We start from the raw sequence: 53,990 nt of genomic DNA, 5'->3' as shown, positions 1-53,990 counted from the left end.
CCACCGCACAAGGCCGGGGCACAGCCCGCTTTTTCGTCCGGCACCGCACTGGGTTTCTCAGCTTAGATTTGGGTAATGGAAAGAATGAAGTATTTTTTTTATCTGTTAGTGTTTAGCGCTTCTCTAAGCTTTAAGCTTGCAGATTCTAAATAACACATCAAACTCATTCAGCAGGTCTATTCTTTCTTACTTTTTTGCTTGATCAAAAAAGTAACAAAAAAATCAAGACGAAAAAATGCTTCCACTGCACAAGGCCGGGGCACGGCCCGCTTTTTCGTCAGGCCATCGCGCTGGGTTTCTAGGCATAGACTACTAAAAAAAATATTTCCGAATTTTAAATAATCCAACGGTCTACCTATTCATACTTTAACACATCTACAGGTTTTGTCCAGGCGGTCTTTATGGTCTGGTAGCTGATTGTTATAAGCGCAATAATGACGGACAACGCGCCAGCCATAACAAAAACCTGCCATCCCATATTAACATGATATTCAAAACCTGAAAGCCAATTGTTCATCGCATAAATTGTTATCGGAATGGAGGTGAGAAGACTAATGATGGTTATCACAATAAAATCTTTTGAAAGCAGGATAAGTAAGGATTGTTCGGTAGCTCCCAATACCTTTCTCACGCTGATTTCTTTTACTCTGCCTTGCATAGCCAATGACGCAAGACCATAAAGTCCAAGACTTCCGATGAGAATTGATAACGCAGCTGCAATTGTCACTATCTTTCCAAGATTCGCATCTGCACGATATTGTCTGGCAATTGCTTCATCCGCGAAAGTAAAAGCAAACTCTTCTCCATTGGTCAGGTTCTGCCATGTTGATTTTATTTTTTCAAGTGTCGTTGCTGTAGCCCCGGCTGCAATGTGTACCATCACTTTCGGCACCGGTGTATTATCAATGTTGATGTTCTCTATGCCACTGTAGATGATTCTACCATCTTCTACAATAGCAAGAGGTTGTACTTTGGAATACAGCGAGCCATAATTAAAATCTTTTACAACGCCTATTATCTCGTGATTAGTAAAATCTTTTCCCGGAATCCTTTGTCCCACAGGATTAGTCCAGCCAAACATCTTACAAAACGATTCATTGACAATTACTCCATGCCGCTTATCAGATTCATTTCCTTCAATAAAACCTCTTCCGTTAACTATCTGCATCTTCATAGCGGATAGGTAATCAGCATCGACAACATTTAAGTTGAATGTCCGATAAATTCCATTTTCATCCGTAAATCCAACACTCGTCCAAGCACCGGTACCGAAATCATGAGATGCAGTAAACACAGAAACTACATTTGGAATTTTGCTTATGGCAATTTTTAAAGGCTCGGCCATGTCAAATCCCCGGGCAACACGCTCTGACAATCGCTGTCCTCTTGGAACATTAACTTGTATAGATATTAATTGCTCTTTGTTAAATCCGAGGTCTTTGTTTTGTAAATAGTGTAACTGATTTCGCATGATAAGTGTACAGGTGACGAGAAAAACAGAAAATGCCAACTGTATTCCCACCAGCACCCTACGAAGATTCTGTTTACTCCCGCCCTGAACTTTTCCCTTCAGGATAGAAACTGGCTTAAAGCCTGACAGGATAAACGCAGGATAGCTTCCTGCAATAAGACCGATAACGAAAAGCAGTACACCAATAAGCACCAATGTACTTGTATCAAAATAGATATGAAGATTTTTACCAGCAAGGTCATTGAATAGGGGAAGCATTATAATTGAAAGTACTACGCCCAACATCAATGATAAAAAAGTAACAATAACAGCCTCGCCAATAAACTGGATTATTAATTGCGAACGTGCGGCGCCTACAACTTTTCGAACACCAACCTCTTTAGCGCGCTGTAAGGAACGACCAATCGACAATGTAACAAAGTTGATACAGGCTACAACAAGTATAAGCAAAGCAATTGCAGAAAGAACATAAGCGTATTTTGGGTTGCTTATTTTGGCAAGCCCTTGAGGCAAGTCTCCCAGATAAACAGATTTCAAAGGCTGAAGGCCTGCACCGTAATGAGAATTCTGAAAATCTTCCTTTCCCAAAAGTCGCTCAAAAAGAGAAGGAAATTTGGCGGCCAATTTGTTAACCTCTGCGCCTGGTCGCAACAAAACATACGTTTCGGGCTCGATGTTAAACCATGACGTAAGCCTTTCGTTACTATACAGTTTCAAGAGATTTTGATCAGGAACAAGAAGAAAAAATTCAATACTGGAATTTTCTGGAACAGACACAACACCGGTTACCGTAAATTCTGTGAACGTGTCCAGTTGCTCAATTGAAATGACTTTGTTAACAGGATCGCTGCTACCAAAATACTTGAGTGCTGCCGCCTCACTGAGAATGACGTTTGATGGTTTATCTAACGCATGCTTTCTGTCACCTCTCACCAACTGAAAATCGAAAACATCAAATATCTCCTTCTCTACGATAGTTACTGTTTCACTAAATTGATTATCACCTACCTTGATTTGACTTCTTGTTTTAACAAACCGCACAAAAGCTTCTACTTCCGGAAGATTATCTTTTAAGGTTGGTCCCATTGGAAATGGTGTGACTGTATTTATCTGATCGATGCCGCCTATTCGCTCTTTACCATAAACGCGAAAGATCCTGTCAGCCTTTTTATGGAAGTTGTCGAATGAGAACTCATCTACAACAAACAATGCAATGAGTAAACAGCAAACTATACCTAAACTAAGTCCTGTTATATTAATTATAGTATGGGCTTTTGTGCGCCACAGGGAACGGATAGCTATTTTTAAATAATTGAGGAGCATTGGAAAATATATTTTACCCGATCTGGCAACCCCGATGCCAACGTCAATCCCTTTTCTAAAAAAGCAGAACAGACCGTCAGAAACTTGAAGTAAACTGTAGAAATGATGTATCCGGATGAAATCCTTTAAACGGATATATTCAATCATACTGTCACAAAATAAAAGCAAAGTGACCGCCGACGAACAATTTTTAATTATGGAAATAATGAACGATGTTTCTCTTACAAGCTAGTCCAAACAATTTTTCAATACCACAGTCTCTATGAATAGAACGGATAGTGAGGTGCCGTTACCGTAAGTACCCCGCATTGGCGCAACCGTCCGCTTGTGCCTTAGTTTTTAAATATCTATGAACTTTAAAAAAAGCGATTTCTACTAATAAGAAATTTTACACTAACGCTTTTGCTACTATCACTTTAACTCTTTCAGATAAATATTTCTGAAGTCGATAGGTTGCCCTTCACTTTGCAAACCAATGTAGCCGGAGGTCAATGGTTTCCCTTCAACAAATACTTTTGGGTCGTAGCCTGATACTACTCCCCCACCCATCGTAGGCTTGGTATACTGAAGTACGGTATCATCATTAATTACGTGGGTTATTAATGAATCTCCATACACAATCAATTCAGCTTTTACCCATTCACCAGGAGGATATGTCTTTGACGTTGAGTAAAGGCAATGATCTTTATATAAGCTATCGCGATAATGAATATCTGTTCCCGGAGAGCACATGTTTCCTGTGGGCCTTGGATTGCCATCGCCCAGCGAGCAAAGAAACTGCATCTCAACTGCAATAGGCCAATCCTGTTCTTTAAGAATTGAGGCAGGGTCTTGTGCGTGAAACATTACCCCGCTGTTGAAGTGTGCCCATTCAGGTGTACCGGGCTGCGGCGTGCCTACAAAGCGATACTCAAGCTTGAGATGATATTTTGAAAATGGCGTTTTGTAAAACAGGTGGCCGAATCTGTCATTCAACTCGCCGTAGTTATCATAGCGCACCTGGATCATATCGTCTTTCACACGAAAGGTACTGTCGAAATTATCACCTGTTTCATAATGGTGAATTTTGGCAATCCAGTTATCCAGGTCTTGGCCGTTGAATAATTGTATCCATTCCGCATCCTCTTTGTTGGGCTTTTGGCAACCAACAAATGTTATGAAAAGAATAAGCGTGAGAACGTATAGCAATTGTTTAATGACTTGCATGTGTATTGATTTAAACCCGATCCGATGATTAAATACTGAGCGACATAGTTAAACAAAAATATTTGTTTTCACATAAGAACGAACAAGCTTCTATATTTCTCCTGCCAAAGAGGTGATATTTATTCGCCTAAAGAACAAAGGACTATTTAAAAAAGGACAAAGCAACTCAGAGTAGTATTCCGTAGTTCATATACGACAATAAAAAAGCCCGGCACAATTCACGGGCCCGCTTTTCTAACGTTATGCGTTCTACTGTGCTACTAAATATGCTTCTACAATGTCAATGCGCGTTTATAACAGGCTTTCCCTTCTGGCTGTTGGCATCTTTAAACGCTTGAAGATGCATTTGCCTATAAAAAGAAAAACAAATAAACTTCATTTACTTAACATAAATATTTTTTAACTTGTATATATCGTAAAGGAGAAGCCTGAAAAGGAGCGAAGTATTTTATGAGATAACGGCTTCTGTGTATGACAGGCACAAACAAGCTTATTCATAACACTCGACTTAACTAATGAAAAATTTAATTGTAGCCCTCTCGCTTATTTCCTGTTCCCTTTTTGGGCAGGCAACCATCGACTTAAAAACGTTAATCGGGAAACCGCAAGGCGTCGCCATACAACAACTAAATTCCTGGGGAATCAAGGTATCACCCTCAACCGAATACGACAATCTTTTGGTTGGTTTTGATGAAGGACTTCAGATTGAAGTTGAAGAAGGGATTGTAGGCACAATATGGATAGAATTTACAAACCGGCGTAAAGGTGCATATCCGTTTAGCGTAGATGGTGTAATTACCCCCAACGTTGATATTGAAAAAGTAATTCACGCTTATGGCAAACCAGACGAAAAAGCGGATGACTACGAAGTAGGAGCAAAGAATTCACCCGGGTGGGTTAAATGGCTTGAAAAGGGGTATCAATTACATTGTCAGGTCGACGACAATGCTAAAGTATTTATGGTTACTCTGATGCCTCCTGACTGGTATCCTGGTAAATAATAAGTTCGTCTCTTATGTTCTCGTTCCTTATGCTGAAGTTGAAATACAAACGCATCCGCCTCGCATTGTCAAAGTACCCTGCCATAATCGATAGGACCGCGTTACTTCATAAGCCAGGAAAATACATCCTGCATGAATTGAGCGCATTGGTAATTATCAACGTTCTCCCACCGGGTCATATATAAACTCACCATACCATCGCCCATAGCTATAATACGACCTCCGTTCTCTACTTCTTTATATATCCCAAACGGGTTTGACTCACCTTTGCCAATATAACAGAAAGGCGTACCTCCCTCAACAATTCGCGCACCATGTACTGGAATAGACCAGCGCTCTTTTGCAATAATACCAGCCTTGGCATATCCACCTGATGATCGATCCGGATTGTCTTGCTTGTACTCGATACCAAAAGGTTTGACAATGTCATTAATGTTTATCTGATCCAGCGTTCCCCAGTAGTCTTCGTCCATCGTTACAAATAATCTACCTCCATTTTTAACATATCCAATAATAGCCGCAGTTTCGTTTTCATCTAACTTACCACCTACCCCTTGTAGGAACAGCAAGTCAACATCCTTAAGTGAGGCTGGTGTAAACTTTTTTTTCTGATACATGACGGTAGCACCCATAGCATTGGCATTCCTGGTGAGCTCGCCTGCCATATACTTCACACGCTGGATCAGCGAAGAGTCTTTACCCGGCATGTCGTTGGGATCATGCCAGAACCGTTGACCATGAGCAACATCCACAAGTATTTTCTTCTGAGGAGGTGACTGAGAATAAGCGTCATTGAAATGAAAAAGGGCAAGCACAGTAATGCTTACTGCAATTAACGAGTTAATGAATCTTTTCATAAATATTCAATTATAGTTATGCACTCGCTTTCAATGATGATGCCGAAAAAAAGTGAGCAAGAAAGCCGTTTTCCTGACTCGTATCTACCGGATGCCCAGTAGCGGACAATTTTGTCCGGATGTGGAGGGTAGTTTATTTCATAGCGGTGTTAAGCAATAGCTATGAGAGAAGTAAGCGTCGACTTACAATTAATCTTTTCCTAAAGTATTTGATAGAAAGAGAAATATTAGTTTATTTAATTAACAAAATATAAGCATATACTAATATAAAACATATTAAGATGGAATTACTGGGCGGCTTTGAAGAGCTGGTGCTGACCATGGTAGCAGCCTTAAAAGAAGATGCATATGGCGCGGCAATTACAGAGGAAATAGAGACACGTCTTAAACGTGAGGTAAATCTGAGTGCTGTTCATGTAACATTGTATCGCCTTGAAGACAAAGGATATATTAAATCAAGTTTGGGTGGAGCCACCAATGAACGAGGAGGAAGACGCAAACGTATTTTTACCATCACCAGTGCCGGGATGGCAATACTCAAAACCATGCGAGAAGCAAGGCTTGATCTTTGGAAACTTATTCCTCAATTGAAAGTGTCAGGCAGGTAATGTTTACGATATGAATAAACAAAAGAATTCTTTGCTAAGGGCTGTAATGCGTTTGCTGGAATGGTTTTGCCCTGACTATTTATACGAAGAGATTGAAGGCGACTTAATAGAGCGATATAATAAGAACGTAAAAGTTTATGGTGAGCGTGTTGCAAAAAGAAAGCTGGTATGGAATGCATTGCGCTTCTTCCGCCCTGGAATTGTACTGAGAAATAAATGGACATTAAATCTAATACCGCTATATATGCTTACCAACTACTTCAAAATCGCCTCGCGTATAATGATACGCAACAAGGGCTACTCCATGATCAACATTTTTGGTCTTGCTATTGGACTGACGGGGGCTATCTTACTCGGTCTTTGGATAACCAGGGAGGTAAGTTACGATCAATTTCACCAGGACAAGCATCGGATTTACAATGTATGGAACAAGCAGATTCATAAAGGAGGTGAAGCGTTTTGCTGGAGCGCTACGCCCCGTGTACTTGCACCTACTTTACAGGCAGACTTTAGCGCTGTAGAATCTGCGATAAGCTATGCAAGCTATAACGACTCATATCTTTTCTCAGCAGGTGAAAAGCGCATCATAAAAAATATAGCCAACTTTGTTGATCCTGACTTCTTAAAAATATTCACTTTCCCCTTACTGAAAGGAAACGTGAACAAGGTTCTTGAAAATCCAAACTCCGTTGTTTTAACGGAACGCTTTGCGAAAAGCCTGTTCGGAGAAAAAGAGGCCTTCGGAGAAATTGTTACAGTATCGCAGGGCGAATTTAATATTCCTTTCACCGTAACGGGTATATTAAAGAATTTGCCTTCCAACACTGACTTTCATTTTGATTTTCTACTTCCTTTTTCATTCATCGAAAGTAATTACGGAAAGGATGTAAACTGGTCAAATAATTCGGTAACCACGTGGGTTAAGTTGAAAGAGGGAGCTTCGCTGGAAGCATTAAACGCAGGGATAAAAGATTTGAAGAAGCGTAATACAAATAATGGGGAAAACACCCAGTTATTTCTTTATCCGCTCACCAGGAATCACCTCTACTCAAGATTTGAAAATGGTGTGCCTGCAGGTGGCCGGATTGAAATCATCCGTATACTGGGAATACTTGGAATTTGCCTCGTAACCATTGCGTGCATCAATTTCATTAATCTAAGCACGGCACGTGCATCAAGGCGTTCTAAAGAGGTGGCAGTCCGCAAGGTAAATGGCGCGATTCGGTATTCACTTGTCACCCAGTTTCTATGCGAATCGGTATTAGTTGCTATAAGCGCAGGTGTAATCTCTTTGGTGGCTGCATATTTTATATTACCATTCTTCAATGTACTGGTGCAGCAAGATTTAACGTTAAACATAAAAGACATTTCATTCTGGCTCGGACTGTTTGTAATTGTTGTAGGCGTAGGGATAATAGCAGGATGTTATCCGGCTTTTTATCTTTCATCCTTCAGGCCAGCTCGTATTCTTAAAGGAGCTTTCGCAGCAGGTAATGGAAAAAATCGCCTTCGCGGTTTGCTTGTCACATTTCAATTTGGTTTTGCCCTTACGTTGATTGTCTCTACCATTGTTGTTTTTCAGCAAACCATCTTTTTACAAAATCGGGACTCGGGTTATGAGAAGAACAACCTGGTTTATCAATATATTACGGGAGACTTAATTAAGAATTTCGAAGCTTATAAGAATGAACTGATTTCAACAGGTGCTGCCATTTCAGTAACAAGAACAAGTTCACCTATTACCGAGAGATTGAGTAATACTTCTGGTATGAAATGGAAAGGCAAAGACCCGGAGGATAAAACTGTAATTGAGAGGTTTTATATAGATGAGGGGATCTCAACAACGGCAGGTGTAGAAATTATTTTGGGACGTGACATGGACATAGCAAAGTATCCTTCCGATTCAACTGCAATACTGCTAAATGAAGCTGCAGTGAAAGCAATGGGCTTTAAAGATCCCCTTGGTGAAATTGTTGAAGATAGCGGGATAGAATGGCACGTGGTAGGCGTTGTGAAAGATTTCGTACTTACTTCACCTCACAGGGCTGTTGAGCCTATCGTTATGCAAGGTTGTAAGTTTGGTCCAAATATGCTTAACGTATTGCATATACGTTTAAGCGAGAACCTTGGAGTTAAAGATAATCTTAAAACTATTGCCGATCTCCATTTAAAATATAACCAAAATTATCCTTTTGAGTACTATTTCGTTGATACAGAATATGAGCGCAAGTTTGCTAATATAGAATCTACCTTAACCATTACATCCCTCTTTACAGGAATAGCAATTTTGATTGGCTGTCTTGGACTTCTAGGTTTAGCCACCTATATGGTTGAAGCGCGCATAAAGGAAATTGGCATTCGTAAAGTGATGGGTAGTTCTGTCTTTAACATTATCAAACTACTAAGTACAAGTTCTCTTAAACCAATTGTTTGGGCTATCATCCTTTTCAGTCCCGGCGCATGGTTAGCCATGAAGTGGTGGTTACAATCGTATCAATACCGTATTTCTTTTTCAATCTGGGTTTTGGTTGCAGCTGCATCTTCGATTCTGGCCATAGCAATGATAACGATAACCTTACAGGTATACAGAGCTGCCCGTATCAACCCGGTAAATAGTTTGAGAAGTGAATAGGCCTAATAAAAATTTAAATGTCTTTCCCGGATTTTCTCATGAGCATGAGATTATAGTTTGTTTAACATTCTCATCAGAATTTCTCTAACAAATACCTGTGAAATAAAAAACACGAGTGATATTATTAATCACTCGTGTTTTTATTAAATCCTTACGTAACATACAAACTTAGCGTTTGCCCACCATCTTCAACACCATCTCTGGTTCGTCCGTTGTGATAAAATCAACTTTTTGATCAATATAGGATTGGGCCATCGCCTGGTCATTGACGGTCCATACATTCACAGTAAGTTTTCGTTGCTGTGCATCGTTAACCCAGTTGGGATTTTTTTCAAACACCCTATAACTATAATCAATACCCCATAGCCCATCCTTTTCTGCTTGCTCAGGTGATCTGTCACCTAAAAGATAAGCGATGTTTGCTTTCGCATCGAGCTTCTCCAATGCAAGACATGCGTCGTAATCGAATAAGATATAGTCCACTATCTTTTGCGCTTTTTTAGCAGTAACCATTTCATAAGACTTCCGGGCAGTAATGATAGAACGTTCCTTACTTACCTTCGAGGGCTTGATGTCGAGTACCAGTCTTGTTTTCTTCTGCTTGGTAATGGTTGAAAGAAACTGTTCTAACGTAGCGATAGATTCTCCGTTCGGATATTTCTTATTAAGTAATTCATTATAAGTTGTTGTCTCGATTGGCATGTCATAAAAATGCGGATCATGGTTAACCACCAACACGCTATCAGAGGTCATCCAAATATCACATTCACTTGCAAAACATCCCATCTCAATTGCTGCGTTCAGCGCACTTAACGAATTCTGAGGCAGGTTCGTGTTTTTCCATGCTCCCCTGTGTGCAATAACCTTTGTTCTTGCCTGTTTCCCCTGTGAATATGCTTGAAGATTAATTAATGCTAGAAAAAGAATTAAAAGACTAAAATGTTTCATTTTCACTGATTCTAAATTCTAAGTTATGTTGATGCTTAATGTTAATTTTAAAGTAAAGCTTCAACCTTCCCAGCTGAAGCTTTACTCATCATTTATGTTTTTATTTTGCAACGTTACCTTAAAAACTGTAACGAGCACCTAGCTGGAACTGATAAGGATTTCCGGAAGGTGTAACTACACCAGCAGTGTTAACACGATAATTAAATCGCTGATTTGCCTTATCAAAATTCGGAACAGCTGGAGTTGTTGCGGTAGCTGGAATACCCAAAGCATAAAGTGCTTGTGTACCTAAGGATTCATTTCTACCCCATTCCTTGTTTAACAAGTTTGCTACGTTAAAAATATCAACTGACAATTCTATAGCATGCTCTTTATACAATTTAAATCTTTTATTAGCACGAACGTCCCAGACTCCATAGAATCCATTAATACCACCATTGCGTTCGGCCATTCTGCCTGAATATTTATTGATATAATCTTTAACACTCTGACTCGCTTTGGGATTATCCAAAACTGCCTGTAAACCTGTTCTTACATTTGCAGGTACTGACTCGTTGTTTCTGTCGAAGATAAACGCAAGATCGTTTGTACCCGATACAAAGTCGCCATTACTATTAGCACCGGATAACAAGGAGTAACGAGTACCACCTACACCAGAGAAACGTACCCCCAAACTTATGCCCCAGAAAGACGGCAATGATCCATATACTACCACTTTATGGCGGAATTGGTTGTCGGAGTAAGTCATTTTACTTAAATCACGTGGGTCATCTGTAACGGGAAGCGAAAGCGTTGCTGAATTAGCCACGTTACCATTAAATGATGTATTGTCTTTTGTATCATTCCAGGTATAGCTTACTGTTATTACTCCATCTCGGAAGTATCTATAAGTTGCGTCCGCAACTAAAGCAAATTGATTAATTTTTCCTTCGCTTACAAGTTCAAGCACACGGCCGAACTCAGCACTTTTTCTGCCCTGTAACCAGTCACCTGCTCCGTTGGTAGGCATTGTGCTGAGGGGTACATATACACCACGACCACCTTCTTCAGTTAAAGTGAAATATGGATCATCTACCATATTACGATCTACGTAGAAATAATTATTACGTCCTAAGGTAGCGTAACCTGTAATGCCAACCTTCAGGTTTTCATTAATAAAGCGATTGTAAGATAAATTCGCCTTATAAATTACAGGTACTTTTACATCAGCTCCATTGGTATTAATGGTTGGAAGCTGGAACGCATCAAGGCTCGGAATGCTTGCATAGTTATTCCTGTACTCAGCAAAATTGGGTATCGGAATATTAGGAGAACGCACATCTACCGTTGCAAGGTGCTTTCCGTCAAAGGTTAGGTTATTAATCAGTACGTAGTTATTAATATCAGATGCAAAAACACCACCACCAAGTCGAATAATGTCTCTGTGATTATCATTAATATCCCAGGTGAATTGAAGACGAGGTTGAATTACAGAAGACTTTAACCGATGATCTGTTCTGATTTGAAGTTCATTATACAATTCCTGGTTGAGAGGTGATTTCGGATAGAATCCATAGTCATATCTTAAACCTGCAGTCATATTAAGGCCGGTTGTGAGCGTGGTAGACATTTGCGCATAGGCACCAGCATTAAAAATGTTTCCTTTTACACCCCAGTCATCAACCAATGGAACTTCGCGATAGTAGCGATACGGTTCAAGGCTTTCAAACTTATCTAAAGCCGTTTTACCTGCAGTGTTATCAACAGTATAGTGGAATCTTCCATTTACCTCACTGCCATATACTGAACGTGAGTTCGTATACATGAAATCAACTCCAAAAGTATAGTCAATCTTATCAGTTGTGAAATACAAATTGTCTATCACTTGTATCACGTGGTTTTCAAAACGCTCTTGTGCAAAGCGATGACCGCCCATTTGAATATTAGTAGATCTCGTAGTTCCATCCTCCAGCGTTGAGGCAACATTTTCAACAATCGCTCTTGGAATATTGGCTGAAGGCAATTGATCGCCAGGACTACTTTTCTGGTAAGTATACAAATGCTGAACTTTAAGTTCATTTGTGAAGCGAGAATCAATTGACGTACGTAATGAAGCAAGGAAGCTGTTGTCTGTATTGTAGTCATTTCCGTACGACTCAAGAATATTGATCGAAGTATTATCCTGTAATCCGAGTTTATTTTTATCAAGTGTAAAGTTATCACGAATGGTTAACAGGTTCTTTCCATTGATCTGCCAATCGATACGGGCAAAGGCTGCATCCGAATTTCTCTCTTTATCAAAGCTACCGAATTGAGGGGCTTGGGATACTCCATATTGCTGGCGGGCAATATCAACAAAACGGTTAAGAGTGCTTGTAGTGATGTTAAAGCGGTTTTCATCAACAGGGCTCTGAATGTCTGCAATGATTAGCGGACGGCTGTCAAGCTGATGATCCCAGGCAACAAAGAAGTGTAACTTATCTTTAATAATAGGACCGCCCAATGAAAAACCGAATTGATGGGTAGCAAACTTGTTGTTGTTCTTGTTACCACGAATGTCGTACGGACTAGAAAGCCAATCGGCACGGCTATAGTTGAAAAGGCTTCCGCTAAATTGGTTTGTACCTGACTTAGTAACTGCACTTACTACACCTCCACCACTTCTGCCATAAGTAACATCATATTGGTTTGTTACAACTTGAAACTCTCTCACGGCTTCCATAGAAATAGAGTAAGGCGCACCGCTTCGACTTGTAGTGGATCCTGCCGAGGTAGGATTTTTCGCATTCATACCATCAATGGTGTAGTTAGTAGAAGACCCTAACTGGCCTGCAATATTTCCACCTCTGCTTAGAGGTGAAAGGTCCATGAGTGTGGTAAAATTTCTTCCATTAACGGGAAGCTTTGTAATCTCACGAGCAGATATCGATGTTGATGCACCAAAGTTTTCAACCTGATTCTGTAAACTTGACGCCTCAACCTCAACAGCATCAAGCGATTGATTTGATTCCTGTAAATTCGTTTTCACGCGAATGGCATCTCCTTGATGGAGTATGAAGCCGGTTTGTTTTTGCTCTGAAAAACCAATGTACGACACGGTTACAGTATAAGGCCCACCTAACGGCAATTCTTTAAATAAGAAATCACCTTGCGCATTAGTTTGAGTGCCTGTAGTAAATCCTGTAGACTCGTTCTTTACCAGCACGGTTGCTCCAACGAGTACTTCGTTCTGATTACCAGTTACAGTTCCTGAAATTGTTGCGTGCGTAGTTTGTGCATTAACTGCGACATAATTAAATACAAGGCACACAAAAGCAAATAAGTAATAGAGTTTCTTCATGCAGAGATTATGGGTTATAGATTAGCGCCGCAAGTAGTGCAACTAAAATAAACTCTGTGTTACCTCACCATTAACGTGATGTGCAGTTAAGATGGGCAATATGAAGGCAGTATAAACAACGATGAGTTGAATTCCATTTAAAGCATATATACGGTATAAACTGTCGGTTGCTCTGCTCTACCTTATCACCAACTAGCCATGAATTACTGCCAACACTTAACATCCATATACCACGCTTTGGCATGAGATTATTCCAATAATAGAAAAACTCTCTATATGACCATCCGGCCAATTCTTATTTATTGGTATACGAGTGCTAAATCAATACCTCCTTAAATTCTTAAAAACAGACTTACGTGCATCCCGCTAAACGGGTCTCCTTTATTTTAATCTATTGTTTCATTATTTTAACCAAACAGAATCTAAATGAAAAGACTTCTATTAACTATTGTATGCGTTTTTGTATTGTCCGCGTTCTGTGCCCTCAGGGCTTCAGCTTTAAAGTTTGATATTCCAGCCCCACATTTCATTATTAACAATCATGATGAACCGGGAGGGACCTACTTGAATCTGGAAGTTCACACCAATGAATCTGAAATTGAAAAAATCGAAATTTGGCAACGGGAGCAGGGTGCTTCAGAATACCACCTCATACAAGAAGGTACAGGAACACAATATGAGTTTGTTATTGAAAATCTGAAACCACGTACCACTTATGAGTTCAATGCAAGACTTTATCGGGATGGTGAGTATTCTCCCTTTTCCTACCTAAAGTATACTACTTATTCTGACTTTTATGTGCCTGAATTTAGTGTTACAACTTCCTCTGGTCATGCAGTGGATATAAGTATCACAAACATGACTTATGCAGATAATAGCTACATACTTTTTCGTAAGGGGCCGAATGACCAGTATCAACAATCCATAGCTTTCTTCACTGCTTTAGATTCAGGAGAGGTAGTTAAATATCATGATACTACTGTTGTTGATGGTGCAACTTATACATACACGCTTGAATCACATTATGAAAATCCAAGGGGTGCGATCCATGAACAATCTAAAACAATCACAATTACCGGCGCTGGCAGCGCGATAGAGAAACCGGAATTCATTATTGATGGCAGCAATGAACCGATAGGTACTTTCTTGAACCTCCAGGTTTACACAAATGAAACTGGTATTGATAAGGTCGAGATATGGCAACGCAAACAGGGTGATGCTGAATACCATCTTATACAAGAGGGTCCTGTAGCGCAGATTGATTATCAAATTTTAAACCTGAAGCCAAGGACTACTTATGAATTTGCAGCCCGTTTATATCGCGATGGTGAATATTCTCCTTTCTCGTACCTGCAGCATACTACTTATTCCAATTTTTATGAGCCAACATTCAACATCAGCAACGCGCCTAATGGCGGCGTAGACATAACTATAATAGATAACAGTTACGCTGATAATTCATATATACTCTTCAAGCAGGCACCAAATGATCAGTATCCTCAATCAATAGCTTTCTTCACTGCTTCAGACTCAGGAAAAGTACTCCAATATCACGATACCGTTATTGTCGCTGGAAACACTTATAAATACACCCTTGAATCGCATTATGAAAACCCTAGGGAAGAGATCTATGAGCAATCTAAAACTATTACAGTTACCAGCGCTGGCAGCGCGATAGAGAAACCGGAGTTCATCATTGATGGCAGCAATGAACCGATAGGTACTTTCTTGAACCTACAGGTTTACACAAATGAAACTGGTATTGATAAGGTCGAGATATGGCAACGCAAACAGGGTGATGCTGAATACCATCTTATACAAGAGGGTCCTGTAGCGCAGATTGATTATCAAATTTTAAACCTGAAGCCAAGGACTACTTATGAATTTGCAGCCCGTTTATATCGCGATGGTGAATATTCTCCTTTCTCGTACCTGCAGCATACTACTTATTCCAATTTTTATGAGCCAACATTCAACATCAGCAACGCGCCTAATGGCGGCGTAGACATAACTATAATAGATAACAGTTACGCTGATAATTCATATATACTCTTCAAGCAGGGACCGAATGATCAGTATCCTCAATCCATAGCTTTCTTCACTGCTTCAGACTCAGGAAACGTACTCCAATATCATGATACTGTTATTGTTGCTGGAGACACATATACATATACACTTGAATCCCATTATGAAAACCCAAGGGAAGAGATCTATGAACAATCTAAAACAATTACAACTACGGGTGGAACTGATAAACCTCAAATAACAGGATTCACTTTGGTAGATCCATATACAGATGCGGATGTGCGAAACTTATCGAATCATGACTTCATCATGTACAGTAATCGGTTTAATATCAGGGCAAATACGACAAACAACACGCAAAGTGTAGAATTCTTTCTGAATGGAAAACGTTTTGGCGAGAACCAGGAACCGTACGCTTTATTTGGCGATACAAAAGGTAACTACAATGTGGGAAAATTAACACCTGGCGATTATACGCTTACTGCTACCCCTTACACCGGCAACGGAAAGCAAGGCATAAAAGGCGCTACGTCTACCATTCATTTTACAGTAATAGATGATGTAAATAAAACCAAAGACGCTACAGTTCAAATTGATATATTCCCTAACCCTGTTGTATCTTCAGCATCTATTGAGGTAAGTGCGCCTGAAAATGCTTTAGTCACAATTGATCTGCGAAATGAGAATGGTGCAGCATATAGACTTGGTCAAAATAGGGTTGGAAGTGATAGACTTATGTTGACGGATTGGAATGCTGATGAAGTTACACCTGGGGTCTGGTATATGATTATAAAAGTTGAGGACCAGACTTTTACAAAAAGAGTTATTATCAAATAGGATACTGTTTGTATAAACTATTAAAGAGGCTACCAACGGGTGGCCTCTTTCGTTTTAATACAGTTATGTTGACTGATGTAGCTCGGAAGATAAACGTGATCATTACTTCTTAATTCCGCTTTCGCGCATCACCTGTTCAAATGTGAACATTCAAACTGAGGGCATAAGGCTATTTTGCTATGCTACGTGACTTTTAAATTCCGGCACAGTTGTTATTCCTACATTTAGGAAAATAGTCGGAATGAAAAAATATCAGCTCGGCGAATTTGAGGAGATAGTAATACTCACCATTGGAATACTCTATAAAGAAGCATATGGTGTTGCGATTAAAAGCGAAATAGAAACACGTCTTTCACGCAATGTAAGCATGGGTGCCCTTCACACGGCACTGGTACGCCTTGAAGACAAGGGCTACATTAAATCATCAGAAGGTGAAAGTACCGAAGACAGAATGGGCAGACCAAGGCGATATTATCAGATTACTGCGCTTGGAAAAAAAGCAATGGAGCATTCTAAAGAGACACGCAATGCCTTATGGAAAGCAATTCCGAAAGTTGCGTTGGATGTAAAACTTGTAAGCAGTTAACCGATGAAAACAAGACAAACTCCACCTCCTCTGTTTCTATGCTTCTTCCGTTGGTATTGCCATCCAAGACTGGTAGATCACATTGAAGGTGATTTACTGGAAGAGTACCTGAAGAGAATACAAAAATCAGGAAAACGAAAAGCGAATATCCATTTTATTATTGATGTCATATTGCTCTTTAGACCTGGCATCATCAGACCATTTAATCAATATAAACATACAAATCCAGCCGCTATGTATCAGAGCTATTTTAAAATTGCCTGGAGAAACTTGGTAAAGAACAAGGGATACTCCTCCATCAACATTGTCGGCCTTGCTATTGGCATGGCTGTAGCCATGTCTATTGCACTATGGGTTTGGGATGAAGTTTCCTTTGATTCCTATTTTACTAATCGTGAACGGCTGGCTCAGGTAATGGTAAGCCAGACAAACGAAGGTGTTACCTATACGCACGGAACGGTGCAAATGCCCTTAGGTGATGCCCTACGAAATGGCTATGCCTCCGATTTTAATTCGGTATCGCTTGCGTCAGGTAATAACAGCTTTATGCTCACCCACAACGAAACTAAATTACCTGCGAATGGCATGTGGGTTCAGCACGAATTTTCTTCAATGTTCACCTTGAAAATGCTTTCCGGTAATTATGCTGCATTGAATAATCCTTCAACAATGCTTATCTCTTCCTCGTTAGCAAAGTCACTCTTCGGAGAAGATGATGCACTTAATAAATCAATACGCATTGACACCCGATTTGATTTGGTTGTAGGAGGTGTTTATGAAGATTTCCCATACAACACTACTTTTCAGGGAGTCAAAATGTTATTACCGTGGGACAACAAGGAAAATTGGTTAAATAGGCAAACCGCCTGGACCAATCATTGCGGCCAATTATTTGTTTTGCTTAATGATGCTGTTGATCTTCAGGGTGCCAGTGAGAAAATCAAAGCCGTCCCAACATCACACATTGATAAATGGAAAGAAGAAGTGATGCTGCATCCTATGTCGGACCTGCATTTGTATAATGCATTTGAAAACGGAAAAGCATCAGGAGGAAGAATTCAGTTTGTCTGGCTTTTCGGAGTCATTGGTGTTTTCGTATTGTTACTTGCCTGTATCAATTTCATGAACCTCTCTACTGCGCGTAGTGAAAAGCGTGCAAAAGAAGTAGGAATCCGAAAAACGATTGGATCTATACGTAATCAGATTGTCACTCAATTTTTGAGCGAGTCTATAATGTTGTCTACACTATCGTTGGTGATATCGTTAGTACTCGTAGAGTTATCCTTACCATATTTCAATATGATCGCTGATAAAAGAATAGCGGTACCGTGGGAAAGCACAACCTTTTGGTTGATCATTATTACATTTACACTATTCACGGGACTCATTGCAGGTAGTTACCCGGCTTTTTACCTGTCTGCGTTTAAACCTGTAAAAATATTAAAAGGTGCTTTTATAGCAGGGCGTTCGGCCGTACTTCCCAGAAAGGTATTGGTCGTTGTACAGTTCACCGTATCACTGACATTAATCATCGGCACCATGATCATCTTCTGGCAAATACAACATGCCAGAGAAAGATCAGCGGGCTATAATCGAGATGGACTAATTACCGTTGGAATGTACTCTACTGAACTTCGAAAGAATGTAGAGGTGATAAAAAATGAACTTCTGCAAAAAGGGGTTATTGAAAGTATGGCGCTCTCTTCACAATCACCAGCACATTTTTCAAACAACAATGGAATTGAGTGGCGAGGGAAAGATCCTGGGTTAGTAGTTTTCTTTCGCAATGTTGGCGTAACACCAGACTATGGAAAGACCGTTGGCTGGAAGCTGATTAAAGGACGTGATTTTTCACCGGACCTACCAAGCGATTCTTCTGCTATCATTGTTAATAAAAATGCAGCAAGGATTATGGGTTTTGAAGACCCGTTGGGTGAAGTTGTTACCTTTCGCGGAAAGCAGTTCACTGTAATTGGTGTAACAGAAGACATGATCACGCAATCACCTTATGCCTCAAGTGAACCATCGTTTTTTATTACAGATGACTGGATGGGGTTTATTGTTATGCGACTGAGTGAATCTGTTCCTACACCTGATGCTCTTGATAAAGTTCAGAAGGTATTTAAAAAACATGACCCTGCATCTCCCTTTAACTTTAGTTTTGTTAATGCAGATTATGCGAAAAAATATTCTACTGAAGAGCGAATTGGAAATCTCTCAGCACTTTTTGCTATCCTGGCAATTTTCATTTCCTGCCTTGGACTTTTTGGTCTTGCTTCTTTTGTTGCTGAACAGCGAACAAAAGAGATTGGTATTCGTAAAGTATTAGGAGCAACGGTAGTGAGCATTTGGAAGATGTTATCAAAAGAATTTGTAATGCTCACCTTTATTGCTTGTGGAATTGCAATACCGATATCTTTTATCTTGATGGATAAATGGCTAGTGCAATATCAATATCGTATTACGATCACCTGGCAATTGTTTGCTATTGCTGCCCTTGGCATTCTCATGTTAACATTGATAACCGTAAGCTTCCAGGCTATAAAAGCCGCATGGGCAAGCCCGGTAAAGAATCTCCGATCGGAATAAGCTTTCAAGATTAACGTAAGCACTCAGCCAGCAAATATTCATTAAAATTACAAATTTCCATGCAACATCGAAGTCACTTAATGCGTCTTAGCTGAACAATCTCCTCCCCTATGATTAGAAATTATATTAAAGTAGCCATTCGTAACCTTTTACGTCAGAAAGGATTTTCATTCATTAACATCTTCGGCCTTGCGCTAGGCATCAGTTGCACGGCACTCATTGGTATGTGGGTGACCGACGAGCTGAGCTATGACAACTTCCATCAGGATCATAAGCGAATGTACCGTATCACTTCAACATTGCCCGATATGAAGGTACATGCTGCAGTATCTTCTGCACCGTTAGGCCCTGCTATAAAAAATGAAATACCTGAAGTTGAGGACGCAGTTCGTATTACCGGATATAATCGAGACCTAATCCAGGTTGGCGATGTCAAGTTCGAAGAGAAAGGGGTAATCTTTGCTGACTCCAATTTCTTCAAGGTATTTACTTTCCCTTTCCTTAAAGGCGATAGAGAGAAAGCACTTTTGAATCCGGAAGGTATTGTTATTACAGAGGCAATGGCCAGAAAATATTTTGGCAGCATTGATGTCATTGACAAGACAATCCGAAAAAATAACAAAGATGACTTCACTATAACGGGTGTTATTGCTAACATTCCCAGCAACTCTCACCTTAAGTTTGATTTCGTTCACCCCATACGTTTCCTGGCACGAACAAACAACGACTTCAAGAATAACGTATGGGACAACTTCAACTATTACACCTATCTTAAATTAAACGACAAGACGCAACAATCGGAATCTGCAATTGACAACCTTGAGCAGAAGATTCAGGCAATCTACAAGAAGAATGAGCCCGTTGTAAAAGTTGAGTTTGTACTGCAACCGCTATCGAAAGTTCACCTTTACTCAAACTTTCTTGCTGATATTCCCGGGCATGGTAACGCGCAGAATGTCTATATCTTCATGATTGTTGCCATATTTATTCTCGTTGTAGCATGTCTTAATTTCATGAACCTTGCCACTGCACGCGCGGCACGCAGAGCCAAGGAGGTTGGTTTGCGTAAAGTGGTGGGTGCGGTAAGACCTCATTTAATGGGGCAGTTTCTAGCGGAGTCACTCGTGGTAGCACTCCTTTCTCTGGTACTCGCATTGCTCATTATCTACATTGTCCTTCCCTATTTTAATACATTGGGTGGTAAAGACCTCGCCCTTGATTTTACAAATATTCAGCTCATTGCAGCATTACTTGGCATTACTGTCATCACCGGTTTACTTGCAGGCAGTTACCCTGCCCTTTACCTCTCAGGGTTTGTTCCTGCCAAGGTATTGAAAGGAAATTTTAAAGGAGGTGGCTCTGGCAGTCTGTTCAGAAACACCATGGTGGTAATTCAGTTTGCAGTATCTATTTCACTGATCGTAGGCACAACAGTGGTCTATCGGCAGCTCAAATACATTCAGCAACTGAACCTTGGTTACGACAAAGAGAATCTCTTGTATGTACCCATGACGGGCGAGATGTGGTCGAAGTACGAAGCGTTGCGTGGACGTCTCCAAAATAATCCATTAACAAGTCAATATTCATTTATCTCTGAACTACCTACCACTTCTTCTGGTGCCACCATTAGTGTAGAATGGAAAGGCAAGGACCCGAACACGCAACCACTGTTTTACAATTCTGCGGTTGACGAGAACTTTGAAGAGGTGTTTAAGGTAACATTTCTAGATGGTCATGGATATAGTGAAAACGCTAAGGCAGATACAGCAAATATTATTGTGAATGAAATGGCATTAAAAACGATGGATATGCCCTTGGAATCTGCAGTGGGTACAAAGATTAGAGTGTGGGGCCGGGACGCGACTATTATTGGTGTAGTTAAAGATTTCAACTTCAAGCCGGTGCAGGAGAAAATCGGGCCTATGTTCCTACAGCGTAATACATGGGGAGGTTATGCGATTGTTCGTACCCAACCCGGCGAAACAGAGAACACCATTAAAGCGCTTGAGCAGATCTGCAAAGACATCAACCCCAGCTTCCCATTCAACTATAACTTCGTCGACCAGGATATTGCCAATATGTACAAGTCGGAGCAACGCTTGGGCAATCTGTTCAATATCTTTGCTGTACTTGCAGTAGTGATATCTTGTCTTGGTCTTTATGGTTTATCCGCCTACCTGGCAGAAAGGCGCACGCGTGAACTTGGAATACGCAAAGTACTTGGTGCATCCGGATTTCAGCTGGTTTACCTGCTGTCAGCTACGTTTACAAAACCTATTCTGATTGCCACTGCAATTGCAGTACCCGTAGCGTGGTATGGCATGAGTCAATGGCTTACAGGGTTCGCATATCACATTGAAATTGAATGGACTATTTTCATCGTTGCATTCCTTTCAGCGCTGATCATTGCCTGGCTGACAGTAAGCTTTGAATCGATCAAAGCAGCAACGACAAACCCGGTGAAGTCATTGAGGCAAGAATAACCAGGAACTTATACTTAGTAACAAATCTTATCTTAAAGATCCAGGGAGAACCGTTAAACGTTCTCCCTGGATTCGTTGTTTATCATCGCATAGTAACTTATTGCTCATACGTTTCGGTATTCTCTAAATCCTGTAGTTCTGCTGCGCCTTAAGTTACGCAGTATAGCATTATTCTATTTCTACAGCAGTAACAAGTTCTTCGGTTTCCACCGGAATCCGAAGTCTGGAAAATGCATAGAATGAAAACAATGAAACGAGTATCCAAAGTAAATCAACAACTACAAAATCGACATTGTCGTTTAGCAAAGATTTCCAAAACCATTGCTGAGTCGTTAATCCGCTTACAAGAGGTACAGTTATGCTAAGTATTGCCCCTGTAATCAAACAATACTTGTTGATAATATAGTTATTTGACTTTGCTACTATAAACCAAAAAGATGAAACAAGCCAGCTAAGAAAATATACCGCGTAAATAAAAGTTTGCGGCGAAATTCCTGCATAATCGGGAAATAACTTAACCATAACAAAAGAAAAGGCAGTAACCGGAAACATTGTAAGACAAATAGCGAGATAAATACGCGTAACGGTCTGATAGAATCTTTTCTTTTGTTCAGGAACACTCTTTTTAACCCGTGCAGTAAGCCAGATAAGCACGCCAGAGATCACTACAAAACACGATAAAAGTCCCAGTGAGAAGCTTGTTATTTTTAACGCATAACCACCATAATCTCCGTAATGAAGCCGATATAAGTAATTCTTTACGCCATCAAGATACGTAGTTTTTGCATAAGGATCTTTTACATCAACAATACTATCGCTTTCTACTTTATAGATTACTTCCCCTAGCCCTGTAAATTTAGTAGCATGTGAAAGCTCCCCTGAAACAGACACGTGCATGCCCGCATCTCTATAATTTGCTATCGAAACTTCTGTTACGGAAAAATTATCCCACCTTTGCTTCGTTTCGCTTACATATTTATTTATCGATGTCACTCCGTTTATGGATTGACCTTTAAAAGGAAAAGAAGGATGTTCAAATTCAAGGTCTTCATATATTTTTTCCTGGTTGCCATCATATAACAGCGCCACGTTAGGAATGACCAATAAAATGTTGATCATGAAGAACGCGCCGGTAACGGCATAAACTACTTGAAAGGGAAGCCCTATGGTACCAAGGGCAGTATGCGCATCGGTCCAAATTGTTTTAAGTTTTGCCCTGGGTCTGAAAACAAAAAAGTTTGTAAAAACCTTTTTCCAATGCACAAGAATTCCGGTAAGCACTACAAAAACGAGAAATAAGGCAGCAAAGCCTGAAAGAAAGTATCCGGCAGGATAAGGAATCTGAGCAAAGAAGTGAAGGCGGTATAAAAACTCTCCCAGGCTATACGCTTCTGTATAGTCAGAGGTATTGTATGTTTTTGAGTCTATATAGTAGAAACCACCTTCTTGCGTAATTGTAGTATCGCTTGAAGCACTCAGGTATAAATTGATCCGTTGCTCATTGTAAGGCCTCCAGAAAGTGATTTCCCTTCCCTTCAGTTCATACTTCTTTTGAAGTTTCAGCAATGCAGAATCTACATTGAGGCTTAAATCTTTTCTTACAGAAACTACATCGTTGCGTTCCCAGTTTATAATCTCATCCCTGAAGAATGAAAACGACCCTGCGAAGAATATTACAAATAAGAGAACGCTCAGGACAATACCACTTACAGTATGAAGATCAAAAAAAATGTTGTAAGACCGCTTCTCCATCAGTTAAGAAAGTTTGGATTATATATTTTCCCTGCCCATGCCAACACAAATCCTGCTATGGCTATACCTGCATAGATCAACCACACCTTCCATCCATTTCGGGGAAGGAACGCGAGTACCATGAGTATAACCCAAAGAATAAAGCTTGAAAATGCAGAGGTTATGATCACGGTTACATGGCTCGTCCATGCCGCTAATGCCAGATGAAGCGCTGTTGTTACCAGATAACCTCCGAGTATGGCCGCCGATATTTTTGCAAATCGTTGCCAACCTGAATGTGTAAGGTATTTAGGATTTGCGGGCATCAGTACCTCTTGTAAATAATGGGAACAAAATAACTATAAGACTTCCTATGGTCATTAACGCTACTGCACCTGTTAGCACACCCGCAGCAAGACCTATAGAGAGTTTCAAGAGCCAGAAAGAAAGTACTAGTTCCGTTATACCTAGCAGTAAAGCAGATAGTGCATGGTTTTGCAACCATGCACTAACACAATCTTTCGGTAATACCGCCTTTGCTGATCTATTATAAAGGCAGTAGAACCCTGCTATCTGACAAACAAAAGATGCTGCCAACAACATATTAAAATTTATAAGCGAGGCTTACTACAAAGTTTCTCGGCTTCTGAGGATTAATTGTTGAGTATCCCGTGTAGTATTCCTTATCCGTAATATTATTTATGTTAAATGAAATGCGCATGGCGTTGGTATTATAAAACAGGCTACCATTGATGATAGTGTACGCAGGCAAAGTAAATCTTCCTGTAGTTTTACTATCAAGAATAGGAAGTTCGTCTATGTAGTTACCACCAAACCCTATTCCCAAACCATTTACAGGCCCTGATTTAAAAGTGTAAGTAGCCCATGCGTTCACAAGATTTTTAGCCCCTGCAGATATTGGCCTTTTACCGGTTTCAAGCCATACACTAGCTTCATCTCCTTTGATAACTTTGCTATCGTTATAACTATATCCTACAATAAAATTTAATCCTTCTACCGGGCTTGCATTTACATCAACTTCAAATCCTTTGCTTTCAATTTCGCCCCCGCGCTGCAGGCTATTGAAAATATTTGCAGGATCGGAAGATACAACATCAGAAACATTGATATCATAATAACTGATAGTGGCTACCACTTTGTCTGAAAGGAGGTTTGACTTAACTCCAAACTCCATTTGATTGGCATGTTCTGGTTTAAAAGTTCTGAATACGCCAGTTCTCTCGCCTTCAGTATCGTAAAGTTCAGCAGCCGCAATATTTTTAAATCCATTCATGTAGTTGGCAAACGCAGATACTTTATCAGGAATGATCTGATATATTAACCCAAACTTTGGCGAAAGCGTGGTCTGATCGTAATCATCTTTATCTGTTGTAATACTTGCCTCAGCGTCAAAATAATCAACACGTAAACTAGCCATTGCTAACAACTGCGGTGTGATGTTAAGCACATCAGAAACGTAAACACTATACTGTGCATCTTTTGAGTTACTTCCTGAGAACGGTAACGCTGCCAGCAAGTTATCAACACCTTGTTTGGTAAGGTAAGTTGGAGGAAGTAACTGACCATCGCGTGGATTTATGTAATTAATCTGCCCCTGTGCATTTACATTATGTACCCGCGTATATCCTGTACTATTATTGATAAGGTTTCTATGGAAATAATCTAATCCTACAACCACCCTGTTTCTAAGATTACCAATTTTAAGATCACCGATGAAATTCTGCTGAATATCGGTGGTAACAAACTGGCTTTGCTGATCGCTGATCCATAACGCAAAATCTCTATTGCCATTCTGGTTGTCGTACAGGTATGAATAGTATCCGTCTGATTTTGCCACGCCTCTTGATAGAACTGTTTGTGATGTCCATGAATCTGACAACTTGTAGTTCATCTGCGCCTGCAAATTGTATCTCGGGTTTTTGATAGAGAGGTCATTGTTCGTTAATGAAAGATCTTTGTTATAATTTAAATCTTTTAGATCCGAATACTGCAAGGGAGTTTCTCTTCCTAAAAACAACATCGGTGTGTTTGTCTTTTCTTCCTGCATGAATTCGGTTACAAGCAGAAACGACAATCTTTCGTTTGCTTTGAAAGCCAGGGTAGGACTAATAAAGAATGAGTTTCTGAAACCCGCATCCTGGAAACTGTTTTCTGTGTGATATGCTGTGTTAACGCGGAGGGTAACAGCATCTTCTTTTAAAGGAGCATTAATGTCTGCTGTAACACGGTTAAGACCAAAACTTCCGGCCATGTAACCTATTTCTCCTCCAAAGCCAGCATAAGGTTTTTTTGTAACGGTATTAATTAGTCCACCGTAAGAAATTAAACTGCTACCAAATAATGTTGATGACGGGCCTTTGATAACCTCAATCCTTTCAATGTTTACAGGATCAAGACTTCCGCTTGTCAATCCGGGCAAGCCATTAATGATTGTGGCTTGCGCTTCAAAACCACGAAGTGTATAATAGGAAGATCCGTCGCCTGACGCTCTTCCGGTAGATTCCCAAAGCTTAGATATGCCGGGAACATTTTTCAAAGCATCATCAAAATTGGTGATGGCCTGCTGCCTGAACAAATCTGACGTTACCAGATTATACACCTGTGGGTTTTCTATATTCTTTAAAGGCATTTTGGAAACGTAGGGACTTTCAGTAACAAACCTTCCGCCCGAAACCACGATTTCTTCAAGCTCTTGTGTGTTTTCCTTTAAGGTAAAATCAACCTGAGTTACTTCGCCAGCTTTTACTGCAATTTCCTGTTTCTGACCTTCAAGGCCTACGTATGAGGCTACCAGCATGTAGTTTCCAGGTGCGACGTTTCTGATCTCAAAATCCCCTTTTTTATCAGCTATGGTGCCTTTTGCGGTACCTTCTATGCTTACATTAACAAATTCGGCCGGGTTGCCATCTGAGGTTTTAACTGTTCCGCGAACAGAACCTGGGTTCTGCGCCCAGGTTGAAAGCTGGGCTAAAGTGATTGCAATAATGAGGTATATGTGTTTCATCTTTAGAATTGTTCTAAATAATGCGCAAGTATAACGGCGGGAAAGGGAATAAAACAAGCTTATATAGAAATATTCTAAATAAATTAATACTAAGTTTAGAAGGTAATGCGACAAGCCAAGGCATTCAAAAGGGTCTAATACAAGAGCCAAGGGGCTTTTTGCTTTAAAAAACAGCTGCAATTAGGATGAAGAAGGCTTCTTGTCTAAACTGATTACGCTGCTATAGGAACAGAACTATCAGGTACTATGAGCAGAGGGATATTTAATTGATCTATAAGCTGTTTTAGGTCATCGCCCTGGTCAAACGATATACCTTTTACCTGTTGACTACCAATAACGATAAGGCTTACATTACCGCTTTCAACATGTGCCTTAACGCGGTCCGAAATAAATCCAACTTCAATATGAACTTCGTAAGATATATGCTTTTGAATGAGAGGCTCCTCCAAGAATGAAAACCACTTCACTGCCTGATCGTAAAGACTTGCCTTTAATTTGAGCACATCATACTTTTTGTCTTTACTAACCAGCCTGAATGGAAGGAGAATGGATAAACTCGTGCTTGTCTCTTCAGCAAAGCTGGATGCCGTCTGTAGTACATTTACAGAAGCAGTAGAAAAATCAATCACACACAATATCGGCTTCATAATCATTCTGATCAGACAAACTTAAATAACTTGTACTGCCAGGAACATGACTTGCGTTAACAGTAAGAATGATTAACATCATATCTGCCATTGTCGCTCAATGAATACTGTAGATGATGTATTAAAACCGATATTACATTACCTTCTCAATAAAACTATACAGCTCTTCCTTGCACTGTACTATTTGTTCGTTCAATGATTCCAGCTCTGCCATTAAGCTGTCGTGTTCTTTAAAATATTCTATCCGGGTCTCTTCTCCCGATTGAAGCATTTCTGCAAGTTTCTTTTCATGAAGCCTCAGCTTTGCCATAAGGCTGTCAATCAACTCACCCTCGTAATAGGTAATGATACTTTGAAAGTGATCAACCTTCTTTTTGTCTTCTATAGCTGTAAAGTTGACCACGTACTGATCGAGCAACTTTTGGAAAAAATGAATTTCCCGTTTCCATAATAAGGAGGCGGAAAGCCACCCGAGTGTTTTCTTATGCTTGTTGATAAGTGTGGGCTGAAGGATATATTTATCGGTGACAGACGTTACTGAAATCATAACTTACTAATGGTCTAATGTTGATAATACTTACAATAATTTTTTAAAAGCTTTGGGTTCACAAAACGACCTATCCCTTTATAGTTACGCCTCTTTGAGTCTTTGCATTTTGTGACTCCTTCCATTTTACAACCTGTTGCCTCAATGCATTTACGGAAGTAGTTACTGCCTCTTCAAAAGATTGTTTATGAGCAGAAGCAAACAAGTCATTACCAGGAATTACAAGTTTTACTTCACAAAACTTATTCTCACGGGTATCAGACTTTTCAACTTTCAGGCAAACCTGTGCCTCTATAATTCTATCACTTACAATGCTTAGTTTGCTAACATGATCGTTGATGTAATTTAAAAGCTCATCTGTGGCTATAAAGCCGGGTGTCTGTGTTTTAATGTTCATACTTAAACGGTTTAATGGTTAACCAGGGCTTGTTTTGGTTTAAAAGTAAAAGCAGACGCAAAGTATAACTATGACATTCGTCACCTTTTCAAGCGACTTTTATCCATTGAAATTACTTGTAACTCAATCGTTTCGAAGGCTTGCCAAGCGTCTATCAGATGCAGCGTTACGGCCAGCAAAACAAAAATCTCTGGAAGAAAACAAAAGAGTTTAGTCAACTGCTTTAATTTGTATCACAATTCAATATTAATGACTGAAAGAGAACTGATTAAACTGGAAGCCACTATCCGCAAAAAAATGGAAGACATCAGGGCACAGCGTGTGAGCCTGAAGGATTCGGGTATTGGCGGTCTAATGAACTCCTTAAAGAAAGTAGACGAGGCACTTTACGAAAAGATTCTGCCAGATTATAAGAAGATGGTAGCAGAAAGGAAGGCTTAACGAAATTTGGTGAGGAAATGTTTATTTTCTCCCATCCTTGCCAGCCTGTTATAAACCCTTAAAGTCCTAATCCCGCTCTCAGTAATCTCGCAGTTGTATACATCCCTACGCTAACGCCAGGCCTTAGAGTACTACCCATCTGCCACCGGACAAGGATCAGTGCTGTTTCTGTGATAATTCACTGCAGATCCAATTATTTTTCATGAAAAAGGCCTTTTTATGCAAGTTGATACAAGGATGACAGAAGAATGGCAGAACCTCTACTAATGCTACACGATACCTTCTCTGCACCCAGTAGTTCCCAATCCTTACTTTTTCGAAGTTATTAAAGACTAAGTCTAAGCAGCTGTAGCATATTGCTACAAACTGCCGACAATTTCCATTAAACCGACAATTTAAACTAGTTCGTACATCTTACAGCCAATTCCGTAAGTCCCTGTAAAAGCGGCTAAAAACCGTTTTCGGCAACCACCTATAATTAAAAATGCGATCTACTGGCTTACCGGCATAGCCCTTGCCAACAGCCGCTGTCATAGAAATGACTTTAAACCAGTAGCATGAAAATTAATCTTTACGTTTATCTATTATGGCTTTTTTTACTGCACGGGCTAAAGGGGAACGCGCTTCAGATACAGGACTCCTCGTCCGCAGTTGTTGTAGACACAGTTGTTGGCGCTGTTCAGCATACTCAGGGTAATACAATCAAAACACCGCCACGAGAACCATCTTCTCAGGTTAAAGTAACGGGGATAGTAACCTCAGCTGACAACCTTGAGCCTATACCAGGAGTGAATGTTCTCCTCAAAAACACTTCTATAGGATCGGTAACTGATATCAATGGTGCGTTTAGTATAATGGCACCTGGCAATGCGGTACTCATATTTTCCTTTGTGGGAATGCAGACGAAAGAAATATCCATTAACGGCCGAACTTCAGTTAATGTATCGCTTAGCGCGGAAAGTGAAGTACTTAACGAAGTTGTTGTGGTTGGATATGGAACAATGGATCGCGCAAGCTTAACCAGCGCTGTTTCAACCATTGGTAGTAACATGATAGAAAAAGATCCGCTGCCAAGCATAACACAAGCAATTCAGGGAAAAGCAGGTGGTGTTCAGGTAACACAGAAATCTGGTTCGCCAGGTGGTGGTGTAAGTATCCGCATTCGTGGTACAAGCTCAATCAATGCAGGTTCTGATCCTTTGTATGTTGTTGATGGAATCCCCGTGAATAGCAGTACCAACTTTGTGGGTGGTAGTGACTTTAACTTTGGTGGCGGTACACAAGGCATAAACATTCTTTCGTCCATTAACCCTACTGATATTGAGAGCGTAGAAGTTTTGAAAGACGCCGCCTCTTCATCCATCTATGGAGCACGCGCTGCCAATGGTGTTATTCTTATTACTACCAAACGCGGAAGCAGAAACTCTAATACCATAAGCCTGAATGCCTATACTGGCTTTTCGCAGATGCCGAGTGAACGCAAATATAAGTTGATGAATACAGCGGACTATATTTCGTACATGCAGGACTATTACAGCTACAAAGGAACTCCCGTGCCTGAAAGTATTCTTCGTACCGATGTAAATACTGACTGGCAGAATGAGATTTTCCGCACTGCTCCTATTCAGAATTATGAATTATCTGCTTCTGGTGGCTCCGACAAAACTCAATACTACTCTTCCATCGGATACTATAATCAGCAAGGTATTATTCTCAATTCTGCCTTTAGTAGATTAAGTGCGCGACTTAACGTTGACCATCAGTTCAATGATAAGCTTAAGTTCAGCATGAATGTTAATTTAACAAGAGCAGTTAATGACCGTGTACAAGAAGAAAACTCCAAAGAAGGCTCAACCAAAAATGGTATTGTTACACCACCCAACGTGCCTGTTTATAACGCAGACGGAACATTTGCTTTCGATGCCATAAACACCGCACGTGAAAATCCTGTAGCTATGCTTACCCTGCCTGTAAATACAGCGGAAACCTTCAGGGTACTGACTAATGCTTTTGTTGAATATAAGATAACACCTGCCCTAAGTTTCAAAACCAATTGGGGCGTTGACATGAGCTATATTGATGAAACATTCTTTATGCCTCCTGATTATATCAAGTCATTTGCCAGCTCAAGGGGCATTGGTGCTAATCGCAGTACAAAAGATCAGTTATGGGTCAATGAAAATACACTTACCTTCGATAAGCAGCTTGCACAACACAAAATCAATGTACTTGGTGGCATTTCTTTCCAGGAATCAAAGTACTCTTTTGTTGATGCGAGAAGATCAAACTTCGCAAGTAACGATATACCTATTGTATCAGCAGGGGGTACCTTATCCGGTGCGGCAGCCACGATACAGGAGTGGGCTATTTTATCTTACTTCTCTCGTGTTAACTATGGCTTTAAAAACCGGTATCTCTTAACGGCTAACTTCAGAGTAGATGGTTCTTCAAGATTTGGCGTTGATAACAAGTATGGCATGTTCCCTTCGGTTGCGGCGGCCTGGCGCATATCAGAAGAGTCTTTTTTAAAACCAGTATCAAAGATCAACAACTTAAAGCTACGTACCAGCTGGGGCATTACAGGTAATCAAAACATACTTAACTATGCCAGCTACTCATTGTATTCTTCCGGAAACAACTACCTGAATACTGCAGGCTTTGTTCCAAGTGCACTAGGCGATAGAAACTTGGGCTGGGAGAAAACCTCGCAGCTCGATATTGGAATTGACGTTGGTTTGTTTAATGACCGAATTTCTCTACTTGCCGATTATTACTATAAGAAAACATCTGACCTTTTAATCGGAATTCAGATCCCAAAAACATCTGGTTTTCAGTCGTTGGTTAGTAACGTAGGCGAAATCGAAAATAAAGGTTTTGAATTTGAACTGACTACAAAAAACATTGTCGGAGAATTTAGCTGGAATACCTCGCTTAACATGACCTTTAACAGGAATAAAATCCTGGAGTTACCCGAAGGTGATATTTATGGTGGTGTCGGCAATTTGAATATCGCCCGTGAAGGCGTGCCCATTGGCTCATTCTATGGATGGAAAATGATTGGCGTAAATCCGGAAACAGGCATGATCGACTACGCGAGAAATGACGGTACCGTTGGCCCTCCTTCACGTGGTGAAGACAAACGAATTATTGGGAACCCTAATCCAAAATTCTTTGGTGGCATTACCAATACGTTCTTCTACAAAGGGTTTGACCTTAGCATTATGGGACAGTTTACTTATGGTAATGATGTATTCAATTACAACCTCTTTACTGTACTTTCCGGAAGCAGTGACAGCAATAATGGATTAACGGATTGGAACAGACGATGGAGAGAGCCTGGAGATGTCACGGATGTTCCTCGCCCTACACCTTCTAATTTTGATAATGGCACAGTATCAAGCCGATTTGTAGAAGATGGATCTTTCTTCCGCTTACGCAATATTACCTTAGGCTATACCTTACCAACGAAGATTACCAATCGATTGAATATTAATAGTCTTCGCCTCTACGCTACTGTACAGAACGCTTATGTTTTTACAAAATATCGTGGTTATGATCCTGAAGTAAGCTCCTCGCATGGAGGTGCTAACGCCGGATTGACTTATGGTTACGATTACGGAAGCTATCCGCAACCCAGAATGTTTACAAGTGGTATTACACTTACCTTTTAATGCTTTAACCTGAACATACATTATGCGTCAACATATATTTCTTATTCTCGTTTTTGTGATTACACTTTCATCTTGCGATGATTTCCTTGATAAAACACCTATCGATCAAATCGCTTCTGAAGAGTATTTTGATAATCAGAACAGCGCAGAGGCTGCAGTGCTTGGCATCTACCGCCTGATGGAGTCACCCTTTTATTATGGTCAGTCAATGATAATTGTTCCTGAGTTTGCCGCCGGGCATGTAAGGCACGCCATGAGCTACCCCGAGTACGTAAACTTTCAAAGCAATGAGATCAGAATTGATAATCCATGGGTAGCGAACATCTGGGCTCAGTCCTACAGTATCATTAATGCAGCCAACAATGTTATCGAGCAGGTTCCTCTCATGAATAATTTTACGGCAGAAGAATTTCAGGCACAATTGATTCGGGAAGCTAAGTTTCTAAGAGCGCTGACTTACTTTAACATGGTAAGAAGCTGGGGAGATGTACCACTCATTACTTTACCAACAACATCTTCATCCAACTTCAATGTATCCCGCACGCAAGCACATGTGGTATATGAAAATATTATCGAAGACCTGAGAGATGCGGTTAACCTGCCTCGTAGTTACAACGGATCAGAGAGTATAAATAAAGGCAGGGCAACCCAATATGCAGCAAAAGCTTTACTTGCTAAAGTATATTTGTATGCAGGTAACGATAATATGGCAATTTTTTATGCCAAAGATGTAATTGAGAATGGTGGCTATTTACCTGTTGATGATTATGGTTCTATATGGCTTAATGAAAATAGCAGTGAATCTATTTTTGAACTTCAGTTCGATGAACAGGGTACCAACACACTTGCCAGCGTAAGTAATCCAACAGGTGCTGCATTATTTTTTGCATCTGACAAGGTTTATAACATGTTTGAACCGAATGATCAACGCAGAGACTTTACAATCAATACGGAGAATGATATAAAGTATATTGGTAAATTTAGAAATTACAATCCAGCTACGCAGAACGTACCAGTAATACGATTATCAGAAATTTTCCTGATTTATGCAGAGGCTCTTGCCCGGGTAAATATGAGCCAACTTGGCGAGCCCTACTTATACTACAAGAAGATAAGAGATCGTGCAGGGTTGACAACACCAGATGAAACTACCTATGATCTTAATTCTTTTATCAATGCAGTGCAACGCGAGAAGCGCCTTGAACTAATGTTTGAGGGCGAAGCCTGGTATGACTATACACGCACTGGCCTTGCACTAACGGAGATGATGGAAACCCCCTCGCAAGATCGATTTATATTTCCTATACCTCAGGGTGAGCGGGAGCTAAACAAAAACCTCGGTCAGAATTCCGCCTACGAGTAATCATTTGAAGAATTAAATAAAAAAGCGGAGCTTATTTAGCTCCGCTTCCATTTTATCAGTATATAAGATTACCACTTCTTAAATCCACCGCCACCGCGGTTTCCAGAACCTCCGCCGCTGCGGTTTCCATAACCACCACCACTACGGTTTCCGTAACCACCGCCTGGTGAATCAGTCTTAGGTCTAGCTTCATTAACCATTAACTCCTTGCCTTGGAAATTGAATCCATTCAACTCGTTTATTGCTTGCTTAGCTGATTCGCTATCAGGCATTTCAACAAAACCAAAACCACGACTACGTTGTGTGTCTCTGTCTGTAATGATCTTAACTGACGAAACTTCGCCATGTTGTTCAAATAGTTCTCTTAAATCTTGTTCTGTTGATTTAAACGAGATGTTGGCTACATAAATGTTCATTTGATAAAAGTATTAAAATAATTGATGTGTGTTCTATGAATTGGCCTTAAAAATTTACTTTGTACCTGAATTATTGCTAGATAATTTATTAAGGCTGCTTTATAATCAGATTTGGGCTGTGTCTTCTTGAATAACTAATGATTTATAATGAGCACTCCAAATATCAAAAAGTTTGATATCAAGCATGGCATTGAGCGGTGTAAGGTTTCCTTTAATAAACATTGCGTGATGTATTACCTGTAATTCACCGTTACTATCTTCCCAGCGAATATCACATAACACTTCTTCACCCAATTCTCTGACTGGTATAACCACTACATTACCAGCGGGTATTTTGTAATGTGCTTCATACCTCTTTTGCTTAGACGTAACGATTTTGTAAGGTTGATTGATGTAATTTACCATTAATATGGTTCTAATTGTTTCTTTTTTTATTAAAGTCCTGCGCTTGAAAATTTAAACTCCACCAGTGTGCAAAACCAGAGGAAGGAAATTCTTTTGCAATGCGAAAGGCAAGATCTGTTACTGCCTCTTCAATTGTCGTGCCATGCAACGGCAATTTGTGATCTTCATTTGCAATATAGAAATAACCCTTTTCCGAGAACAATGTTACCTTAATATTAAGCTCACTCGTATAGATGTGTTGAAGCACTTCCCCTACATAACTCCTGTCTATTATTCGTTGTGCCATGATCATTCAATTACATAGTGAACCAGCTTTGTTGTTTTACGAATGCTTTTGTTGGGAATGCACCGGAATCAGTGACGGCCGAGCTCCCAACTGCTTCAGTAATCTTGCGTGTCCGGCCAATGCAGCCAAAAACGTGCGGGACGTCTTATAGGGTAGCCCAAATTCCTGTGCAGTTGCTTTTACAATTCCTGAAATCTTCCGGTAGTGAACGTGGCAAATATTTGGAAATAAGTGATGTTCTATCTGAAAGTTTAAACCACCCACATACCATGAGAACCATCTGCTATTATTTCCGAAATTGGTAGTAGTTAGCAACTGGTGTACTGCCCAATTGTTTTGAAGTGTCTTATTTTCATCAGGTAATGGAAATTCAGTTCCTTCAATAACATGTGCTGGCTGGAAGATAATTGCAAGGATAAAACCAGCTATGTAATGCATAACGATAACACCCAGTATGATCTGCCACCACAATAGTGATGTTGTTAATAATGGTACTACAAATATATACCCGACGTAAAAGAGTTTCGTCGAAAACAGGATGAGCCACTCTCTTGTTGCGTTGCCTTTATGAGCTTCTACCATCCCGCTTTTTTGATACCTGTATAACCTTGTGAAATCTTTGAAGAATAACCATACAATGGTCATGAGGCCGTATAAAAACCAAGCATATACAAATTGATATTTATGCATTTTTTTCCAATCAGAATGTGGCGTTAACCGCAGCACACCTCGTGGGCTGATGTCTTCATCTTCTTCATGTACGTTAGTATAAGAATGATGTAGTACATTATGTTGTATTTTCCAATTGAAGGCGTTGGCACCTATAAGATTCAACGAATAACCAATCAAATCATTCACCCAATTCTTTTTTGAATATGCTCCATGGTTAGCATCATGCATAACTGATAATCCAACACCCGCAAGGCCCAGACCCATGATCAGCACCATAAGCACGAGACCTAACGTTCCTGTTACTACGTTAGTAACGATTAAGGTATATGGAATAAAATACAGTAAGAACATAAAAATGCTCTTTATAATCATTTCGCTATTCGCATGCTTGGCAATGTTATTAATTTTAAAGTAATCGTTAACCCTCTTGTTAAGGGTTGTCACGAAATCACGTCTGCTGTTGGCAAATCTTATCGTCGTTTTTAATTCACTCATTATATCTAAACAAAATTAATTGAAGGGATGTTCAACAACGGTTAAGTTAGCAGTTGAAATACGATTAATATTTTTCAATTGCCCGCGCTCTTCCTGATCACAAAAAGATAAAGCTACACCTGTTTGCCCTGCCCTTCCTGTTCTACCTATGCGGTGAGTGTATGTATCTGCCGATTCGGGCAACTCATAATTGATAACAAAAGGCAAATCAGCAATATCAATACCACGCGCTGCAATATCTGTTGCTACTAATACACGTGTTGCATTACGTTTGAAGTTAGAAAGTGCCTTTTGTCTTGCATTCTGCGACTTATCACCATGAAATGCTTCTGCTGAAATTCCGGACTTGTTCAAGTCCTTCGCAATTTTATCCGCGCCGTATTTAGTTCTTGCAAAAACAATGACGTTTTGCATTTCATGTTCAGAGATTACGTGCTTTAATAATTCCCTTTTACTTTCCCGTTGAACATAATACACTGACTGCCGGATTTTAGGCTTAAGCGCGACGTTATTAATAGAAATTCGCACAGGCTTTTTCAACATTGTTGAAACGAGGTCTTGTACTTCTTCGGGCACTGTTGCTGAGAAGAATACGTTTTGTCGCGTTGCTGGAATTACTTTAATAAGCTTTTTGATATTATGGATAAATCCCATATCGAGCATACGATCAGCTTCGTCAAGCACAAGTATCTCAAGGTGTTTCAGATTAATAATATTCTGATCCAGCAAGTCCAGCAGACGTCCCGGGGTAGCAACAACAATATCTACACCTTTACGAAGTTCCCTCTCCTGATTAAATTGAGAAACTCCACCGAATATGACAGTACTTTTTAATGAAAGGTATTTTCCATAATCCTTAAGATTATCACATACTTGTATAGCAAGTTCACGTGTTGGCACCAAAATAAGCGCCCTTACATGCCTGTTGTCTTTACTAAGACTTAACTTCTGCAAAATCGGAATGCAAAAGGCCGCAGTTTTTCCTGTACCTGTTTGTGCTGAGGCGAGTACATCAACTCCTGCTAGTATCTGGGGTATGGACTGTTGCTGGATGGGTGTAGGATTGTTATATCCTTTTTCTTCAACTGCTTTTAGAACAGCATCTGAAAGATCGAAATGTTTAAATGACATTAAAAAAATTAAATTAAATAAGCCAAAGCTGTGATTTTCACAGTTCGTTTTGGCAAGAAAACCTTTGCTTGTCTGGGGTTAAAAGAAAAAAGGTATGATGCCGGTTAACTGAGGAGAGATTAAGAGACTACCATTCTACGCTACTAACCGATTCTGAGCAGTGAATTAAGATTTCCGCAATTGTTATGTAAATGTAGCACTAAATTTTGACATATCCTATTCCGCAAAGTGGGACAAAGGGGAGGTATAGGAGAAGCTGCTCAATTAGGAGAAGGCTGCTCAATACAGTAGATGTATGCTTTGACGAATTTATTTTCTTTACTTAATGCGAAAGACAAATTCAATTATTATTTAAACCAGGAGAAGACAATGAACGGTTTGGTGGTAAAAGCTTAATGGTCATTGGTGCCGTCGAAGTAATGTTTGCAATAGCAAACATTACTCATACTTTAAGCCTTTTTATATTTCCAGAATTTCAGTTTCAAGCCATTACACGCTTGAACTTTTTATTTAATGTTTAATAATTTACGCGGTCGGCATTACTCGGTCCACAAGTAAGCTTTCGCGATTAATTCTATTGCTAGCTTTTCCGGAAATTTTAAGATAAGCGCTCCTACTTCTGAAGAAAGATCTAAAAGGTCGAATTTGTGAAACTCTTAGTTTTTGATTCGCAGCTTGCAATAGTAACGTAATGTATGAATAAGAGAAAAAAACAACTAAGTTAATTGGGGCTTATTTCAATCTAAAATAATACTTTTCAACACATACTTATCAATTTTGATCGTATTTTAGCGACCCGTTTTCCATAGAGGGTGGACAAAGCGTTTTATATTTAAGTGAGTGTGATTTAAACAATAAAACAAAAATAAATTATGGCTAAGGAAAGTATAGCAAAAGAGAATCCGGTTATCGATGCACTGAGAAAGCTAAAAGAAGAAGAGGCAGAATTATTACTTAAATTAAAGCCAGTACAAGAAGCTATTGGTGCACTTGAAAAAATCGTAGATAAGACTACAAAAAAGGTGAAGCCCGCTTCAGGGTCTAAAGATGGCACAGGTGAAAACCAAGGAGCTGAAGAAAACGCACTTGAGAGTGTCACCGATGCTCAATAAAATAGAAAGTGTAATTTCAGATTTTAATAAAAAAGTTGCAGGGTTAAAAACTGCAACTTTTTTATTTCGTAAAGCTATGGTGATGTGATCTCATGTTACAGATGAGTGATTTTTAGACACCTATTTTAACCATACTGTTAATATTTTGATTTGCTTAAAAAAATCAGTATTCATCTCACTCAAATTGTCCCATTATCCCTTCTACCTTGCTCCTATTTTCTTTCCCCTTGTTAAATTAAATAATGGAATATCAACTGCAACAAAAGCATTCCATCGCCATGAGGGATTTTCATAACTATTAACAGTTTGTCCCGGGCCTTGTGAATTAACTTCGAATAAGCCAGGTCCATATTGTGTGCCTATTCCAATACCAATAGGAATATTTGCAGGTAATCCGTATACGACGTAACCACCAGGAGAAAGTATATTACCTAACTTAATGGATTCTGTAAGCTGCGTGCCCGTATCACTCAATCTAAATTCTGCAATGGCGCCGACATCCAATAAAGGAGCAAACAAACTGACAGATCCTCCCCGACCTAAGCCATAATTTAGCGCTACTCCCACAGGCGCAATCAATCCTACGTTTTGCTCCCACGTCTTATCAGGATTATCCTCGCGATTAAGCCTGAAATGCGCGCCGAGATAAGAGTTGACGCTCAACGTAAATTGCTGATATTTCTTATAGGAAGAGCTGCCGACTGGTAGTGCGGCATTGCTGATCGCTTCTTTTATCTCTTCGGATGATTTTGCGTCTACTACGTTAGCCATAAATACACCATACTTTATGGCTCCTTTTGAAAGCTTGTTAAGCTTTACGAAGGATTTATAATTGCGAATTGTTTCGTTTCGCAGACTGTCTTTCTTCTTTTTGTCTCGCTCACTATTTGTATCCAATGAAACGAGTTGCGCTTTCAATGCCGTACTCCTCTCAACGTTAAAGGATACATCTTTAATGATAGACTCACTTACCAACTCTATTACCTTGAGCGCATTTGTTACTGCTGACGAATAGTTTTTCTCTAATACGTTCCGATAAAGATTATTACCACTACGCATAATGGCTACGTAACCGGAACCATCATAATTTTTATCGATTAATGTTGCTACCTTAAATCCGTACTCGATTACGCTAATACCCGCATTTACGTATTCAAAGTATTCGTCCGGACTGATATCTTCATGTTTCCTCTTCTTTTCTTTCAGCTCAGTCAGCTTCTCTTCTGTCTGCTGCGCTATACGAGAGAATTCGAGAAAATAGTTTTGAAATAAGAAGATACTCGCTTCACTATTTTTCATTAATGTACTTAAAAGAACTACCTTGTCTCCTACAACAAACCTGATATCTTCCATGACAGCCTTCTGATAAACAAGTCCGAGAAAAAGTCTTAAAGCAAGCTCATCCTTAATAAGTAACTCAACGTGATGGGCGCTTATCCAATTCCGCTCGCCACTCCACGTTTTCAAAACCTTTTTTCTTCCATCTCTCAACGCAATTAACGAATGCCCTTGCTGGTAAACAGAGTCATCTTCGGCAAACCTAATCAATCCTTTGGCTGTAGAATCATATCGAAGTGCATCACTGATAAGACTTGTAGTTTTAATGAGATTATGCAGGTTCAACACCTCTCCCCTTTTAACACTCTTCCATTCTTTCATGTCCCTGAATTCTCTTATAACATCTGCCGGGTGCTGCGCATCTTCAAGATCAGCTATAATTTGAATTGAACGGATTACAACAAGTATTTCCGGAAAATCATTTACTACTTGCTCGTATTTATCAAGAAGGAATACATCGTCAATATTATAGATTAGGTTTTGAAGATCCTGGTGAAAGGAATCGCGAAGGCCATTTATCAACTGTGTATACTCATGCGCGAGGATTGTAGATATATAGCCGAACGTTTCAGGAAACAGTGTTGCCATTTCCGGATTATCTTTCAAATAATCTTTAAACTTCTGAAAAAAAGCTACATTTAATTCTTCTCTCGCGCGCTCAACCATAAATTGCGCAAGGGCATCAGCGTAATTGGTAACATCAATACCTCCAATAGCATTAGTGATATCACCAATTTTCCCTAACCTAGCCACATTAAATTTATTATCTTGAACCTCGGAGGAGAAAGAAATAAATGGATTATTATTAAAGTGCTTTCGTAAGGTATCTACAATATTTGTTTCGTTTATACCTTCTTGAGGTATGTAGTTTCTGAATATTTCCAGCTGCTCATTGATTTCATTCCGTTTGAGCTGTATTTCAATTTTTCCATTTGCACCTGGAACTAATAATATTTCTGCCCAATTCTTTTCGCGAATCTTTAATGCGTCATAATAAATACTCTGGGCGTTAAGAGTAAGTGATAAAAATATCAGGAAGAAAAAGTATACTATCTTATTCATACACTATATGGTTTGAAAGGGTTAGGAGTGCTTTCGTTTGTGATTGAAAATGAAATTTCTTTTAAAATCTGTTTTACAACAGCAAATCGCTGCTGGTTTTTCAACAACTTCTTCTCTGCAATAATTGATGCAATTATTCCTGTAACAATAGCTGTATATGCACTATCATTGCCAATAGAACTATAACTATTATTAAGGGAAGATGAAGTGATATTGTGCTGTAGAAAGATAAGTGACTCACGCTTGTCCTTTCCTTCATGGAATCGCTTAAAAGCAGTAGGGCCACAGGTAGAAACTTTAATTACGTTAGCCAATTTATCAATTTCATTTCTTTGCATGTCTTCACCTGATGCAACTACTGTTATAACTCCTTGGGCAAGGGACTTGTTAACAAAGTCCTGAGTTGAAGCAAACATGACAGGGTTAATATCAAGACTCATATTGATGACATCTATATTCGACAATTCACTGGCAATCAAATTTTGCATTGCTAAAAAGAGAGCATTTGAATTTACAGCGCCACCAGGCGCAACCCTATAACTAACAATTGTTGATTCAGTTGAAATGCCTTTTATCACTTCATCGTTACCTGCCATGATTCCTGCAATCATTGTCCCATGCCCATGATCATCTATCACCCCGGATTCCCCTCTTACAAAAGACTTCGATTTCGTAAAATCTACTTTACTCATTAATGCATTATGCTTGGATATCCCAGAGTCAAGAATTAATATCTTGACATCCTTCCCTCCAAACGACACTGGCTTGTTTAGCTTCAATAATGCAGGAAGGTCAGTTTGAGCAACTTGTACTTCTTCACTTTCAGCTACGGTTACAGGTGGAGCAATAGTATCAACTTCCTGGTTGGCACCACCACTCCAAAAATAGAAGCCGTTGATAGCCTTATACCACTTATTATTTGAGGGATGTATATACTCACCCTCAACAATCTTATCAATTTCAACAATGTCACCAGGAATTAAAGGCTCCGGCAAGGGAACATTACTTGTAGATGGCCACAAGCGCTTATTAAGTTTAGCAATAACTTTGACCTTCATCATGCGAGTGCCTTTTCTGAAGCTGAAGGCGTACTTTTAACTTCATTCACTGGAATATCCTGCGGTTTTTTTCCGGCTGACCGAATATTTACCAACTTATTAAGAGTATCAAACCAAAAGGGAGCACCCAATGAGACTGCTATGGCCGTCACAACCCATCCAAGCAGTTTCAACAAGAACCAAGAGCCAGCTTCTTTTTTAATTTTAGCCAACTCAGCTGCTGTTAAGTTCCATCCAATCGGAACATTAAGTTCAGTTAGCGTTTCTTGTTGCTCAAGAAGAATCTTAACATCGTGACTAATACTATTGAGTAGCGGTTCATTGAGTGCTGCATTTCTGGTAGAATCATTTTTAAGGATTGCAATGCGCTGTATAAGTGCAGTATCCTGCACAACGTGTTGTGCCGCATTAGCAAGTTTGGTTGCGACATCCTTGTTCACATAGAAGTAACTGAACAGCTTAAGAGAATCGACATTTAAAAGTATGGTGATCACAAAAGAAATGACCAAAGCATAATTTTGTGCCCTTGATTTATACGTTCCTGAATTTCTCTCCATGGCCTCGTCAAACCATGTAGCTATTTTAAGCTTAAAACTATCTATGTTTGAAAAGGACTCATGATGAAACTGTAACAGCATCCGCTTCATTGAAGTCGAAAGAAGCTTTGATTGTAGTATGGAAGATTTTAACGTGTAAAAATCATAAGGCTCTGTTACCTCAGCATATTCCTGATCTTCTTTTGCTACGCTTTCATTGCCATAATGAATTTCGTCTAACAATGCATGAACAAAAGTATTTCTTGACAGATAGGAAGCGCCCCTTCTATCTTGCGTTAGGCCATCAACCATAACGTTGCACCAGATTCTTTCGCCAAGTGCGGTATTACTTTTTTTATCGTTAAAAGTATCGGTCAACCACTTTTTTAAGTTGTTACTTCGAAGTCGTAAAAACCGTGCATAAGCTTCAAGAATGGAAACACAGAGTAAACTCAAAAGAAAGTATATGAAGATCATGCCGATGACTAAATCGAGAATCTCAAAACCTGTCATAGTATTTAGTAATATTTAAAGGTCAAAACATAGAAGCCCACCCTGCCATAGTTAAAGGCAGGATGGGCTCCACATTTCTAAAGTAATTGATGGAGGTTCAGGAAGCAAGGATAATTGACAAATTTCGATGATATCCCTACACCAATAAATTGATATTATCTTACGGTTAAGACACCGCTAAAACCTGTTAAAGATGAATATATGTTTAAACTTCTGAGCCGACCTTCTCTCCTATCTGCTGACGCCACATTGCATAGTATAAGCCTTTCTCCTGTAGTAATTCGTCATGTTTCCCTGACTCTATAATATCACCCTTCTCGAGCACGTAAATTTTGTCTGCATGCATGATGGTAGACAAGCGGTGAGCAATGAGAATTGTAATATGATCTTTAAGCACTGAAACTTCGCGGATTGTATCCGTTATTTCTTCTTCAGTAATTGAATCAAGTGAAGAGGTAGCTTCATCAAACACAAGGATATCCGGTTGTCGCAAAAGTGCTCTGGCAATTGAGAGCCTTTGTTTCTCTCCACCAGAAACTTTTACGCCTCCCTCGCCAATTACAGTATCCAGACCTTTTTCAGCACGTGCTAAGAGCGATTGACAAGCTGCTTTCTGCAATACTCTAAGACAATCTTCGTCCGTAGCATCTGGCCTCACAAATAGCAGGTTTTCACGAATTGTTCCCGAAAAGAGTTGAGTATCTTGTGTTACAAAACCAATCTTTTCCCGAAGTTCGTTCAAATTAATATTTTCACTACGAATGTTATTATAAAGAATGGACCCCTCTTTCGGAGGATAGAGACCCACCAGAAGTTTTACTAATGTAGTCTTTCCCGACCCCGAAGGGCCAACAAAAGCTATTGTTTGTCCGTTATTCGTAGCAAAGGATATTTTATTTAAGGCATTGCTGCTCGCCGACAAGTGTTTAAAGCTTACATTATTAAAGCTAAGTGAAGTAATTCTCCCAACTTCGACTGGATTCTTTGGTTTAACTTCTTTGGGCATGTTAAGTATGCGATGGAAGTTCAGAAGTGAAACCTCAGCTTCCCGGTATGCTATTATAACATTTCCTAGTTCCTGCAAAGGGCCAAATAAAAAGAACGAGTAGAAGAGGAAGGTAAAGTATTTACCAGCTGATATCTCATTATCGAAAATGAGTACCAGCAAAATAACAACCATTACACTACGAATAAAATTAACGGTAGTACCTTGCAGGAAGCTCATACCTCTCACATATTTCACTTTCTTGAGCTCAAGATCAAGAATTTTATAGGTGGTGTTATTTAGGCGCTCAATCTCCTGGTTTGCTAATCCTAAACTCTTTACCAGTTCTATATTACGTAACGACTCCGTTGTTGAGCCTGCCAATGATGTTGTCTCTTTAACGATGCTCTTTTGGACAACCTTGATTTTACGGCTGAGTAACCAGCTAGTAAGGGCAATAATTGGAACAGACGCAAAATATACCAATGTAACTTTGTAGCTAACGGTCAGGGAGTAAACCATTACAAAGAGCATTGCCACAAGCGAAGAAAATAAAATACTTATAAAGGAGGTTATAAACTTTTCGGAATCTGTCCTTACCTTCTGAAGTATACCCAACGTCTCTCCGCTTCTTTGGTCCTCAAAGGTTTGGTACGGTAATTCCAGCGAATGCCTAAGTCCATCTGCATACATCTTTGCCCCCAACTTCTGAACGATGATACTGGTGAAATAATCCTGAAGGTTTTTAGCAATTCTTGATACCATAGCCGCCCCAATTGCCAAACCTACAAGATATAGGATGCCTTTAATAAACTCTGAACGCGCTAACGTATCTTTCTTTTCAATAAAATTATCAACAATCTTTCCTGTAATATGCGGATCAAGAAGCGAGAAAATTTGGTTGGTAGCAGCAAGAAATAAAGCTATTGCAATAAGTGCTTTATAGTTCTTTAAGTAGTGTAATAATATCTTCATTCGGTTACAAGTAATAAGAACGGCGGTTAATAAACAATTGAAAGCGCCAGTAGGTTCGTTCTGAAGCTACAATCCGGTTAAATACCTTTAAATAGTCGTGGGAACCCTAAAAATAATTGTAAACCTCGCTCAAAAAGGACTTAAGAGATCTAAAAAATCATTAACCAGCGATTCGACACCTTAGTGCAACTATTTGTCAAAAAGAAAAAGCCTGGCTTAATGCCAGGCTTAAATTTTCGAATACGAAAATCCTAATTAACCTTACCAAGGCTATCCGTCTTTTTCTTAAGCAAAATCTTTTGCTCAGTAAAGTCATTGGCGGCATTTAAAAAAGATACTATAGATGGCCACTGATCTTTTGAAACGATATATTTCTCGTAATGCTTATATGTTTCGATAATAACTTTGCCACCTTCTTCTTTAACAGTACTAACAAATCCTCCTGTACTGTTTTCAACCTTTTGGTTCAGCTTCTCCAATCCTTGAACCTGGTACCCGGCAGGAACCTCAAAGACTATTTGATAACGAAAGCTACGTGGATAATCGAAGTATACTCCAAAAGCTCGCTGATTTTCTTCCGCCTCAATCTTGGTCTGCTGTTCAATAAGCTTACCTATGTCTATAATATAATTCGGTCCTGTTTTTTTAATAAGTTGATCTGTTGAAAAATCAAAGGAAGTAATCAATTCAGGTTTATCCTCATATCTACCAGTCTGTAATATCTTCAGATTAGACAGGTCTTTAATAGAGAATCCATATTCGCGTTCAAGTGATTTCTTCAACGACTCCAATCTATTCTTCTCTTTGTCTTTTAGGTAAGATTCTCCGGCTGCCTGATATTTTTTATATTCTTTGTTTGTATATACGACAGTCTTAATATCTACTTCTGGATATTTCCTAGACTTATCTTCTTCAATTGCATCAAAAATATCAAGAAACTGAGGTTGTGCATTAAGCTTACTAACGCCTTTAAAAACGGTATTGACAGCCATGATCACGTTGGTCATGTCTGTAGTTTTTAAGGTTAAGGTAGTTTTAACGCTATTGTCATCAGCTACGGTTGAAGGAAGAGTGATTCTTTTGGCCACTCTTTTACTTGATGACAGAAGACCATCTATCACATACGCATCTGTACCTTGGTATAATGATGGTATACTACCCGCTGTTCGAAAAATATCGGGATTAGCAAAGTAAAGAAAATCATTTCCCTTTTTTACTCTCACTAAATAGTCTAATTCATTTTCCAAAACAACATCATCAAGCGACGAAATATCTCGCCGTACACAAATCACGATATCATGTGGAATTTTCTTGTTCTTTAAGAACGATGTAAACATGCTAAGAAATTCCCTCTTAGAGTATTCAAATTCATCGTCGTCATTAAGCAATCTCACTTGGGAAACATCAAGCATATCATTTCTTAAATAGTTGTATGCTTCGGTGCTTACTATAAATGGATCTTTAACTCGTTTAAAATTCTTCTTTACATATTTCGATACAGATTTAGTTGGATATTCATAAGGCACAACGTTTACAAAATCCACAATTTCCTCAGATCCCGCTTTATTCTTTACTTTACCCTGCTCGCCTAAGAAAGTGTTTTCTCTATGCCTTTCCGACCCCATAGCAAAAGACGCTCGAAATTTAATGGTAGGCACATCACGGTTTGGATAAAGCCATTTTATGTCTGCAATCCCCTCTCTGTCACCATCCTCTAAAGAGTAATATTGCTCGTCGTTCTCCTTATCGTCTACCATTTTTAATTCAGGAGCTCCGTTAACTGAACGAAGGTTTATATAACACTTGCGTTGTATTTTAAATTGCAGCTTTTGCTTCATCAAGGGGTATTCCTGAGGAAGGTTATAAATAAATGGATCAAAGAAATATACAGGGGAATACACTTTCTGTTCACTTTCCTGACAGATATAGTAGTCGATGATATCACCCGGCTCCAGGTTCGGAACTGCAATCTTATAATATGCTACTTTACCATCCCCCCCTTTTCTTTCCATCTTTACGGCGCTTTTTTCATCTACAATAATCTCCTTGCCACTTGGCTTTATTACTTTAAAACCGGTGTATACATATGTAGACCCGCCACTCGCAGGATATGAGAGCTCGGAATACTTATTGACAGCATTTTTATCAAGAAGCATAATTCTAAAGTGATTATATTGTTTATCCTGTAGAATCGATAGCACGGGAAGCTTTCTATATTCAAAGCGATGTAACTTCGCAATAATTACTGCAGACTTGTTAAGCCACTTTTGCGGAACTTCTTTAACATGAAAGTCTTTATCAGAAGTCTTCCACATTTCCTTTCTTAACTCCTCCGCTCTGTCTGCAGCATTAGTAATGAATGCATTAAATGCAATAACAATAATTGCAATAATGCTGATGGATCTTTTTAACATAAGATTACTATAGTAGGATTTAATTTATTTTGGTTAGTACAATTTGATCGTCGTAGGACTCCGTAAGTTCTTTAATGATAGTATTCCAGGCTTCGAAGTCGCTCTTCTTAATAAGTCCTTGCTTTACTGTTATTTCATTTGTGTAGATGATAACACCTCCCTTTTGCTCAAAGGAGAGTTGAAAAGCGAAATCATTGTGCACTTTTTTAATACTTGCAGGAAGATGACTTATTCTATACCCCGCAGGGATTTTCAAATTTTTTATGGTTCTGTTCTTAATCTTTCTATTAAAGTAATAATCGGAAATACGATCCGCATCTATTGTAAAATTTTTAAAGCTTTTCGTCCAGTCAATTTCTACGTAAATGTCTTTATCAAATGAAGTTACTTTATTCCCTAAACCGTACGTATATTCTAACTCAAGGGCTTTATCACGATTCACTTCTGGAGTATTAACTACGCTTACCTGATCTGTGTTAGAAAAGTTAGAGACAACAAGATTATCAAAAAGCTTCTTTTTATTGTCCTGCTGGACGTTGGTGGAAATGTAAAGAATATTCTTTAATGCCTCTCCTTCGATAGAAATATGGCCTTTGCCTTTCAATACATCACCTTCCAGTTGAAGTTCTTCCTTCCGTACGATGAGGTTCTGCTCTGCATCTGCAACTGGTACCTTCCTTACAATAAATTGTTCTCCATTTTCAATTAACATTTCTTTCCCCTGAATTCTTTCGCCATGTTTTCCCAGTGCAACAAACTTTTCTGTAGGATCTAAAATGTATTGTTTCTCACCGAAGATTACGGTACAAATCATATGATTATCTACAGCAAGGGAAGGAAGCTCATAAGTATAAGGAATACGGTTTGTGCCTATCCATGTTAAACGCGCATCAAACCCTGCTACCTTTAGCATTTCCTTTGTAAGATTAGCCATTCCCTTACAATCGCCATAACGATTGTGTAGTACTGTTTGTGCAGCTTCAGGTCTGAAGCCCGAGATACCGTCTTCAAATGCAATGTATTTTATGTTATCCTGTACCCAATAGTAGATGTTTTTTATTTTTTCTTCTGCGGTTTTAGCGGATGCCGTTAGTCTTGTTACTTCAGCTTTCAATGCGCCCGGGTCATTGTTGACCTGTTTTACTATTCCTGCGTACCACCTGTAAAGGTCATCCGTAGAACCTATTATCTTTTTTCTTCCGGTTTTACCGGCAAAATCATTTGTTACAACTACTATATGTGGATAGTAATAGAGTATTCCTAATGAATTCTCTTCGTTCTTGCTTGTTTTAAGATCTTCTACCGTATAAGTGACAACCTTATACTTTCCCGACTCCGAAGTTGCTTTTTTTATATTGAAGCCACTAAAATTCTTTTCCACGAACTCGACATTGGCGTCCAAGGGAACATTAAATATGATGGTGCGTTGCTTAACTCCAAGCTCATCATTAAATAGAACTCTTGTAAAATAGCGTGGGTCATTATAACGTGTTGTTGACTTAAAGATAATTTCATCGCCGGCATAAGCGAATTTAAAAGGATAAGTACATACTTTTGCATCCGAGTAGAAAACACTCTCTACCTCATAATTTCCACAGCTTTTAGAAGAAGTGCTGGTGTTGCCGGAAACAAATTTTGCTGAAATAATCTCTTTGTTGTCGTGGTAGTAAATTTCGCGACTACCAGAAATATTAGGTTCCAAAGAAATCATGCTGATTTCCTCCTCTTCATTAACGACCAATTCATCACGCTGTATCGCAAAGGTATAAGCTGTCTGCATAAGGGTAGCAACAACCTTATCATCTTTAAAAGAATTGCGTAAAGAAGCAATCTTTTCCTTGTTCTTTTGCGATATAGCATTAAAGGATATTGCAATGAAGATTAACAATATCCACGATTTTAGTATGTACGGGGTCATTTTCGACAAATTAAGTGCACAGACAAGACAAAATGCAATGATACTGAAGTGTAGCCGGTTAGAGATGAGAATAGTCGCTTAAAGCAGGCTGATGTAATATTTTTTAAAAATTGCCTGATATCTGTTTTCAATTCAGTTCTGAGCTAAGAATAATAAGTAGTTGTCAAAGTCGGATAGTACTTTCAGTGTAAGTTATTATTGCGCGAAGCGTAGAAAAGCTAAATTGACCTTAATGAAACATTTTAAAACGATTATACTCATAGTTCTTGTTGTTATAATAACCTTCCTTTCGTTCTCAATTTATCAAATCGAAAATGAGAGAAGGATACTAAAGGAAGACCTTATTGAACTGTCAAAAGTAAAATACGGCCTTTTTAATATTGATGAATGGAAGAAAATCCTGGCAACAATTATTACGAAGAAAGTTGACGAACTCAACTTCACCAATGAGAATCGCAAACAAATGAAGGAGAAGATTTCTTCATTTCTTTATAAGATAATTGACGACTTCGAGGCCAGATACAATAAAGAAAAATCCAGGACATTGAAAGGAATGTTCGAACGTTCTTTTACTTCCTTTTTCGGAGCCTTCAACACAATCAGAAAGGATGTCCCACAATTTACTGATCAGATTATTGCGTTCCTCAACGACAAACAAAACCGAAAGGCGGTGCGTGGTTATATTATTGAAAAGTTAAATGAATATGCTGACAACACTTTTGATAAAATTGATTACACTACTGTTAATACAATACTTGCTAGACATCAGTACACTACCCGCGACGAAGCAATTACTGGCCTTGTTTCTCGTATTGATGATCTAGACTTGAGAAGTAAGCCCTATAAGATTAGCATTCTTATTATTGCGCTTACCGCTATAGTATGGGTATTTATATCAAAAGCTTTTTCAAAGTCTCAATATGTTCTATTAATCTTAATCAGTCTTCTACTATTGGTTACCGGACTGCTACTTCCCATGATTGAAATAGATGCGAGAATATCAAGTATGTCATTTACTCTGTTAGGTGAAACAATTTCATTTAAAGACCAGGTTCTCTATTATAAGAGCAAAAGCATTCTTGAGGTTGTATCACTGATGTTACTTCAATCGCGAATAGATGTGCTGATTGTCGGTGTACTCGTTCTTATTTTCAGCGTCCTTTTTCCTGTTTTAAAACAAATGGCTTCAGTCCTATTTGTCTATAATAACCATGCAAGAACAAGTAAAATTGTTCGGTTTATGGTATTTAAAACAGGGAAATGGTCAATGGCCGATGTAATGGTAATAGCCATATTCATGTCTTATATCGGATTCTCAGGAATTATAACAGAACAGCTAAAACAGATTCAAAGCATGACAAACTCACTTGAAATATTAACAACCAATAAATCAAGTTTGCTTACCGGGTTCTTCTTCTTTACTGCGTTCGCCATTTTTAGTCTTTCTATCAGTCAGAAAATAGATTTGCAGTTCAATACCTCTAAAGTATAATAGCATAATAAAATTACTGCTTACGTCCTTTGTCTTTACCCAGGCCGACCTGGAAATCATCAGGTTTGCCGGTGACTTTCAAGTTCATAAAAGCTATCTTCTTTTCGGCATCAATGTATTCTATTTCATCTACCTGATGAATATCTACCTCTTCGTGCTTTCTGTTAAACAATGCACTTAATCCAACCTTTGTTACCATCTTCATAGGTACACGCACGTAATACTCCATGCTCATATCGAGCGACTGCTTACCGCTTAACTGGATATATCCTAATGAAGAGTTAATGTTCATTGCTGGAATATCGAGGACCCCGTTTGAAAACGTAAGCCTGTTCTGCAATGTGTCGAATCTTATGAGCCGAAGATTCTTGTCTTTAAAATAACCCGCCATTGCCTGCATAGGAGCAAAATCGACAAGGCTACCATTATAAACCTTTACGTTTAGCTCTGCCTTTGTGTTGTTCATAATAGGAACAAAGTCAGGATGTATTTGCACATAACTCCTAATCTGTCCGGTTAAGCGCCCCTTGATGTTTTTGTTGATTACAACATCCTGACCAAAGTGATCAAGTTTCAGCATCATCTTCTCCAAGTCGACCTGATCGATATTAATTCTGCTTCTGAAATAAATTCTCTCGGGATTATCACCATTCAAATGTCCTCTCATACTTACAGCCCCATCTGCTACCTTCATACTCAAAGTGTCAATAAATATTTGGTGATCCTCCTGCATCCGTGCTTTGGCGGTAACATCCTTTAGCCAAAGCCTGTTATACTTCAGCTTCCCGATATCAATGGCCCAGGTAAAGTCAGAAAAAGGTATTTTAAAAATATTAAAAGCTTCAGCATGTTGCTTGGATGTATCTACCTTACTTGCAACTGCGGTAGCTGAATCTCTTCTGCTCCTCCGCTGGGCGGGTGCAAGATCGTAACTGCTTAGTTCATCAGCATCTAAAAAGTTAGAGCGAAACACTAATGAGTTGGTCCTTTTCTTCTGTTGCCTATCCAGCCCTGTAAAATACTTTAAGCTCACGTCAAAGTCACTTCGGCCAATGGAACCTTTTAATGTGTCAAGAATCAGAACACGTGCACCATATTTAATATTTCCTCTTATGTCTTTCAACTTAAGGTTATGCTTCTTCAGGTCTGCAGTCACATTAGCAATCTTTGCTTTAGCAAATCGGAAAACAGTGTCATAACGCAAATCAACCTTGGCCCGAAGCCACACGTTGCTTGCTTCCTCTCTTCTGTAGCCCCTTGGAATATATTTTCTGCTTATTGGGCCAAGTACATCCTTTAATGCAAAACGGTTCGACTTGAAATCAAAAGCTATCTGCGTCTTGCCTTTTTTTACATCCCTAAACCACAAAGCGTAATTATTTACACGACCGCTAAACTGAATATCTGAGCTATCAATCTTACCGATAAAATTTCTTAGCCTTAAAGTTGTATCCTCAATCAGTACTGTTGCCCCAAGATCTTCAAGTACATGTGGGTAACGCTTAAAAGATGCTCGCAGATTCCTCATCTCAAATTTACCTTTTGGTAAGGGAGATGGATGAAGTAATTGCTGTACAGAGGTTTCGAGAGATAAACCAACGTTAAATCCTCTTACTTCTTCTTTAACTTTCGCGGCAAGGGCAGTATCATATACAAGCAACTCTGACAATATCAATTGCTTGCTGCTGGCATTTAAAGTAAGCGTAACGGTTCTTTCCGGATGACGCAAAAAAGCTTTGATATCACTTAAGCTGCCACTTAATGTAAGGTCTGAATTACCAATACGGAGTGATGCTGTATCAAGTGTAATTCTGCCATTTTTCATCTCTGCCCTTATATTCATATCTTCAACGGGATGAGGATACCCGGGAATATGAAAGGACAGATCTTCAACAATAAGCTTACTTTGTATACCTTCTTTAAGTTTATTCAATGATTCTTCCGGCAACTTAATATCATTAAGTTCCTTAAAATCCATATCTAGTTTGATCTTTCCATTAAGCTGCTTGAGATCGTGTATACCCAGGAATTCACCTAAGAACTTCAGTTCCAATTCTGATTTTATCTGAACTAGTGTACGAGGTTTAGTAAAATCCCTTACTACAAAATTACCCTTGAAGATTCCTTTTTCAGGTCTGGCGGTTATGTTAATCATCCTCAACTCTGATGTCTGCAAAGAATGTTCAGCTCCATTGGTGTAGTATCCCTTAAAGCCGAGTTTATCAACCTTCTTTTTTGCATCAGTGTTTAGAAACCATGCATCTTCACATCCAAAAGAAACCTCAATCAGTGGAAGTTGTTCTTCTGCTATATTTCCTTTAATAGTGGCATCAAAGTAAATACGACCATCGTATCGAAATGGCTTTAATGTTTCTTTAACATCATCGGGAAGAAAAGCTGTAACCAGGTCGAAGTCCTGCTTTTCACCATTAATTTTCAAGTCCAGCTTCTTTCGTTCGGAAAGATCTGCCGTGCCAGCTACTTTAAACGCTGCATCTTCCAGCTTAAAGTTACATTTTCTGATTTCAAATAATTTGTCTTCCAATCTGTAATCTGCCTGGGCATCAAGCCAAAACTTCTTGTGCCGAAAAAAAGCTGAATCGGTATTGGTAGTAACGTCAAGCTCCATATTACTACTTATACTAAGAGTCAGCAGGCTGCTATCCATCTTAAATGAAGACGTAAGCTTATCTATATGTGTACCTAGCTTTCTGCCTGAAGCTTTGTCAAGATAAGAGATGTTAACATTTTTGAATATGGCTTTTTGAAGATCGATGGTACCGAAGGCTGAGCTGTCCGTTGAGGATGTTTGAATAGTATCTGATTGAAAATTCTTAGCAGATAAAAGGTTTATAGTTCCATCAGCCTCCTGTACGAGGTTGACATATCCACCTTGTATAAAAAGCCTTCTTATATTGTATTTCTGTTGAAAGAGATCGGGAAGACTAAAGCCTACATAAATGCGGTCGAATTTATAGATCGGCGCTCCTTTTCCTGTTTTGTCCGGGAGGAACCTTGTATTATGTAGTCCGATGGAGATATAAGGAAAATTCTTAAACAACGAGATATTGCTCTTCTCAACACTTAGCTCGCCTTTAAACTCTTTATTTAGCTGTTGCAGTGCCATATTTACCAGGCGCTGCTGCTGGGTAGTTAGAATAAGAAACCCAATCCCTAAACAAACTGAGATAGAGATCAGCAAAATGAGCAAAGGCCTAATAACCCATTTCTTTATTTTCGGCTGCATGTACAATGATTATAAAACTAACGTTAGCATTACCAGAAAGGCAATACCTGATTTTTACCTAAACGTATAGAACTGCTTTAAAATATGTCTTTCTCTTCTTTTAGATTAATCACGGCAAATTCAAACGGTTTCAACGTATTATATGCATTTTCCATGCCGTATTTGAGCAAAAGTACGAAATCTATTTGCAACAAAAGATGAAGAGCCTACTCATTTACAACGTCTCCC

General features: G+C 39.2%; 36 protein-coding genes. 12 read left to right on the top strand and 24 right to left on the bottom strand.

The annotated features are described in order from the left end of the window. Positions 1-355: 355 nt before the first annotated feature. Together KK060_RS15755 and KK060_RS15750 are read right to left on the bottom strand one after the other, a co-directional pair. Positions 356-2,794 (bottom strand): ABC transporter permease, encoded by a 2,439-nt coding sequence (locus KK060_RS15755; protein ID WP_254154720.1) that lies wholly within the window; start codon positions 2,792-2,794, stop codon positions 356-358. A 411-nt stretch (positions 2,795-3,205) separates the two neighbouring features. Further along, positions 3,206-4,000 carry a 3-keto-disaccharide hydrolase gene (locus KK060_RS15750; RefSeq protein ID WP_254154719.1) on the bottom strand — a complete coding sequence of 265 codons (795 nt, stop codon included), beginning with the start codon at positions 3,998-4,000 and terminating at the stop codon, positions 3,206-3,208. A 515-nt stretch (positions 4,001-4,515) separates the two neighbouring features. Here KK060_RS15750 and KK060_RS15745 point away from each other — a divergent pair. Beyond that, entirely contained in the window at positions 4,516-5,001 is a 486-nt protein-coding gene (locus tag KK060_RS15745; RefSeq protein WP_254154718.1) for a DUF6392 family protein, read from the top strand. A 101-nt stretch (positions 5,002-5,102) separates the two neighbouring features. Here the strand turns inward: KK060_RS15745 and KK060_RS15740 are convergent, their stop codons facing one another. Then, on the bottom strand, positions 5,103-5,858 hold the full coding sequence (locus tag KK060_RS15740; protein WP_254154717.1) for a motility-associated ABC transporter substrate-binding family protein: 756 nt from the start codon (positions 5,856-5,858) through the stop codon (positions 5,103-5,105). A 281-nt stretch (positions 5,859-6,139) separates the two neighbouring features. On the opposite strand from KK060_RS15740, the gene KK060_RS15735 reads away from it, so the two are divergent. After that, positions 6,140-6,466: a PadR family transcriptional regulator gene (locus tag KK060_RS15735; protein WP_302180101.1), complete on the top strand. Its 327-nt coding sequence runs from the start codon at positions 6,140-6,142 to the stop codon at positions 6,464-6,466. Positions 6,467-6,476: 10 nt separating this feature from the next. Beyond that, positions 6,477-9,098: an ABC transporter permease gene (locus KK060_RS15730; protein WP_254154716.1), complete on the top strand. Its 2,622-nt coding sequence runs from the start codon at positions 6,477-6,479 to the stop codon at positions 9,096-9,098. Positions 9,099-9,266: 168 nt separating this feature from the next. Here the strand turns inward: KK060_RS15730 and KK060_RS15725 are convergent, their stop codons facing one another. Both KK060_RS15725 and KK060_RS15720 read right to left on the bottom strand, forming a co-directional pair. After that, complete coding sequence (locus KK060_RS15725; RefSeq protein ID WP_254154715.1) at positions 9,267-10,046, bottom strand: glycerophosphodiester phosphodiesterase; 780 nt, start codon at positions 10,044-10,046, stop codon at positions 9,267-9,269. Between the two features lie 118 nt (positions 10,047-10,164). Then, positions 10,165-13,365, bottom strand: coding sequence for a TonB-dependent receptor (locus tag KK060_RS15720; RefSeq protein ID WP_254154714.1), 3,201 nt, complete (start codon positions 13,363-13,365; stop codon positions 10,165-10,167). Positions 13,366-13,791: 426 nt separating this feature from the next. Between KK060_RS15720 and KK060_RS15715 the strand changes: the two genes are divergently transcribed. From KK060_RS15715 to KK060_RS15700, 4 genes are all read left to right on the top strand, one after another. Beyond that, a complete protein-coding gene (locus tag KK060_RS15715) occupies positions 13,792-16,227 on the top strand; it encodes a fibronectin type III domain-containing protein (RefSeq protein WP_254154713.1) in 2,436 nt (811 codons plus the stop codon). A gap of 241 nt (positions 16,228-16,468) precedes the next feature. Then, a complete protein-coding gene (locus tag KK060_RS15710) occupies positions 16,469-16,813 on the top strand; it encodes a PadR family transcriptional regulator (RefSeq protein ID WP_254154712.1) in 345 nt (114 codons plus the stop codon). A 3-nt stretch (positions 16,814-16,816) separates the two neighbouring features. Beyond that, positions 16,817-19,402, top strand: a complete 2,586-nt coding sequence (locus KK060_RS15705) for an ABC transporter permease (protein WP_254154711.1) — start codon at positions 16,817-16,819, stop codon at positions 19,400-19,402. A 110-nt stretch (positions 19,403-19,512) separates the two neighbouring features. Beyond that, complete coding sequence (locus KK060_RS15700) at positions 19,513-21,885, top strand: ABC transporter permease (RefSeq protein WP_254154710.1); 2,373 nt, start codon at positions 19,513-19,515, stop codon at positions 21,883-21,885. 168 nt (positions 21,886-22,053) lie between these two features. Here the strand turns inward: KK060_RS15700 and KK060_RS15695 are convergent, their stop codons facing one another. The 7 genes from KK060_RS15695 to KK060_RS15665 all read right to left on the bottom strand — a co-directional run bounded on the left by KK060_RS15695 (position 22,054) and on the right by KK060_RS15665 (position 28,232). Beyond that, complete coding sequence (locus KK060_RS15695; protein ID WP_254154709.1) at positions 22,054-23,637, bottom strand: PepSY-associated TM helix domain-containing protein; 1,584 nt, start codon at positions 23,635-23,637, stop codon at positions 22,054-22,056. After that, complete coding sequence (locus tag KK060_RS15690) at positions 23,637-23,942, bottom strand: hypothetical protein (protein WP_254154708.1); 306 nt, start codon at positions 23,940-23,942, stop codon at positions 23,637-23,639. Before KK060_RS15690 ends, KK060_RS15695 begins: the two co-directional genes overlap by 1 nt. After that, the gene (locus KK060_RS15685; RefSeq protein WP_254154707.1) at positions 23,926-24,219 is read right to left on the bottom strand and encodes a hypothetical protein; all 294 of its coding nucleotides are present in this window, start codon (positions 24,217-24,219) and stop codon (positions 23,926-23,928) included. The genes KK060_RS15690 and KK060_RS15685 overlap by 17 nt, the downstream gene beginning before the upstream one ends. Position 24,220: 1 nt before the next feature. Next, a complete protein-coding gene (locus tag KK060_RS15680; protein ID WP_254154706.1) occupies positions 24,221-26,641 on the bottom strand; it encodes a TonB-dependent receptor in 2,421 nt (806 codons plus the stop codon). A gap of 212 nt (positions 26,642-26,853) precedes the next feature. Continuing rightward, entirely contained in the window at positions 26,854-27,288 is a 435-nt protein-coding gene (locus KK060_RS15675; protein ID WP_254154705.1) for a universal stress protein, read from the bottom strand. A 133-nt stretch (positions 27,289-27,421) separates the two neighbouring features. Then, entirely contained in the window at positions 27,422-27,835 is a 414-nt protein-coding gene (locus KK060_RS15670; RefSeq protein WP_254154704.1) for a hypothetical protein, read from the bottom strand. Between the two features lie 70 nt (positions 27,836-27,905). Continuing rightward, on the bottom strand, positions 27,906-28,232 hold the full coding sequence (locus tag KK060_RS15665; RefSeq protein WP_254154703.1) for an HPF/RaiA family ribosome-associated protein: 327 nt from the start codon (positions 28,230-28,232) through the stop codon (positions 27,906-27,908). A gap of 249 nt (positions 28,233-28,481) precedes the next feature. Here KK060_RS15665 and KK060_RS15660 point away from each other — a divergent pair, with 249 nt between their 5' ends. From KK060_RS15660 to KK060_RS15650, 3 genes are all read left to right on the top strand, one after another. Continuing rightward, positions 28,482-28,673: a hypothetical protein gene (locus KK060_RS15660; protein ID WP_254154702.1), complete on the top strand. Its 192-nt coding sequence runs from the start codon at positions 28,482-28,484 to the stop codon at positions 28,671-28,673. A gap of 557 nt (positions 28,674-29,230) precedes the next feature. Then, a complete protein-coding gene (locus KK060_RS15655; RefSeq protein WP_254154701.1) occupies positions 29,231-32,344 on the top strand; it encodes a SusC/RagA family TonB-linked outer membrane protein in 3,114 nt (1,037 codons plus the stop codon). A gap of 22 nt (positions 32,345-32,366) precedes the next feature. Then, entirely contained in the window at positions 32,367-33,707 is a 1,341-nt protein-coding gene (locus KK060_RS15650; protein WP_254154700.1) for a RagB/SusD family nutrient uptake outer membrane protein, read from the top strand. Between the two features lie 68 nt (positions 33,708-33,775). Here the strand turns inward: KK060_RS15650 and rbp are convergent, their stop codons facing one another. From rbp to KK060_RS15625, 5 genes are all read right to left on the bottom strand, one after another. After that, on the bottom strand, positions 33,776-34,123 hold the full coding sequence (gene rbp, locus KK060_RS15645; RefSeq protein WP_254154699.1) for an RNA-binding regulator: 348 nt from the start codon (positions 34,121-34,123) through the stop codon (positions 33,776-33,778). A gap of 105 nt (positions 34,124-34,228) precedes the next feature. Next, positions 34,229-34,528: a hypothetical protein gene (locus tag KK060_RS15640; RefSeq protein ID WP_254154698.1), complete on the bottom strand. Its 300-nt coding sequence runs from the start codon at positions 34,526-34,528 to the stop codon at positions 34,229-34,231. Between the two features lie 10 nt (positions 34,529-34,538). Continuing rightward, positions 34,539-34,814 carry a hypothetical protein gene (locus KK060_RS15635; protein WP_254154697.1) on the bottom strand — a complete coding sequence of 92 codons (276 nt, stop codon included), beginning with the start codon at positions 34,812-34,814 and terminating at the stop codon, positions 34,539-34,541. A 36-nt stretch (positions 34,815-34,850) separates the two neighbouring features. Continuing rightward, on the bottom strand, positions 34,851-35,981 hold the full coding sequence (locus KK060_RS15630; protein ID WP_254154696.1) for a fatty acid desaturase family protein: 1,131 nt from the start codon (positions 35,979-35,981) through the stop codon (positions 34,851-34,853). 15 nt (positions 35,982-35,996) lie between these two features. Then, positions 35,997-37,112, bottom strand: a complete 1,116-nt coding sequence (locus KK060_RS15625) for a DEAD/DEAH box helicase (RefSeq protein WP_254154695.1) — start codon at positions 37,110-37,112, stop codon at positions 35,997-35,999. An 872-nt stretch (positions 37,113-37,984) separates the two neighbouring features. Here KK060_RS15625 and KK060_RS15620 point away from each other — a divergent pair. Then, positions 37,985-38,224: a hypothetical protein gene (locus KK060_RS15620; protein ID WP_254154694.1), complete on the top strand. Its 240-nt coding sequence runs from the start codon at positions 37,985-37,987 to the stop codon at positions 38,222-38,224. A 201-nt stretch (positions 38,225-38,425) separates the two neighbouring features. On the opposite strand, the gene KK060_RS15615 is transcribed toward KK060_RS15620, so the two are convergent. The 6 genes from KK060_RS15615 to KK060_RS15590 all read right to left on the bottom strand — a co-directional run bounded on the left by KK060_RS15615 (position 38,426) and on the right by KK060_RS15590 (position 49,023). Next, on the bottom strand, positions 38,426-40,624 hold the full coding sequence (locus KK060_RS15615; protein ID WP_254154693.1) for a hypothetical protein: 2,199 nt from the start codon (positions 40,622-40,624) through the stop codon (positions 38,426-38,428). Next, positions 40,621-41,685 (bottom strand): S8 family peptidase, encoded by a 1,065-nt coding sequence (locus KK060_RS15610; protein WP_254154692.1) that lies wholly within the window; start codon positions 41,683-41,685, stop codon positions 40,621-40,623. Before KK060_RS15610 ends, KK060_RS15615 begins: the two co-directional genes overlap by 4 nt. Then, positions 41,682-42,731, bottom strand: a complete 1,050-nt coding sequence (locus KK060_RS15605; protein WP_254154691.1) for a hypothetical protein — start codon at positions 42,729-42,731, stop codon at positions 41,682-41,684. The genes KK060_RS15610 and KK060_RS15605 overlap by 4 nt, the downstream gene beginning before the upstream one ends. A gap of 205 nt (positions 42,732-42,936) precedes the next feature. Continuing rightward, a complete protein-coding gene (locus tag KK060_RS15600; RefSeq protein WP_254154690.1) occupies positions 42,937-44,691 on the bottom strand; it encodes an ABC transporter ATP-binding protein in 1,755 nt (584 codons plus the stop codon). A gap of 251 nt (positions 44,692-44,942) precedes the next feature. Continuing rightward, entirely contained in the window at positions 44,943-47,105 is a 2,163-nt protein-coding gene (locus KK060_RS15595; protein ID WP_254154689.1) for a DUF3858 domain-containing protein, read from the bottom strand. 19 nt (positions 47,106-47,124) lie between these two features. Then, positions 47,125-49,023 (bottom strand): transglutaminase-like domain-containing protein, encoded by a 1,899-nt coding sequence (locus tag KK060_RS15590; RefSeq protein WP_254154688.1) that lies wholly within the window; start codon positions 49,021-49,023, stop codon positions 47,125-47,127. Positions 49,024-49,255: 232 nt separating this feature from the next. Between KK060_RS15590 and KK060_RS15585 the strand changes: the two genes are divergently transcribed. Next, complete coding sequence (locus KK060_RS15585) at positions 49,256-50,515, top strand: paraquat-inducible protein A (protein WP_254154687.1); 1,260 nt, start codon at positions 49,256-49,258, stop codon at positions 50,513-50,515. A 13-nt stretch (positions 50,516-50,528) separates the two neighbouring features. Here KK060_RS15585 and KK060_RS15580 read toward each other — a convergent pair whose 3' ends face one another. Next, positions 50,529-53,762, bottom strand: a complete 3,234-nt coding sequence (locus KK060_RS15580) for an AsmA-like C-terminal region-containing protein (protein WP_254154686.1) — start codon at positions 53,760-53,762, stop codon at positions 50,529-50,531. Between the last annotated feature and the right edge of the window lie 228 nt (positions 53,763-53,990).

This window comes from Chryseosolibacter indicum (genome assembly GCF_018598585.1).
Lineage (GTDB): Bacteria > Bacteroidota > Bacteroidia > Cytophagales > Cyclobacteriaceae > Chryseosolibacter > Chryseosolibacter indicus.
The sequence above is the reverse complement of the archived record's forward strand: the minus strand, read 5'-3'. Positions and strand labels throughout refer to the sequence as shown.

Excerpts from the sequence above, each read along its gene's own strand:
- KK060_RS15755 (WP_254154720.1), bottom strand. The coding sequence starts at position 2,794 with ATGCTCCTCAATTATTTAAAAATAGCTATCCGTTCCCTGTGGCGCACA.
- KK060_RS15750 (WP_254154719.1), bottom strand. The coding sequence starts at position 4,000 with ATGCAAGTCATTAAACAATTGCTATACGTTCTCACGCTTATTCTTTTC.
- KK060_RS15745 (WP_254154718.1), top strand. The coding sequence starts at position 4,516 with ATGAAAAATTTAATTGTAGCCCTCTCGCTTATTTCCTGTTCCCTTTTT.
- KK060_RS15740 (WP_254154717.1), bottom strand. The coding sequence starts at position 5,858 with ATGAAAAGATTCATTAACTCGTTAATTGCAGTAAGCATTACTGTGCTT.
- KK060_RS15735 (WP_302180101.1), top strand. The coding sequence starts at position 6,140 with ATGGAATTACTGGGCGGCTTTGAAGAGCTGGTGCTGACCATGGTAGCA.
- KK060_RS15730 (WP_254154716.1), top strand. The coding sequence starts at position 6,477 with ATGAATAAACAAAAGAATTCTTTGCTAAGGGCTGTAATGCGTTTGCTG.
- KK060_RS15725 (WP_254154715.1), bottom strand. The coding sequence starts at position 10,046 with ATGAAACATTTTAGTCTTTTAATTCTTTTTCTAGCATTAATTAATCTT.
- KK060_RS15720 (WP_254154714.1), bottom strand. The coding sequence starts at position 13,365 with ATGAAGAAACTCTATTACTTATTTGCTTTTGTGTGCCTTGTATTTAAT.
- KK060_RS15715 (WP_254154713.1), top strand. The coding sequence starts at position 13,792 with ATGAAAAGACTTCTATTAACTATTGTATGCGTTTTTGTATTGTCCGCG.
- KK060_RS15710 (WP_254154712.1), top strand. The coding sequence starts at position 16,469 with ATGAAAAAATATCAGCTCGGCGAATTTGAGGAGATAGTAATACTCACC.
- KK060_RS15705 (WP_254154711.1), top strand. The coding sequence starts at position 16,817 with ATGAAAACAAGACAAACTCCACCTCCTCTGTTTCTATGCTTCTTCCGT.
- KK060_RS15700 (WP_254154710.1), top strand. The coding sequence starts at position 19,513 with ATGATTAGAAATTATATTAAAGTAGCCATTCGTAACCTTTTACGTCAG.
- KK060_RS15695 (WP_254154709.1), bottom strand. The coding sequence starts at position 23,637 with ATGGAGAAGCGGTCTTACAACATTTTTTTTGATCTTCATACTGTAAGT.
- KK060_RS15690 (WP_254154708.1), bottom strand. The coding sequence starts at position 23,942 with ATGCCCGCAAATCCTAAATACCTTACACATTCAGGTTGGCAACGATTT.
- KK060_RS15685 (WP_254154707.1), bottom strand. The coding sequence starts at position 24,219 with ATGTTGTTGGCAGCATCTTTTGTTTGTCAGATAGCAGGGTTCTACTGC.
- KK060_RS15680 (WP_254154706.1), bottom strand. The coding sequence starts at position 26,641 with ATGAAACACATATACCTCATTATTGCAATCACTTTAGCCCAGCTTTCA.
- KK060_RS15675 (WP_254154705.1), bottom strand. The coding sequence starts at position 27,288 with ATGAAGCCGATATTGTGTGTGATTGATTTTTCTACTGCTTCTGTAAAT.
- KK060_RS15670 (WP_254154704.1), bottom strand. The coding sequence starts at position 27,835 with ATGATTTCAGTAACGTCTGTCACCGATAAATATATCCTTCAGCCCACA.
- KK060_RS15665 (WP_254154703.1), bottom strand. The coding sequence starts at position 28,232 with ATGAACATTAAAACACAGACACCCGGCTTTATAGCCACAGATGAGCTT.
- KK060_RS15660 (WP_254154702.1), top strand. The coding sequence starts at position 28,482 with ATGACTGAAAGAGAACTGATTAAACTGGAAGCCACTATCCGCAAAAAA.
- KK060_RS15655 (WP_254154701.1), top strand. The coding sequence starts at position 29,231 with ATGAAAATTAATCTTTACGTTTATCTATTATGGCTTTTTTTACTGCAC.
- KK060_RS15650 (WP_254154700.1), top strand. The coding sequence starts at position 32,367 with ATGCGTCAACATATATTTCTTATTCTCGTTTTTGTGATTACACTTTCA.
- rbp (WP_254154699.1), bottom strand. The coding sequence starts at position 34,123 with ATGAACATTTATGTAGCCAACATCTCGTTTAAATCAACAGAACAAGAT.
- KK060_RS15640 (WP_254154698.1), bottom strand. The coding sequence starts at position 34,528 with ATGGTAAATTACATCAATCAACCTTACAAAATCGTTACGTCTAAGCAA.
- KK060_RS15635 (WP_254154697.1), bottom strand. The coding sequence starts at position 34,814 with ATGGCACAACGAATAATAGACAGGAGTTATGTAGGGGAAGTGCTTCAA.
- KK060_RS15630 (WP_254154696.1), bottom strand. The coding sequence starts at position 35,981 with ATGAGTGAATTAAAAACGACGATAAGATTTGCCAACAGCAGACGTGAT.
- KK060_RS15625 (WP_254154695.1), bottom strand. The coding sequence starts at position 37,112 with ATGTCATTTAAACATTTCGATCTTTCAGATGCTGTTCTAAAAGCAGTT.
- KK060_RS15620 (WP_254154694.1), top strand. The coding sequence starts at position 37,985 with ATGGCTAAGGAAAGTATAGCAAAAGAGAATCCGGTTATCGATGCACTG.
- KK060_RS15615 (WP_254154693.1), bottom strand. The coding sequence starts at position 40,624 with ATGAATAAGATAGTATACTTTTTCTTCCTGATATTTTTATCACTTACT.
- KK060_RS15610 (WP_254154692.1), bottom strand. The coding sequence starts at position 41,685 with ATGATGAAGGTCAAAGTTATTGCTAAACTTAATAAGCGCTTGTGGCCA.
- KK060_RS15605 (WP_254154691.1), bottom strand. The coding sequence starts at position 42,731 with ATGACAGGTTTTGAGATTCTCGATTTAGTCATCGGCATGATCTTCATA.
- KK060_RS15600 (WP_254154690.1), bottom strand. The coding sequence starts at position 44,691 with ATGAAGATATTATTACACTACTTAAAGAACTATAAAGCACTTATTGCA.
- KK060_RS15595 (WP_254154689.1), bottom strand. The coding sequence starts at position 47,105 with ATGTTAAAAAGATCCATCAGCATTATTGCAATTATTGTTATTGCATTT.
- KK060_RS15590 (WP_254154688.1), bottom strand. The coding sequence starts at position 49,023 with ATGACCCCGTACATACTAAAATCGTGGATATTGTTAATCTTCATTGCA.
- KK060_RS15585 (WP_254154687.1), top strand. The coding sequence starts at position 49,256 with ATGAAACATTTTAAAACGATTATACTCATAGTTCTTGTTGTTATAATA.
- KK060_RS15580 (WP_254154686.1), bottom strand. The coding sequence starts at position 53,762 with ATGCAGCCGAAAATAAAGAAATGGGTTATTAGGCCTTTGCTCATTTTG.